This is a genomic window from Pontixanthobacter luteolus, assembly GCF_009828095.1.
Taxonomy (GTDB): Bacteria; Pseudomonadota; Alphaproteobacteria; order Sphingomonadales; family Sphingomonadaceae; genus Pontixanthobacter; species Pontixanthobacter luteolus.
Genome location: NZ_WTYP01000002.1, coordinates 117,988 through 172,080 on the forward strand (window position 1 = coordinate 117,988; position 54,093 = coordinate 172,080).

The window sequence follows — 54,093 nt, forward strand, 5'->3', positions numbered from 1 at the left end:
GTCTATGCAAAGCTCGACGCGGATCTTGCCGCCGGGATGATGAGCATCAACGCCGTGAAAGGCGTGGAAATCGGCGATGGTTTCGGCGCGGCGCAGCTATCGGGTGAACAGAATGCAGACCCGATGCGCGAAGCCGAAGACGGCAGCGGGCCGGAATTCGGGGCCAATCACGCAGGCGGGATTTCCGGCGGGATTTCGACCGGCCAGCCGGTTGTTTGCCGGGTCGCCTTCAAACCGACCAGTTCCATCCTGACCCCGGTCGACACGATCGGGCGGGATGGCAAAAACACCCGGATTCGCACAAAAGGCCGGCATGATCCGTGTGTCGGCATCCGCGGAGCCCCGGTGGTAGAGGCGATGATGGCGCTGGTTCTGGCCGATCACAAAATGCTGCACCGCGCACAATGCGGATAGGGCGCCAGGCAACCGTCTGATTATCCAGACTCTTATCTGAAATCTTTCGATTTTTCGAAACTTCATGGAACCCGGCACCGATTGATCGGTTTTGTCGATGTTAGCAATCGCAACATAACGTTTTACTGCAATGCAGCAGACACTATCTGGCTACTGCAAGTAATTTCCGTTCGTTCGCGAACATCAATCCAACACACCATATCGGAGACATCATGGGTATTATCGGAAGCGCAATCAAACCGTTCAAAGCCACCGCATTTCAGGCTGGCAAGGACTTCTTCGACGTCACTGAAAAGGATCTCGAAGGCCGCTGGTCGATCTTCTTCTTCTATCCGGCAGACTTCACTTTCGTGTGCCCGACCGAGCTGCAGGACCTTGGCGAGCAGTACAACCACCTCCAGTCGCTGGGTGTGGACGTATATGCCGTTTCGACCGACACGCATTTCAGCCACAAGGCATGGCATGACACGTCGGAAAAGATCGGCGGTATCCAGTACGCATTCCTGGGCGACCAGCTGCACACGCTGTCGAAAAACTTCAACGTCCTGCGCGAAGATAGCGGCCTTGCCGACCGTGCAACTTTCGTTGTCGATCCGGACGGCGTGATCCAGATCATGGAAATCACCTGCGAAGGCGTCGGCCGCAATGCAAGCGAACTGGTCCGCAAGATCAAGGCTGCACAGTATGTCCGCGAAAACCCCGGCCAGGTCTGCCCTGCTGCTTGGGAAGAAGGTGCGGAAACTCTGGCACCGTCGCTTGACCTCGTAGGCAAGATTTAAGAAGCCTGATGGCTCTTTCGTGAGCCGCATTCAGGACTTTCAGTAAAGCCCAGGGGGCCAAAAGAGCCCTTCGGGTCGCTGGGAGGCCCGGGACCACCCCCCCGGTCCCGGGCCTTTTTCTTGCCAGAAACCCTCTCAACACCCCTCACGGAGTATCATCATGCTTGGCGCCGCTCTCGAACAGCAGCTTGAAACCTATCTCGCGAACCTGCGCGAACCGATCGAGCTGATCGGCACGCTGGGTGATGACGAAAACTCGCAGAAAACCCGCGTCCTGCTGGAGGAGATTTCCTCGTTGCACAGCATGGTCAGCGCATCCTTCGATGGCGACGCAAAGCACGTGCCCAGTTTCGAAGTGCGCCGCGCATCCGATCACAATGCTTCGGTGCGCTTTGCCGGACTGCCGATGGGCCACGAGTTCACCTCGCTGGTGCTCGCGCTGCTGTGGGCCGGCGGCCATCCGCCGAAAGTCGAAGCCGAAGTGCTCGAACAGGTGAAAGACCTGGACGGCGATTTCGATTTCGAAATGTATTTCTCGCTCAGCTGCCAGAACTGCCCGGACGTGGTCCAGGCGCTGACGTTGATGTCGATCTTCAACCCGCGCATCACCGCGACCCTGATCGAAGGCGGCGCGTTCAAGGACGAGGTCGAGCAGCGCCAGGTGATGGCTGTGCCGGCGGTCTATCTGAACGGCGCACCGTTCGCCAATGGTCGGATGGACGCGCGCGACATCATCGCGAAGCTCGATACCAATGCTGACGCCAAAGCCGCTGAAAAGCTGGCCGGGAAAAAACCGTTCGAAGTGCTGGTCGTCGGCGGCGGCCCCGCCGGCAACGCGGCGGCAATCTATACCATCCGCAAAGGGTTCAGCACCGGCATCGCTGCGGAACGATTTGGCGGGCAGGTGGCCGATACGATGGGCATCGAGAACTTTATCTCTGTCCCCTATACCGAAGGCCCCAAGCTGGTCGCGCAAATGCAGGCCCATGCCGAGGAATACGACATTGACCTGATCGACCGTGTTGAGGCGCAGGAGCTGATCCCCGCGCGCGAGGCTGGCGGGATGCACGAGGTCAGGCTGACCAATGGCGCATCGCTGAAGGCGCGCGCGCTGATCCTGACCACCGGCGCCCGCTGGCGCCAGCTCGGCGTGCCGGGCGAAGACGAATACCGGAACAAGGGCGTGGCGTACTGCCCGCACTGCGATGGCCCGCTTTACAAGGGCAAGCGTGTTGCCGTGATCGGCGGCGGCAATTCAGGTGTCGAGGCAGCAATCGATCTCGCCAACATCGTCGGCCATGTCACTCTGATCGAATTCGACAGCCAACTGCGCGCTGATCAGGTTCTGCAGGACAAGCTGCGCAGCTTTGCCAATGTCGATGTCATTACATCAGCGCAGACGACCGAGGTTACTGGCGACGGATCGAAGGTTACCGGGCTGACTTACAAGAACCGCACGACCGGCGAGAACCATGACGTCGCGCTAGACGGTGTGTTCGTCCAGATCGGTCTGGTGCCGAACACCGAATGGCTGAAGCAATCGGGCCTCGAACTGACCCGCTTCGGCGAGATCGTGATCGACGACAAGGCAGCGACAAATCTGCCCGGCGTGTTTGCTGCGGGCGATTGCACAACCGTTCCGTACAAGCAGATCATCATCGCCATGGGCGAAGGTGCGAAAGCAGGTCTGAGCGCGTTCGACTATCTCATCCGGACCGAACCGGCAGATGAAATCGCCCAGGTTTACGCCTGATCAGCGGTTCTTTCTAAGAACAACGTAAAGCGCACCCTCGCCCCCGTGGCGGCGGTGCGCTTTTCTTATTGCGGCGATGGCATCGGCGTGATCGCCAGCTGCCAGCCAGTCGAGTATCTTGGCGCGGATCACCCCGCGTTTGGAACCCCGGTCCGCCGCCTCTACCGGGCGCGGCCTGCCAGTGATTACCAGCACCAGCCGCGCGCCCATCGAACGGGCCTGATGCATCCCGCTATCCAGCCGGGTGTGCGCCGCATCGACATAATGGTCGTGCAGATCGAGAGTGAAATCGGGCGCTATGCTTCCCGCTTTCAGCTTGCGGTCCCAGTGCGAATCCAGGCTCGATCCGCCAATGCGCCGCGCACTGCGCGGTGGCGGCTGCGTGGCGGGCGTTGGAATTTTGGGCGTGGGTGCCGGTTTTACCGCGGCCCTCTTCGGTATGACCGGAGCTTGCGGGGCAACCTTCTTCGATGGTTCGACCTTTGGCGCTCTGCGCCCTTCAAACGGTTCGACAGAGGACGCAAGCTTCGCCCATGCCGCTTCTTCATCGGCAGTCAGGCCGCGCGGCAGCCTCACTTGCGGCTGAGGCGGTCGGCGGCAGAATTTGGCAGCAGGATCAACGCTTGTCCGCGCCCCGACATGCCGCCTGCAATTTCGCGCGCGCTATCACCCGCACCCCAGAACGTATCGAACCGGTTCGCACCCTTGATCGCGCCGCCCGTGTCCTGCGCGATCCACAATCCGTTTGCCTCGGGCCGGTCGAGCTGCAACCACACCGGCGCGCCATAAGGCACAAAATTGGGATCGACAGCGACCGAGCTTTCCCGCCGGACCGGCACGCCCAGCGAGCCGAGCGGGCCATCACCAGTCAGTTCGCGGAAGAATATCCAGCTCTTGTTGAGCCGCATCAATTCGCGCCCGTCCTCCGGGTTTTCGCGGATATATTGCATGATGCCTTGCATGGAGCCGGGATACTGCCCCGGCTCGTCGCCCAGCAGGCCCTGTTCGCGCATGACGCCGCCAATCCCGGTATAGCCGCGGCCATTCTGCCCCGCGTATCCGATCCGCATGACGCCGCCTTCGGCCAGTGCGAGGCGGCCCGAACCCTGTATCTGGAGGAAGAACATTTCGACCGGATCGGCGGCATAAGCGATTTCCAGCCCGCGACCGGCCAGAGCACCTTCTTCGATTTCCGCGCGTTCAAAATAAGGTACGAAATCACCGTTCGCGTCGATCCGTCCCAGTGGCGCGCGCCCGGTGCGTTCGGATTCGGGCATGTCATCGGGCCATTGCCTGATCAAATCATCGGGCAATGCATAGACCGGAACTTCGCAGCCCGGCTGGCGCGTGCGGCACCCGCGTATCTCAGGTTCGAAATATCCCGTCGCAAAGGCATCACCAGAACCGACGCGGGCGGTCTGGAAATTGTCAAAAAAGAACCGTGCCGGATCGCCGGAATGGATGCGGGCGGCGCTGCACGCCGTTTCCCAGTCGGATAGAATGGTGAGGCCCGACTTATCTTCACGGCGCAGGATCGATGGGCACGATTCGATGAAAGACGCCAGCCCGCTGGCCGCATCACCCGCGGTGAGGTTCAGCCTGCCTGCGAGCGGCGCCACGGACACGCCCAGCATCGCCGCAGAACTTGCTGGTGGCGGAGAGACCGGCGGCGCGGCAGGTTTGGGAATTACCGTACAGCCGGCGACAAACGCCGATGCGGCAAGTGCGATCAGGCGCAGAGCCGCTGCAGGCATGGCGCGATCAGCCCTCGTCGGTTTCGTCGAGCAGCCAGTTCGGATTTGCCGAGTTCACATCGCGCATGAATGTCCAGACGTCGCGGGTTTCAATCGCATCGTCGAGTGAGCCGGCGATCATGTTGCCATTCTTGTCACGAGTTACCGCAGCGATGTCTGCAACGAAGCGAACTGCGACACGGGCCATTGTCCCGTCGAGCGAGGCGCGGTCGATAACGGCTTCTTCGATCCGGATCAGCGTGTTGTCCAACGTCTCGCCAGCTTCCTCACGCATGGTGATTGCGCTGTCGAAGCTCTGGTAAACATCGTCGTCGCAGAGCTCTTTCAAGGTTTCGCGGTCGCCGTTCCAGAACGCTTCCAGCACCATGCCGTAAGCGGCCTTCGCGCCTTCCAGGAAACCGATAATTTCGAACCGGCGATCAGCTGCGGAAATCTCGCGAACGCCGCGTTCCACCGCAGGCATCACGCCCGGGAATTCGCGGACATTGGTTTCGGCCTGCGCACCATCTTCATTCTTCGGCGCAGCCGGTGGGGGCGCTACCTGTTTGGTCGGGTCGAAACGTGTCGGGATCGATTCCTCCTCATGCTCAGCACGTTGGCCCAGCACGGAATAGAGACGCAGGCCCAAAAAGGCGGCGATCATGGCGAGGATTACAATCTCAAAAATCACGTTGAATACCTGTCTTGCGATGTTGGGGCCGGATCGGCCAGCGCATGTCTGCCCGTAACTGGTCCTGCCTTACATCCGGTTTCTTACCAATCCTGCCTTAAATAGGGACTGAACACAAATGAACAACGCCCTGCTGGGTTCCTTTTCAGGCAGTTCGTGTCACGCATTGCGACCGCTGCGCCCAAGTGCTAGGCGCGCGTCCGAACCCGCCGCAACGCGGTACTGACACATTGATCTAACGAAAGACGATTTATCATGGCCGACGAAGGCGATATCCTCACCGACCTCAACATGGATGCAGCGCCGAATGGCCCAGTGCCCAATGGCGAAGACACTTCGCCCGCAGCAGGCATCATTTCACAGTATGTGAAAGACCTTTCGGTCGAAAATCCGAACGCACCGGCCAGCTATCAGTGGCAGAGCCAGCCGCAGATCGACCTGCAGTTCAATATCGGCGCGAAGCCGATCGAGGGCGACGTTCACGAAGTTGAACTGAAGATCAACGTCAACGCCAAGACCGATCAGGGCAATGCCTATCTGATCGAACTGGCCTATTGCGGGCTGGTCGCCATGCGCAACCTGCCGGACGACCAGGCGCACGCGTTTCTCTATGCCGAAGCACCGCGTATGCTGTTCCCGTTTGCACGCCGCGTGATTTCGGACGCTACCCGCGATCTCGGCTACCAGCCGCTGATGATGGACCCGATCGATTTCAACGGCCTCTACATCCAGCAGCTGCAGGCGAAAGCGCAGCGCGAAGCCGAAGAAGCAGGCGGTGCAGCCGCACCATCCGGGGACGCCTGAGGCTGATGCCAGACGCGGGCGCTGAAGCATGAGCCTGCTCAAGAACGTCGGAACCATTGGCGGGCTGACAGCTGTCAGCCGCGTCTTTGGTTTCGTGCGCGATATGCTGGTGGCCCGCGTGCTGGGCGCGACCGCCATGGGCGATGCCTGGCAGCTGGCCTTCATGCTGCCCAACATCTTCCGGCGGCTGTTTGCCGAAGGCGCCTTTGCCAGCGCGTTCGTGCCGCTGTTCAACCGCCGAATGAAGGAAGACGGCGACCTCAGCGAAGCGCGACGGTTCGCCGAAAACGTGCTCGCAGTGCTGCTGCCGATACTCATCGTGTTCGGCGCCATCGCGCTGATCGTGATGCCATGGGTGGTCGCCTATTTCGCGCCCGAGGGTCTAGCGGAAGATGGGGACAGCCTCGCAATTGCCACCACGATGGCGCGCATCACCTTCCCCTATCTGTTGTTCATGAGCCTCGCCACGCTGGTGGCTGCAGTGCTCAATTCGCTGTCCCGCTTTGCTGCGGCTGCTGCGGCGCCGATCCTGCTGAATATCTGCCTGATCACCGCGCTGGCATACGGCGCGACGCTGGACGGCGGGCTTGAGGCGCGCCGTGAAACTGCGACCCTGATGGCAGTCGCGCTATCGCTGTCGGGTTTACTGCAACTCGTCTGGCTGAGCGTGTGGATGCGCAAGGCGGGTTTCCGCATTTCGCTGGTCGCGCCGAAAATCACCGGCGGGGTCAAGGAGCTGGGCATACTGGTTGTGCCCGCAGTGTTTGGCGCGGGCGTGTACCAGATCAGCCGCTTCATCGACCTGTTTTTCCTCTCCACGCTGCCGGTGGGCAGCTACACCTATCTCGCGATGGGCGACCGGTGGAACCAGTTGCCGCTGGGAATCATCGGGATTGCGCTGGGCACGGCAATTCTGCCTGCCCTCTCGCGCTTTCTATCACGTGATGAAAATGACGAGGCCGCACGCCTGCAGTCGAACGCGATCGAATTGGCCATGCTGCTGACCTTGCCGGCGGCCGTTGCCCTGTTCGTGACCGGCAGCGCATTCACCCGAGTGTTCTTTGCCGGCGGTGAGTTCACCGTGGAAGACGCGATGATAACCGGCACAGTGGTCGGCGGGCTGGTGATCGGTCTGCCTGCCTATGTGCTGATCAAGGTGCTGACCCCCAACTTCTTCGCCCGCAAGGACACACGGACCCCGGTCTATACAGCCGCCGCATCGCTGGTGGTCACGGTGGCGCTCAACATCATGCTGGTGCCTACGCTCGGCGTGCTGGCGCTGGCGATTGCCGGGTCGGTCGGTGCGTGGTGCAATGTCGCGCTGCTGTATCTGATCCTGCACCGCAAAGGATACTTCCGCCTGCCCGCACGGATTTCCGGGCGGCTCGCGCGGATCATGGTCGCCGCGGCAATCATGGGGGCAGCGCTGTGGGCCCTGATGCCGCCGCTCGATCCCTATTTCAGCGGCACCATCGCCCAGCGCGGAGGGGCCATCGCTGCGGTTGTTCTGACCGGGCTGATCACTTTCGCAATCGCGGCAATTGTCCTTCGAGTCCTTGACCGCGACACCATTGCCCGGCTTATGCGGCGCAAAGCCTGAGCAAGGCATCTGCAAACCAACAGGATTATTCATGCGCGTAGTTTCCGGCATCCAGCCGACAGGCAATCTTCACCTTGGCAATTATCTCGGGGCAATCCGGAACTGGGTGAAGATGCAGGACGAAATGGAAGAAGGCAGCGAATGTCTGTTCTTTCTGGCCGATCTGCACGCGATCTCCATGCCGCATGATCCGGCAGAGCTGAGATCCGGAACGCTGGAAATGGTCGCCGCACTGGTGGCATGCGGGATTGATCCGTCGCGGTCTGTGTTGTTCAATCAGGCTCAGGTCCCGGCACATACCGAACTGCAATGGCTGCTCAACGGCACCGCACGGATGGGCTGGCTCAACCGGATGACCCAGTTCAAGGACAAGTCAGGCAAGAACCGCGAAGGTTCCAGTGTCGCCCTGTTCACTTATCCGGTGCTTCAGGCCGCCGACGTGCTGCTGTATCAGGCCACCCACGTCCCGGTCGGCGATGACCAGAAACAGCATCTCGAACTGGCGCGGGACATCGCGCAGAAATTCAACAATGATTTCTGCACCGAAGATGCACCGGTGTTCACTCTGCCCGACCCGATCGTTCCGCCGGAGGCCGCGCGGATCATGAGCCTGCGCGATGGCAGCGCAAAGATGAGCAAGTCGGACCCTTCGGAAATGAGCCGGATCAATCTGGTCGATGATGCCGACACGATCATTAAAAAGGTCAAGAAGGCAAAGTCGGATGCCGATGCATTGCCGTCGGAGGAAAAGGGATTGGAAGGACGCCCCGAGGCGCAGAACCTTGTCACCATCTATGCCGCCGTGACCGGTGAAAGCGTCGATCAGGTGCTGGGCCGTTTCGGCGGTGAAGGCTTTGGCAAGTTCAAGCCTGCATTGGGCGAAGTGCTGGTCGAAACGCTGGCGCCGATTTCCGAACGCTTCCGTGATCTCAAATCGGATCGCGAATCGCTTGATGCCATCCTTGCACGCGGCGCTGCGAAGGCGCGCGAAATAGGCCGCCCGACAATCGACAAGACATATCAGGCGCTGGGGCTGGTCAGGGGATAACCCTTTAAAATCAAAGAAAATTGGCCCTGATTCCGTTCAAGGTCGGTTCAGTCGGCCGCTTTACAATCAGGCCCCATAGTGACAGCTTTCGATGCGCCATGGGGGACGCCGCGCTGTCTTCATGCGATTTCAGAAGGTAGTTCCATGTCTATCAAGAATTTCACATTCAAACGGGCGGTAAAACTTGCCGCCGTGCCGCTCGCCCTGGCGAGCGTTGCCGCGTGCACCACGCCGTTCAAGGCGGACGTTTCACGCTTCCAGAGCCAGCTTCCCGCGCCGCAGGGCCAGACCTTTGCCGTGGTCGCGGACGATCCGGCTCTGGCAGGCGGGCTCGAATTTTCGCAATATGCCGATCTGGTCGAAACAGAGATGGCCAAGCTGGGTTACGTCGAAGGTACTCCCGAAGATGCGACCTTGCTGGTTCGTTTCGATTACGGTGTCGACAAGGGCCGGGAACGGGTACGCTCGACCGGTTTCCGCGACCCGTTCTATGACCCTTGGTATGGTCCGCGTTCGCGGGTGGCATATGTCCGCACCCGGCGCGGCTATCGCTTGGTCCATGTCCCCTCGCGTGCGTGGGGTTACGGATTCTACGATCCGTGGTTCGGCCAGGACGATGTTCGCAGCTATACCATTTACACCAGCGGCATCGACATGAAGATCGACAACGGCGCAACCGGAGAGCGGCTGTTCGAAGGCAAGGCGCAAGCTGTCTCGACGTCGAACCGCCTGCAATATCTGGTGCCCAATCTGGTAGAGGCGATGTTCACCGATTTCCCCGGAAATTCGGGTGAGACACTGCGAATTTCGATCCAGCCGGAAGAAACCAAGGTCCGCAAGATCGACTAGAATCATCCCTTGGACGGGAATCGAAGGCGGGCCGGAAACGGTCCGCCTTTTTCGAGCGTGCGCCGCGCAGACGCTATTTCCGGTCGTTCTGTTTCCAGCGCCACCTGACGGCAGCCACACCCACCGCCATTGCCACCGACCCGATCAGAAACGCGCCGGGGAAAGTCAGCGGAACACCGCCATCAGTGCCGCCCATCGAACTGTCGATCTGGTCGAGCAGGTAGTTTGCCAGATGAATGACGCCGGTAAGCAGAGCGAAAGTTATCAGGACATTGCGCGGGTCTAGCGGCCCCCAACTTGTGCGGATGCCGATATAGCGAAGGATGCGCTCTGCCAACCAGACTAGGATGACGATCCATGCGATCAGGGCCACTGCCCCGATCAGTGCCCCGCCCACGCCGATCCCGGCCAGCATCAGGAACGCCGCCTCATCGTCCGGTAGAGCCGAAACCGCCGCTGCCGCGCGCTGTTTCGTCCAGATCGTCCACCTCGAGCCAGGCGGCCTGTGTGACAGGGGCCAGCACCAATTGGGCCACCCGCTCGCCGCGCTTGATCGGTAACGGGTCGCTGCCGTGATTGATCATCAACACCTTGAGTTCGCCGCGGTAGTCGGAATCGATCGTGCCGGGGGTGTTCGGCACGGTAACGCCGAATTTGAATGCGAGGCCGGATCGCGGTCGCACCTGAATTTCATATCCTTGCGGGATCGCCATCGACAGGCCGGTTGCGACCGCGTGCCGCGTACCCGGTTCCAGAACCACATCTTCAGCCGACAGCACATCCATTCCGGCAGCCCCTTCGGTAGCGTAAGCGGGCAGTGCGAGCCCCTCTCCGTGCGGCAGGCGCTTCAGTTTTACGCCGACAGGGTCACTCATTATCCTCGCTCTCCAAAGCTTCCGCCACGCGCTCGATCAGCCTGCGCGCCACAGCATCCTTTGGCATGTTTTCAAGATTGTCGACACCGCTGCTGGTGACGATGTGCACACGATTATTGTCGCCGCCCATCACGTCGCCCGAAACGTCGTTCGCGACGATCCAGTCAACACCCTTGCGCTTCAGCTTGATCTTGGCATTTTCAACCACGTCCTGCGTTTCCGCAGCAAAGCCGATCAGCAAGCGCGGGCGTTTTCCGCCTGCCGCGGTGTTGGCCAGGATATCCGGATTTTCCGTCAACATCAGCGCAGGCGGTGCGGAACCGCGTTTCTTGATCTTCTCGTCGGAGAAATCCTTGCTGCGCCAGTCGGAGACTGCAGCGACCATGATCGCCGTATCGACCGGCAGTGCCTTTTTCACCTCATCTGCCATTTCGCGCGCGGATTCGACATCGATGCGATCGACCCCTGGCGGCGTGTCGAGATAAACCGGCCCTGCAATCAGCGTCACACGCGCGCCGGCATTGGCGGCGGCGGCGGCAATGGCGAAGCCCTGTTTGCCCGATGATCTGTTGGCGATGTAGCGGACGGGATCAATCGCCTCGCGCGTTGGCCCGGCAGTAATCAACACGTGCTTGCCATACAGCGGGCGGTGCTCCGGATCGGTGTCGAAATCAGGCTGCCCGTCCAGCGGATCATGATCGTCATCACTCACAGTGATAGCGTGCTCATCGCCATCCAGCGGTTGAGGTTCTGCCTCGCCCGCACCGGTCTTGACCGTGTGGTTCATCGCTTCCGGATCGGTCGGGGGTGCAGATGCCGCCCCGCCCTTTGCAGCGAGCAGCGAGGAATTCGGATCGAATTCGATCGCCTCTTCCTCGAATTGATCATCACCGAATTCTTCTGCACCTTCGGGTGCATCTTCGGGAATCTCGTCGCTCCACTGCGCTTCGATTTCCTCGACCGAGCGCTTTGGCGTGGAGCGCGGAATCAGCGATGAAAGCAATCCGCCCAGTCCGCCCCGCGGTTCCGGCGGTTCTTCCTCAGGCTCGATTGCCTCGACATACTCGTCGATTTCTGCCGCGCCGACATCACCGGGATCGATGCCAAGAAGTTCGGCAATCTCCAGCCAGATCATCTCCGGTTCGGGCAGGCGGCCCGGGCCGAATTCGCCGCAGGCCATCGCACCTTCATCGGGGTCGACCACATGCACCCCGGCTTGCCTGAGCCAGGCGGCGTTACGCTGGGTCGCCTCGTGCTGCCACATGCGCACGTTCATCGCCGGGACCGCCATCACCGGTTTGTCGGTGGCGAGGATCAGCGTAGTCGCCAGATCGTCAGCGATGCCTGCTGCCATCTTGGCCATCAGGTCTGCCGTTGCCGGGCAGACCACCACCAGATCGGCTTCGCGGCTGAGCTGTATGTGGCCCATTTCCGCTTCGTTCTTCAGATCCCACAGGGTGGTGTATACCGGGTTTTCACTGAGCGCGGCGAGCGCCATCGGGGTCACGAATTGCTGGCCGCCATTGGTCACCACACAGGTAACCTCGCCGCCGCCCTTGCGGATCAGACGGACCAGTTCGCAAGACTTGTAGGCAGCGATACCGCCGCCCACCACAAGCAGCACCTTTGGTGTGCGCGGTGCATTCATTTCAACATGCTCTCAACTGCCGTATCCGCGCAAACACGTACACAAGCCACAAGCGCGCGCATCACCAATTTCCCATCGTTAACCATCGCCGCAGCCTAGCGAGCGACTGCAAGGCCCGCTAGCCCTGCGTGACAGTGGTTAAGTTTTATCTGGCCGATCATCGTTACCGGCCTATAAACCACGCCATAAAATAATGCCGAGAGGGGATTTGATATGCGCTTGATTTTGACGGCCCTGCTGTTCGTAGGCGGCCTGTTTTTCGTGGTGACAGGGGCTGATTTCCTGATCCGTCCGGAAGATGCGGCGGCCGGTTTTGGCATGGCAGCGACAACCAAGACCGGGCTTGCCGCCATCCGGGGCGACATGACGGCCTTTTTCCTGATCACGGGATTGTCCATGCTGATCGGCGCGTGGCGGCGGAATGGCGACATCCTGCTGATCCCCGCCTTCATGCTGGGCTGCGCGTTGCTTGGCCGGTTCATCACGCTGCTCGTGAACGGGGCGGATGACGGGTTTTTCCTGCCGATGATCGTTGAGGCCGTGTTCGTGATCCTGTCACTGCTCGGCAGCCGTATCCTGCCGCATCCTGTCACAGACGGCGACGAGACGACCTGAGCCTAAGCTGCAGCAGTCATGGCCTGCCTGGCATGGGCCGGGCGGGTCAGCCGATCCAGCCGAGCATCATCGCGCCCGCAGCGGCGCCTGCGCCGACAAGTGCCGACAGCGCATAGCCGAACATGCGCCGCGTCGTGCTGCGCGGCTTGCGGTCGAACATCAGCGGTACGTTCGGCAATGGCGGCGGTTCGGGCGCGCCGCCTTTTGGCGGGTATTGGTCCTCTATCCGCCTGATGAGCGCGGGGATGCGCAGCAGCGTTTCTGTGTCTTCCTTGATCCGGTCTGCAATCGCTGCTTCCGGGCCTAGCTCGTCACGGATCCAGTTGCGCACATAAGGTGCCGACGTATCCCACATGTTGATTTCGGGATTGAGCTGCGTCGCGATCCCTTCGACCATCACCATGGTTTTCTGCAGCAACAGCAAATGCGGCTGGGTCTGCATGTCGAAATCGCGGGTGATGGCGAACAGACCGTCCAGCATCTGCCCGACGCTCAATTCGCTGACCGGTTTGCCGCGCATGGGTTCGCCCACGGCGCGCAGTGCGGTCGCGAACTCTCCGACATCGTGATAGCTGGGCACATATTGCGCCTCGAAATGGATTTCGGCCACACGGCGGTAATTGCCGGTGGTCAGACCATACAGGATCTCTGCCAGCCAAGTTCGCGCCTGACGGTTAATCCGCCCCATGATGCCGAAATCGATCGCGACGATGGTGCCATCTGCTTTCACGAACAGATTGCCCTGATGCATATCAGCGTGGAAGAACCCGCCGCTGATCGCCTGCGTCAGAAACGCCAGCACCAGCCGGTTGGCCAATTCGGGCAAGTCGTGCCCGGCCGCCACCAGATCATCACGCCGGCTGATCTTGATGCCTTCGACCCATTCGATGGTCATCACCCGGCCATTGGTACGGTCCCAGTCGATATCCGGGATTTCATACCCGTCGATCGCGCGCATGGTTTCCGCCAGTTCACTGGCAGAGGCCGCCTCGCGCCGCAGATCGAGCTCGCGGTTGGTCCAGCGTTCGAAATTCGCAATGGTCAGGCGCGGGCGCAGACGCTCTGCCTCCCCGCCCATTGCCTCCAAATGGGCCGCCGCCCAGTGATAGGTCTGCAGGTCGCGTTCGAATTTCTCGCGGATGCCCGGACGCAGAACTTTCACCGCGACGGTCTTGCCATCGGTGGTCACTGCCCGGTGAACCTGCGCAATCGATGCCGCACCGATCGGGGTTTCCTCGATCGAACTGAACAGCGTTTCGGCAGGCTGGCCGAAACTGCTTTCGATAACCTGCTTTATTTCTGCGAACGGCACCGGCGGCAGATCATCCTGCAACGACAGCAGATTGTGCGCGGCTTCGCTGCCCACCAGATCGGGCCGGGTGGCCAGCGACTGGCCCAGCTTGATCGCTGCCGGTCCGATGTCGCGAAAAGCGCTCGCATAGTCGGGGGTCTTGGGCTGGATCGTTCCGATACGGGCAATCCGCGCCAACCGTTTGACCGGCGTGGGCGTGTTCGGGTCGCTCTCGATTCCGCGCAAGGCGCCATGCCGCGCCAGGGTCCGGCCCCATTTCAGGAGCCGCCAGATATGCGTGCTAGGCCGGGTCACTTTGTCAGATCTTCCAGCCCGAATGGATCGCCACGGCTCCGCCAAGGATCGGCTCTACCCGGGTCCGCGAGAAACCGGCATCGCGGATCATCTGTTCAAACTTCGGCATGGGCGGGAAACGGCGAATCGATTCGGCGAGATAGCGATAGCTTTCCTCGTCCTGCGCAATCATGCCGCCAATTTTCGGCATCAGTTTGTGCGAATAAAGGTCATAGGCCTCTTTGAAGCCCGGCCATGTCGTGGTCGAGAATTCGAGGCAGTAGAACCGCCCCCCATGTTTCAGCACACGGTGCGCTTCCTTCAGTGCCTTGTCGATGTGGGTAACGTTCCGGATACCGAATGCGATGGTGTAGGCATCGAATATGCGGGACGAGAATGTCAGTTCCTCGGCATTTTGCCGCGACCAGACCAAGCCGTCGATCCCGCGGTCCATCGCGCGTTCGATACCGACATCGAGCATATCCTGATTGATATCGGAAACCGTCACCGACGCGCCGCGCTCTGCCATGCGGAACGCGATGTCACCGGTACCGCCGGCCATATCCAGAATCGCTTCACCCGGCTGCGGCTTTACCCGGCGGACAAAACGATCCTTCCACAATCGGTGCATACCGCCCGACATGGCATCGTTCATGATGTCATACTTGGCAGCAACGCTGGAGAAGACTTCGCCGACCAGCTCGGTCTTTTCCGAGGCATCGACGTCTTTATATCCGAAAGAGACAGTTTCACTCATGCGAGGCGCCTTAGGATGAATTGCGGTGGGGGCAAAGGGTGTTAAGAGCCTTCGCATGCCAGAATTACCAGAAGTCGAAACAACGGTTCGCGGGCTTGCTCGGTTCCTCGATGGGCAGCGGATAGAGCGGGTCGCGGTGAACCGCCCCGATATGCGCCGCCCGTTTCCCGCCGATCTGGTGCAGATGATGACCGGGGCGGTCGTCACCGGCATGGGCAGGCGGGCTAAATACGGGCTGATCCATACCGACCGGGCCAACACCCTGATATTTCATCTCGGCATGAGCGGGCGCTGGCGAATCGATCCCGAAACTCCCGACAAACATGACCACCTGGTGATCGAAACGGCGGACCACAGTTTCGCCCTGTGCGATCCGCGGCGCTTTGGATGGGTCGATCTTGTCGCGACAGATGCAGTGGGAAACTGGCCGTCAATCGCAGCGCTCGGCCCGGAACCACTCGGCCCCGACCTGACGGCTGAACACCTCCATCAGGCGTTCAGCGGCCGCAAGCAGGCGATCAAGCTCTTGCTGCTGGACCAGAGGATCGTGGCGGGGCTGGGCAATATTTATGTGTGCGAGGCACTGCACCGGGCGCGAATCCATCCGCGCAAGGCAGGGGGCAAAGTCTCGCGTCCTGCGCTGGCGCGTCTGGTGCCGGAGATTAAGGCAGTGCTCGAACAATCGATCAAGGACGGCGGCTCTACGCTGCGCGATTATGCCCAGCCCGATGGGGAACTGGGCTATTTTGCCACCCGCTTCGCCGTGTACGGCCGCGAAGGCGACCCTTGCGACAGGGTCGACGGTGGGGTTATACGCCGGATTGAGCAAGGCGGGCGCAGCACCTGGTTCTGCCCAAGATGCCAGAAGTGAGCTAAAGATATTGACGATTCGCCCTGCTCTGGCTAAAGGGCGCGCTTTCCGGCGGGTAACTGCCGTTTCCGAACGAACCAATTGAAGAATTCCGGCCGCTGATACGGCGGCCCGATAAAGGACAGACATGGCCAATACGCCGCAAGCACGCAAACGCATCCGTCGCAACGCCCGCCGCGCCGAAATCAATGGCGCGCGCATGAGCCGCATCCGCGGTTTCGTGAAAAAAGTCGAAACCGCCATCGCTGGCGGCGACAAGAAAGATGCTGCAGAAGCTCTTCAGGCTGCACAGCCTGAACTCGCACGCGGTGTTGCCCGCGGCGTCATGCACAAGAACACAGCGGCACGTAAAATGTCGCGTCTCTCGAAACGAGTCGCTGCACTCTGATTCGAGCATAAACCGGGTCTCGAACCCGGTCTGAAACAGTCAAAGGCCGGTGCGAAAAGCGCCGGCCTTTTTTGTTGCAGTGCGGCGACAGACGAGTTGGTGAAAAGAAAGCTAGGAAGTCCCGCGATTCGCGGTGCAAAAACCGATAAAATTCAATCTAAACAGCCTGTTAAACGTAACTCTGCGGGGTACAGGCGAGTCAATACAATTATTTCAGATTTTTTACGGTATCCCCTCTTGCTTCAAGCACCCAGCTGTTCATAAGTCATAGCCGGTTCGGAGCTGGACGGTCTGAACCCTTACAAATTGGTACGATGGGGGGAACCCTGGAATCATCGATTCCGGGTAGGGGCAAAGCTTTGCCATCGTTATTTCTGGGACCCCCCGGCCACCGCGCCGGGTTTGAGGAATGAGACGACAGTAATGGCAACGAACGACAGCCACTCCGGCGCGACAAAAAAGAAAATGGGCAAGGACGGCATGGAAGATCTGGAAGCGGTAAACCTGGCAGCGGATTGGGCTGACATCAGCCAGGGCCTGCGAAAAGATCTGGGCCACCAGTTGCACAGCCAGTGGATCAAGCCGATCCAGGTTGGCGGCTTCTGCAAGGACACCGGCACGCTCGACCTGTATCTGCCAACCGAGTTTTCTGCCAATTGGGTGCAGGACCGTTTTGCAGACCGGCTTTCGCTGGCTTGGAAGATTGCCAAGAACGACATTCGCAACGTGCGTATCCAGGTTCATCCCGGACGCCGCAAGCTGCCCGACATCAGCCTGCACGGCGACGGCTTCGGTTCGGGCCGCCGCGCCGCGAATGATGCATCCGACAGTTCGATGATTACGATTTCGGCCGGCCAGCTGGGCGAGCAGGGTTTCACATCTTCTGTCGGCCTCGACCCGTCGCTGACCTTCGCCGCTTTCGTTACTGGTGAAACCAACATTCTCGGCTGCAACGCCGCCCAGCGTATGGCCGCGACGGAAACCCCGCAGTTCAGCCCGCTCTACCTCAAGGCCGCAACCGGTCAGGGCAAGACGCACCTGCTGCACGCGATCGGCCATTCCTATCTCGCGGCGCATCCGCGTGCGCGTATCTTCTACTGCTCTGCCGAACGCTTCATGGTCGAATTCGTCCAGGCGCTGAAGCAGAACCAGATGATCGAATTCAAGGCGCGTCTGCGCAGCTTCGACCTGCTGCTGGTCGATGACATCCAGTTCATCATCGGCAAGGCCAGCGCACAGGAAGAGCTGCTCTACACGATCGATGCGCTTCTGGCCGAAGGCAAGCGACTGGTGTTTGCCGCCGACCGCGCGCCGCAAGCGTTGGACGGCGTCGAACCGCGCCTGCTCAGCCGCCTGTCGATGGGCCTCGTGGCAGACATCGCGCCTGCCGATATCGAGCTGCGCCGCAAGATCCTCGAATCGAAACTGACGAAGTTCGCCCCGCTAGAAGTTCCGGCGGACGTGATCGAATTTCTCGCCCGCACCATTACCCGCAACGTGCGCGAACTGGTTGGCGGCCTGAACAAGCTGATCGCCTATGCCCAGTTGACCGGGCAGACCGTTTCGTTGCAGCTGGCCGAAGAACAGCTGACCGATATCCTGTCGGCCAACCGCCGCCGGATCACCATCGACGAAATCCAGCGCACGGTGTGCCAGTTCTACCGGATCGACCGCAGCGAAATGAGCAGCAAACGCCGTGCCCGCGCCGTAGTTCGCCCGCGCCAGGTGGCGATGTATCTTTCCAAGGTGCTCACACCGCGCAGCTATCCCGAAATCGGGCGCAAGTTCGGCGGCCGCGATCACTCCACCGTCATTCACGCAGTCCGCCTGATCGAAGATTTGCGCCAGCGTGATGCCGACATGGACGGCGACGTGCGCAGCCTGCTGCGCCAGCTCGAAAGCTGAGTTAGCCACCACGCTTCCACTTACTGCCAACAGCTAATCGACAGCCCTATGCACAGGGCTGTCGACAGCTTTTGCACATCGTGCCAACAGGCTTTCCATGGCCCTATCCACAGAGCAGCTGGACCGTTTTGCGCGCCAGATCATCATCCCCGAGATCGGCGGTGTAGGTCAGGTTGCGCTCGCTTCCGCGCATATCACACTGGTGGGCCTCGGCGGGATCGGCAGCCCGGTTCTGCAATATTTGGCCGGCGCCGGAATCGGGCATATCCGCCTGATTGATGATGGCGATGTCGAGCTGTCCAACCTTCAGCGCCAGACGATCTATACCCAGCGCGACATTGGCCATGCGAAAGCCGTGGCCGCGCGCCGCTGGCTGGCCAATTTCGACAGCGAGATCGTGGTGGATGTCCGCGACGACCGGATAGGCCGCAGCAACGCGCCCGCGCTGCTGGCACAGACCGATCTGGTAATCGACGGGACCGACACTTTTGCCACGCGGCTTGCGGTCTCGGACAGCTGCGTAGAGCTTGGCGTACCGCTGCTGAGCGCGGCGGTTGGCCGCTTTCAGGGACAGGTTGCGGCATTTGCCGGGCATCTTGCGGACCATGCCTGTTACCGCTGCTATGTCGGCGATGCATTCGACGCCGATGATTGCGACACCTGCGCAGATGACGGGATGCTTGGCGCCATGGCCGGTTGGGCAGGCAGCCTCGCGGCGATCCAGGCCGTTCGCATCCTGCTGGACGGCAAGGCAGCGTTTGGCGGTGCGCAGTGGGGAAAGCTGCACATGATGGACGGGCTGAAGCCAGCCATGCGGACGCTCAATATCGCAAAAGACCCCGAATGCCGGGGATGCGGCACACGGTGACCTACCAAGCTGACAAGGCCCCGAGGATCATCGCCGGAGGGGCCGCGTTGGCGGTGGTGGGACTGTTCCTGCTAATTTTGATCCAGTCCGTCGGCCCATATTTCTATGAAAAATTCCAAAGATATCGCCTGGAACTATGCGAGAAGAAGCACCGCGTCCGGGCTGATGCGTGGAAGCCAATTTTCGGGTTCGATATGGGCGGGCGCTATATCACCGGCGACACCCCGGAAAGCCGCGCATTGATCGATTGCATCGTCGGCAGTCAAAGCGTGCGCCATCTCAACGCCCCGAAATATGGTGATCGGGCCTCCGCACAGCCGGTGCTTTCAATAACGCATAGCGCTTTCGAAAATGGCTTTGACTTCGCCTATTACGAAGGCGATCCGGGCTGAACAGGTCAGGAAACTCTCAGCACCTCATCCACCCATTGCGGCACCAGTTTACTCGCTGGCCCAAGCCGGCTTTCCCCGAACCAGGCAGAGCCTTCGCTGCGTTCCAGATTAAGCTCCAGCGTCTGCGCGCCCAGCTCGCGTGCATCGCGGACAAAGCCGGCTGCGGGATAGACGGCGCCTGACGTGCCGATCGACACGAACAGGTCCGCACGTCTCAGGAAGCCGTAAATGCGGTCCATATGGTACGGCATTTCACCGAACCACACGACGTCGGGTCTCAGAGCATTCACCCCGCATTGCGGGCATGCAGGACGGTCGCTCATCGGGGCGTCCCAAGGCGACCGCTTCATGCAAGCGGTGCACAGCGCGCTGCGCAATTCCCCATGCATGTGATGGACGTGGGCGGCTCCGGCACGCTCGTGCAGATCATCGACATTCTGCGTTACGATCAGCAGATTGTGATTGGGCCGCGCGCTCCATTCACGGTCGAGCCGTGCGAGTGCATCGTGAGCAGGATTCGGTTGCTTGGTCAGCACTGCTTCGCGGCGCATATCGTAGAATCGCAGCACCAGATCGGGATCGCGGGCGAACCCTTCGGGCGTCGCGACATCCTCTATCCGGTGCTGTTCCCACAGGCCGCCATCGGATCGGAAAGTGTCGATCCCGCTTTCCGCGCTAATTCCCGCGCCGGTCAGGATCACAATATTGCGAACATTGTCCATGTCCCCCATGAAGACGATGCGAAGTGGAGAAGCAATGACTAGAATCGGGATCATCGGCAGCCAGGGGCGCATGGGGCAGGCGCTGCAAGATGCGATTGCTGATGCAGGCCATGAATACGCCGGCGGCGCGGATCAGGGCGACGACCCGCGCGAGCTTTCATCCAAGGCCGATCTGCTGGTCGATTTTTCAGCGCCCGGCGCGCTGGAGGCAAACCTTGCCGCAGCGCGTGAGGCGGGCATCCCGATCGTCATCGGCACCACCGGGCTGGAAGACACGCACCACGCACTGATCGGCGATGCGGCCAGCGATATCGCAGTGCTCCAGACAGGCAACACGTCGCTCGGCGTGACCTTGCTCGCCCATCTGGTCGAACAGGCGGCAAGCAAGCTCGGCCCCGACTGGGATATCGAGATTGTCGAAATGCACCACCGGATGAAGGTCGATGCACCATCGGGCACGGCGCTCCTGCTGGGTGAGGCAGCCGCCAAGGGCCGCAGCATTGACCTGTCCGCAAACTCCGAACGCGGCCGCGACGGGCATACGGGCAAACGCGCCGAAGGCGCGATCGGGTTTGCCGCACTTCGCGGCGGGACGGTGGCCGGGGATCACAGCGTCATCTTCGCCGGTAGCGAGGAACGGATCACGCTGACCCACAACGCGGAAAACCGGATGATCTTCGCTCGCGGCGCGGTGAAGGCAGGCGCTTGGCTGATCGGCCGACGCGCGGGCCGATACACCATGACCGACGTTCTGGGACTATAACCGGCACACAATGACCAAGGATCAGATTTTCGAATTTTTCCGCCGTCTGGCGGAGGACAATCCCGAGCCTGAGACAGAGCTTGAATATGGCAATGCCTATCAGCTCGTCGTTGCCGTCGCACTCAGCGCGCAGGCCACCGATGTGGGCGTGAACAAGGCCACCCGCGCGTTGTTTGCGAAAGTGAAGACGCCGCAGCAAATGCTCGAGCTGGGCGAAGAAGGACTGAAGGAACACATCAAAACGATCGGCCTGTTCAATTCCAAGGCCAAGAATGTGATCCTGCTCAGCAAGTTGTTGGTCGACGAATATGGCGGTGAAGTCCCGGACACGCGAGAGGATCTCGTGCGCCTCCCCGGGGTGGGCCGCAAGACTGCCAACGTTGTGCTCAATTGCTGGTTCAAACAGGAAACCTTCGCTGTCGACACGCATATCCTGCGCGTCGGCAACCGGACCGGCCTTGCCAAAGGCAAGACCCCCGAACAAGTAGAGGCCAAGCTGGAAAAGCGCGTGCCGCAGCCGTTCCGCCTGCACGCGCATCACTGGCTGATCCTTCATGGCCGCTATATCTGCAAGGCCCGTACGCCCGAATGCTGGCGCTGCCCGGTCGCCGACCTGTGCAGTTACCGCAAGAAGGTTATTGAGAAGCCTAAGCGCTAAGCGCGGCCCGGGTCACCCGTGCGTAAATCCGCGCCAGCGTTTCCAGATCGGCCACGGCCACCGCCTCGTCACGCTTGTGCATCGTGGCGTTACAGAGCCCGAATTCAATCACCGGGCACACGCTACGCAAAAACCGTGCGTCCGACGTGCCGCCGGTGGTTGACGGTTCGGGATCGACGCCGGTTTCAGCCTTCACCGCGTCGGCGATGATCTGCGAAAATTCGCCCGGCGGGGTCAGGAAAGGCTCGCCGGAGATGATCGGACGCGCAACTCCGCCATGCTTCTCCGCAATCTCCATAATGTGCCGCGACAACGACTCGCCCGAATGGGTGTCATTGAACCGGATCGAAATGCGCGCAGTGGCCTTCGCCGGGATCACATTATGCGCAGGGTTGCCGACTTCCATGTCGGTAATCTCGAGATTGGACGGCTGAAACCAGTCGGTCCCTTCATCCAGCACCAGCGCATCCAGTTCGGCCATGATCGCGACCAATTTAGGCAGCGGATTATCGGCCAGATGCGGATAGGCAACGTGCCCCTGCGTGCCGTTCACTTCCAGCCAGATATTGACCGAACCGCGCCGCCCGATTTTCATCATGTCGCCCAGCCGGTTGACCGAGGTCGGCTCGCCCACAAGACACAAATCGGGCGTGTCGCCGCGCTCGATCATGAAATCGATCAGCGCGCGGGTGCCGTAAACCGCCGGCCCCTCTTCATCACCGGTGATGATGAAGCTGACCGTTCCGGCATCCTCCGGCACATCGGCCATCGCCGCGACCATCGCCGCGATCGAACCCTTCATATCCACTGCGCCGCGGCCGTAAAGCAGATCGCCGCGGTGTTCGGGAGCGAACGGGGCAGAGGTCCACCCTTCACCCGGCGGCACCACATCGAGATGCCCGGCAAAGGCGAAATGCTTCGATCCTTCAGGCCCGCGCCGTATGGCAAACAGGTTCTCGACCGGCCCGTCGGGCTCTTCACCCCTTACGAAGCGGTGCACTTCAAAGCCGAGCGGCTCCAGCATCGCCTCCATCACGTCGAACACCAGCCCGGTGGCCGGGGTGACGCTGGGCGCGGCAATAAGCTTTTCAGCGAGTTCTGTAACGGTACTCATCGTTCACCCTCGGGCATGGGTAACGGCCCCGGTGCAAATGCCTCGTCCAGCATGGCTGCCATGCGCAACCCCGCCTGCCGGATACGCCGCTGCGCCACCGGAACGGCGCGCACGATATCATCCTGGCTCAGCGCGGTTTCGTCTGGCAGATCACCATCGCAAGGCGGTACATCGAAAGCGGTTGGATAAACGAAGTCGCGCGCGGTTTCCCAGCTTTCGCGGCCCCAGTCTGCCGGGGTGCCGCCACCATATTCGGCGCGTTCTGCGGCAGTGTATTCGCGCACCATCGGACCGTTGGTGGACGTAATCGCCCGTTCCGCCAGCGCACTGTCCCAGATGCGGTGCAGGTTGAGACCGGGCACGATACCGTAATCGGTTACCCGGTCATTTCCGCCCCGGTCATCCTTGTCACCTGAATGCAGCGGCTGGTGAATATCGCCGACGAAATGGACCATGAAGGCCAGCGCCTCCAGCCGGATCGGACCGGGCAGACCTTCATCGGCAAGCATGCGCTGATTGCGTTCGATCTGCGCGGTTACACAGCTGCCGCCGCTGCAATTGCGCCATGGCTGGTAGTCTTCGCAAATCGGTGTCGTCCGGTAATGCCACGCGGCCGTGTAACCCCAGCGCCAGCGCGTGCGGCGCACACAGTCCGCCCATACTGCGGCGTCTTCCAGCGTTTTCAGCGCGCATTCCGGCGTGCCCAGTTCTTTCTCGTAACGCAGCAGCCGCGCGATTGCAGCGCGCGTTGAAGGCTTCACATTGGCGAGCGCAATCTGCCCGGTTGTGCGGTGTCCGTATCCGCCCCAGGCATAGGCAGCATTCGGCATGGCAGAGCCGGCCAGCAGCAAGGCAGCCGCCAACACGCTCATCAACCGCCTGGCAATTCCTGCGCCCGTTCCCGCGCCCATTCGAGCACCAATCATGCTGATTGCGACACTTCGTATTGTTCCAGGACCCACTGCTCGTCCTCTGCACCGGTCAGCCATTGCTGCATCCATTCATGTTCCCACATCGCCTGCATATATGCTTCGGCGAAACCGGGAACGCCAATTCCGTAAGTCAGGAAACGGCTGACCACCGGAGCGTAAAAGATGTCCGCCGCGCCGAAAGTTCCGAACAGATACGGGCCGCCCTGCCCGAAACGTGCACGCGCCTCTGCCCACAATTGCAGGATCCGCACGATGTCGTGTTTGCATTCATCGGTGATCTCGACGCCGTCGAAACGCTTGCGCATATTCATCGGACATTCGCGGCGCAGCGCCAGATAGGAACTGTGCATTTCGGCAACCATCGCCCGCGCCATGCCGCGCGCGCTGTCGCCTTTGGGCCAGAACCGGTCACGCCCGACCTTGTCACCGAGATATTCGAGAATTGCGAGGCTGTCCCACACGACGGTTTCCTCGTCCCACAGGATCGGAACCTTGCCTGCGGGCATGATTTCGCCGTTGTCCTTTTTGGCAGAAGCCCATTCCTCGCCGCCGATATTGACGAGGATTTCCTCGAAATGGAGGCCGGATTGCTTCGCTGCCAGCCAGCCGCGCAGCGACCAGCTCGAGTAATTCTTGTTGCCGATGATCAGCTTCATCGTTTCCACCTTATTCCCACCGAGCGCACTATGGCTGCCCGGCCCTAGGCGTTCATCCTTTCGGTGTCGAGACTGAACAGATGGAACACATGGAACACGGTCCAAAGTGAAGATTTTCGGCTGAACGCCGCATCGCAATGCCCTGATCTGGGCGTCTACCAACTGCCGTGCTTCTTCTGGGGTCATGCCCCGCGCTATGGTGGATGGCCGGGGAGTAGGAAAATGCTTGGAGCGGTCGCCGCGCCCGCTAAGGTGCGCCCATGCCCATGTCCACGCCGAAATCCACGCCCCTGCGCCCGTTCCATCTCGCCTTTCCCGTCAATGACCTCGCCGCTGCGCGCGAGTTCTACGGGGGCGTTCTGGGATGCGGTGAAGGCCGGTCATCGGCCCAGTGGATCGATTTCGACTTTTACGGCCACCAGATCGTGACGCATCTGGTCGCTGGCCGCGGGGGCGATGCGGGCGCAAACCCGGTCGACGGCCACGGGGTGCCAGTGCCGCATTTCGGCGTGGTGCTGACGATGGATCAATGGGAGGATCTGGCGGAGAAACTGCGCGCGGCGAACACCCAATTCGAAATCGAACCAACGATCCGCTTCAAGGGCAAGCCGGGCGAACAGGCCACGATGTTCTTCCGCGATCCATCAGGCAATGCGCTGGAAATGAAAGCATTCGCGGACGACGCGATGCTGTTTGAGAAGTAGAATTTTCTACCGCCGGTGACAGGCCGCATTTGCTGCGATCTGCGGCGCGCTTATCAGACGCCCTTATCACGCCACGATATCAGACCCCGGCATCGCCGAGCACGGCGGCGCGCAATTCTTCGATGCCCATGCCTTTTTCGGCGCTGGTAATATGCAATTCGGGGAAAGCTGCCGGATGCTTCGCCATTTCTTCCGCGGTTTTGGCCGCCACAGCATCTAGCGCGCTGGCCTTGATCTTGTCCGCCTTGGTCAGGACGATACGGTAGCTGACCGCCGTCTCGTCGAGCATTTTCATCATCTCGCGGTCGACATCTTTCAGCCCGTGGCGGCTATCGACCAGCATCAGCGTGCGGTTCAGAACCTGCCGCCCGCGCAGATAGGTTTTTACCAGCGACTTCCATTTTTCGACGACCTTCACCGGTGCTTTCGCAAAGCCGTATCCGGGCATGTCGACCAGGCGGAACAGCGTGGGGTCGCCCACTTCGAAGATATTCAGTTCCTGCGTGCGCCCCGGGGTCACCGATGCGCGGGCAATCGCCTTGCGCCCGGTGATCGCATTGAGCAGCGAGCTTTTGCCGACATTGGAACGCCCGCAAAAGGCGATTTCCGGCACGGTCGGTTCGGGCAGAAATTTCAGCTGCGGTGCCGACAGCAGAAAATCGACCCGGCCCGAAAACAGTTTGGACGCACGCCTCGCCAGATCCGCCCGGTGCTCGGCTTCCTGTGCTTCCAGTTCCTCGGGGCTCAGTGCGCGGCTCATGACTTGCTCTTCGCGTCCCGTGCGGATGCCGCTGCCTTGTCAGCCTTGTCCTTTTCCGCCGCAGCGCGGAGCTGCGGATGCTTGGAATAAAGATAGGTTTGCTGTGCCAGCGTCAGCACGTTGTTGGTTACCCAGTACAGCAGCAGGCCGGCGGCAAATGGCGCCATCACGAACATCAGCATCCACGGCATGATGTTGAAAATCTGTTGCTGGATCGGGTCCATCGCGGTCGGGTTCATCTTGAAGGTGAGCCACATGGTCACACCCAGCAGGATTGCGAGCGGGCCGATTGCTAGGAAGCTCGGAACGTCGAACGGCAGATAACCGAACAGGTTCAGGATGGTCGCCGGATCGGGCGCGGACAGATCCTTCAGCCACAGGGCGAAAGGTTGGTGACGCATTTCGATCGCCAGGATCAACGTTTTGTACAGCGCGAAGAAAATCGGGATCTGGATCAGGATCGGCAGACAGCCGGCCAGCGGATTGACGTTCTCTTTCTTGTAGAGCGCCATGATTTCCTGCTGCTGCTTCTGCTTGTCGTCCTTGTAGCGTTCCTGAATCGCTTTCATTTTCGGCTGGATCGCCTTCATCGCGGCCATGCTGGCGAATTGCTTTTGTGCAATCGGGAACAGCAGCAGCCGGATCAGGATGGTCAGACCGATGATCGCAACACCGAAATTGCCGACGATGGCGAACAGATGGGTCAGCAGCCACCAGATCGGCCAGGCGATGATTTCAAAATAACCCCAGTCGATCGCCTTGCCGAACTTGTCGACTCCGGCGCTTTCGTACTGGTCGAGGATCGCGGTTTCTTTCGCACCGGCAAACAGCTGGGTGGAACGGGTAACTTGCTTGCCCGCACCGACGGTTATGGGCTGATAGATCAGGTCGGCACGGAACAATTCGCCGCCCAGCGAACGGAAATCGGTTTCCGCATCGCTTCCTTCTTGCGGGATAAGCGCGGACAGCCAGTAGATATCGGTAAAGCCGAGCCAATGTGCCCGGCCTTCGGTTTCACCTTCCGAAGCGTCTTCTGCCAGGTCTTCGTAATCGGGGCCGAACTGCACGGCATCGCCGAAATTGCCGATCGGACCGGAATGGACATTCCAGGTCGATGCGCTGGCGGTTTTGCTGGTGCGGTTGATGAAGCTGTAGGGACGAACGACGATCGGGCCATCCGCCGTGTTGGCAACGGTCTGTTCCGCAGTGATCATGTAATGGTTGTCGATCGACAATTTGATCGTGAACAACTGGCCTTCGCCATTGTCATACCGCAGCGTGACCGGGGTGTCCGGTGCCAGCGGGCCGCCTGATGCCTGCCACACTGTATCCGCGCCCGGCAGGCTCACGCCTTCGCCGATCCAGCCGAACTGCGCGAAATGCTGTGCCGGGGTCTTGGCGGGCGAGAAGATGCGGACCGGGCCGCTATCCTTGTCCACCATCTGGCGGTGGGTGGTCAGAGTGATGTCGTCGATCCGCGCGCCGACCGGATTGATTGATCCGGTCACTTCGGGCGCAGCGATCTTCACGCGCTCGGCCGAGACAAGCTCGGTTTCGAGGTCGCGTGCCTCCTCGGCGATATCGCCGGCATCGGTCAGCCCACCTTCACGGGTGCGGCGCACGGTCGGTGCGGCCCCCTCGTCAATCCCGGCCGCTGCCACTTGTTCGGCCTGCGCCTCGACCGCTGGCTGCGGGTAAAGGTAATTTACTGCAGCTTCCCAGCCGACCAGCAGTAGGCCGCACAGAACCACGGCAAGCAGGAGGTTTCTCTGATTATCCAAGGTCTAATTCCGTATCTTTATGTCTGTCTGGTCGCAAAGGCGTGACGTGAATTTCGGTGTTCAGGGAACCGGGTCATGACCATGTCCCCCCCACGGGTGGCAGCGCAATATACGCTTAAGCGCCAACCATCCACCCTTGATTGCGCCATATTTGCGCAGCGCCTGTATCGAATACTCGCTGCAGGACGGCATATAGCGGCACGTCGGCGGTAAAATTCGCGACGGGCCAAGCTGCCACAGGCGGGCAATCCAGATCAGGAGAGTTTTCACGATTATCAAAATAGGGATGTGTTGGTGAATTGCTAGGGTAATACACCCCTTGCTGCCAAAACACAGCTGCAAAACCTGTATACGCCTATTTGCGGTTGCCTTTCCTCGGGCGGTGAGAGCCCTTGCGCCGGGGCGGATCACCCTTCCCCTCGCGTGCCCGCTGCAAGGCGGCTGACAATTCATCACCCATCTTGGCAAAATCGCGCCCGACAGCGCCATCGCGGGCGATCAACACATGATCGTGATCGGGCAAGCCGGCTTCAGGCAAGGCATCCCACAGCAATTCACGAAACCGGCGCTTTACGCGGTTGCGCACCACGGCATTGCCGATTCGTTTGGTCACCGTGATGCCATAGCGCTTGCCCAGCCCGCCATTGGCGCGGGCCAGCAAAACGAAAGCGGGCCGCGCAACGCGCAGCCCGTGATTGGCAGCGAGAAAATCCTTACGCTGCCCTATTACCGCCGGCTTAGGCGGCTTTTCAGGTGCTTGGCTCAGGCGCTGAGCTTCTTGCGACCGCGTGCACGACGAGCGCGAAGGACCTTGCGGCCACCGACAGTCTTCTTGCGGGCAAAGAAACCGTGACGGCGAGCGCGCACGAGATTGCTAGGCTGGAAAGTACGCTTCATGATAACCTCGAGTGAGAAATAAAAAGGGCCGCCCGTCAGAGGCGACCGCCTGTATGGAGCGCGCGCTTAAGGTAGCATCGCGTCCGAGTCAAGATATGCAATTTGTTCTGGCAGTTCAATTCGCGGCTTGGGGATGACAATGTCACCGTTCATGTCGCCATCGGCACCGGTGCCGGTATTATCCTGACCCAGCCAGCCGCGCATGTCCCGCGCCGTCAGCCATTTTGCACCGTCGAAACCGACTGAATTGGTCATGTCGTAAAACGCGCGGGCCTGATGAGGCGCCATGCCCATTTCACGGTAGTAATCCAGGTAGATGCGGTTTTCGCGGGCATCGATCGCGTAATCATGCGGCTGCTTGCCGTGGATGTCGATCCATGAATGCACCGCAAATTCCGCGCCCTCGTCAATCTTGCGCGTTGCGCCGGCAAGGAACAATTCGACCGCGCCGGAACGCACCGAGCCGCCTTTTGGCACGTGAGTGGTGATGCCGGCTTCGCGAATCATCCGGCCCAGCGCCAGATTCGCCCGGTCATCGTCTGTGCCCGGCGCCTCGACGAATTTCAGCACGGTGATGCCCGGATGGTCGCGCAGCAGGCGTTCGAAATGCCTCGGCGATGCCCGGTCAGTCAGGCCGACCAGTTCAGCGCTGTTTTCACCAGTGACACGGAAGGGGCCGTATCCATCGGATATGACCGCCTGCGGAGCTGGGAAGGCAAGGCTGCCGTGGGCCGTAGCCGGTGCCAGATTGGCAAGGCGGGCCGCGCCGTCTTCGATCCGGACCCATTCCTGCCGCGTTTCATCCCATTCCTCTACCCATTCTTCGACCGACAGCACCTGGGCCTGCGCGGACGGCGCAAGCAGGGCTGCAAGGGCGATAAGAATGGCGACTAGGCTACGCATGCCTGCCTCTTTGGAGGATGCGCCTTTGAACAATTGCCAATGGAGAAACTTAACACCGGGTTACCGATGTGCCGCACACGCCCAACCTATTGATAAATCTGTCATGCGCCACGTTCCGGCCTCGACATCGGGGCGGTGAGGCGTCAGACAGACCGGCGGTGAGGACCAGTCAATTTGAGGGGTCGTGCGCGTGGTCGCATTGGTCAGGACGGTCGCTTACCTGGGCTTGGAAGCCCGCGCGATCGAGGTGCAATGCCAGGTCGCACCGGGTTTGCCGCGTTTCAACATTGTCGGTCTGGCAGACAAGGCCGTGGGCGAAAGCCGCGAGCGGGTGCAGTCGGCAATGGCGGCAATGGGCCTGTCTCTGCCGCCCAAACGGATCACGATCAATCTCTCGCCTGCCGATCTGCCCAAGGAAGGTTCGCATTACGATCTGCCGATCGCGCTGGCACTGCTGGCGGCGATGGGGGTGACCGATGCCGAACAGCTGGGTGACTGGATTGCCGTTGGCGAACTGGCGCTGGACGGGCGGATTGCGGCGTCACCCGGCGTGTTGCTGGCCGCGTTGCACGCCAGCGAACAGGAAGCGGGGCTGATTTGCCCTGCATCGCAAGGGGCAGAGGCCCGCTGGGCCAGCGGCGTCCCCGTGTGTGCCGCGCCTGACCTGCTCAGCCTGCTCAACCACCTGAAGGGAACCGCCCCGCTTGCAGAACCGCAGCAGGGCGAGGTGGAGCCGGCCAAACGCGGGCCCGATTTGAAACAGGTCAAGGGCCAGGAAACCGCCAAACGCGCGTTGGAGATCGCGGCTGCGGGCGGGCACAATCTACTAATGAACGGCCCGCCGGGCGCAGGCAAAAGCCTGCTGGCTAGCTGCCTGCCGGGCATACTGCCCGAGCTGTCCCCGTCTGAGGCGCTGGAGGTTTCGATGGTTCAATCGGTCGCCGGCACACTAGAGGAAGGGCGCATCAGCCGCGCCCGCCCATTCCGCGCGCCGCATCATTCGGCCAGCATGGCGGCGCTGACCGGAGGCGGGCTGAAGGTCCGCCCCGGCGAAGTCAGCCTGGCGCATCTGGGGGTCCTGTTCCTCGACGAATTGCCTGAATTCCAGCGCGCCGTGCTTGATTCGCTGCGCCAGCCGCTGGAAACCGGCAAGGTCGATGTCGCACGCGCCAATGCGCATGTCAGCTTCCCCGCCCGGGTGCAGCTGATCGCGGCGATGAACCCGTGCCGCTGCGGCCATTTGGGCGATCCGGCACTGGCCTGTTCACGCGCACCCAAATGCGCCGCAGATTACCAGAGCAAGGTGTCCGGCCCGATGCTCGACCGGATTGATCTGCATGTCGAAGTCGACCCGGTCAGCGCGATGGACCTGGCCTTGCCGCCCCCAGCAGAGGGCAGCGAACAGGTCGCCGCACGGGTCGCAAGGGCACGGTCGATCCAGACCGCACGTTCGCAGGAAACCGGGGTCCGCAGCAATGCAGAGCTGGACGGCGACGCGCTGGAAAAATTCGCCACTCCCGATGAAGATGGCCGCAAGCTTTTGCTGCAGGCCGCAGAAGCCATGCGCCTGTCCGCCCGCGGTTATACGCGAATGCTCAGAGTGGCGCGGACCATTGCCGATCTGGCGGGTTCGGAACGGGTCGACCGGACGCACGTCGCCGAAGCGCTCAGCTACCGGCGCCAGGCCCCGAGGGCGTAATCCTTGGCCATCAGGCTCCGGTTAAGCTATTGAAGCTGAAAAGGAGTCTCACCAATGATCCATTGGTTTCAGAATCGCTACCTCGACCTTCTTGGTTCGATCTACATTTATAACGAACACCGCGGTTACACCGCGATCGACCGCGTGTTGGACGCCGTCCGGGTGCGTTCGCCCGAGAATACCGAACTGATTTCAGCAATCGAGCAGCACCGCGCGGATGAGCGCAAACATTACGTGATGTTCAAGCGCTGGTTTGAATTGCAAGGCAAGAAACCGATGCGGCTCGATCGGCATTTTGGCCATATCGACCGGTTCATCGAAATCATGTTCGGCCGCACGATCGACAATCTCGATACGCAGGAAGTGATCGATCAGGACAAATTGTTCGAACGCATGTGCCGGGTGATCGCCCTGACCGAACAGCGCGGGTACAAGCAGGTCGAGATCCTGCTTGGCAACCGTTTCGTCAAATCGGATTCGCGGCTGGTCAAGATTTTCGAGATCATCAAGAAAGACGAACCCAGCCACTGGGCACCTTACGAAAACTGGCTGAACCAGCACGCAAAGCGGGAACACACGTGGTGGGAACGGATGGTCGATGGCTTCATCCATTCCGAACTGCTTTTCCTCAAATTGCCCGTCCTGTTCCTGAACCCGTTTGTCAAACGGCGCGAGGACTGGTCCGACGAAGGCGAAGCCGATCCGGACCGCTATTCGCACCGGCCGCGCGTCGCCGCAGGCTGATCACCCCCAGCCGATGGCGCTTCAGCCGGGACAAGCCGAGCAGGCCCAGGGAAATCTTCTGACCCGTTTCTTCAAGGCGCGGGTCGGATGGATGCTCGTGCGCAATACGGTGGTAAGCACGGGCGTGTTTCTGGTCGGGCTGGGCGTGTTATGGCTGCTGGTCGAATATGCCGGGGTCGATGAAGTGCCAGCGAGCGGCATCGGATTCATTACCGCCAATACACTGCATTATATCCTGGGCAGAGCGTGGATATTCAAGGGTACGACGCGGTCACTATCCAGCGGATATGCGCTGTTCCTGGTGAACGGCGTGGTCGGCCTGGGGTTGACGATGGCGCTGATGGCGGTGGCGCTGGAATTCACTGCGATCAATTATCTGGTTTCGCGCGTGCTGGTGTCGGTGATCGCCGGGCTGGTGATCTTTGCGCTGAATGCTGCGCTGGTCTTTCGCCGGGTTTGAACCTGGCCGGATAGTCAAACTGCTTGCCCGGTTTCGGCGTCCAGTTTGGCCCACCAGTCGGCGTACGGCGTGCGGTGCGCCATTCGGCGGTTGTAATCGGGCGCGCCGTCATCCCACCAGACGGGGCCCCTTTCGCCAAGATCGCGTTTTGCCTGATCGACCTCGGCGCGCGCCGTGCGCAACGCGGCATCGTCATCCTTCGACTTCGCCGCACGAACAGCGCGGCGGGCATGCATCAGGCGGTCGACAAAGGTCTGCCGCTGTTCGTCCGAAAGATGCGGGTTTGAGGCGCGCCATAAGCGCCCGCGAACGACGATATACCGGTGATCCGGGGTCAGCGGCGGGCCGCGATTAACGCCCGATTGGCTCAACCGTTGGCGGCGAGTTTCTGCTCGTCCTGAACATAGGCGTGATCACCCAGCTTCAGCGAGCCGGCCTGATCGGACTTGCTACCATCGGCGCGAATGCCGACATTGCTGCGTTCCGACAGCCACAAATCCTGCGGCCCCAATATGCGGCCGTCATGGGCAAGAATGGAAACGGGGCCGATTGGTAGACGGTCCTGTTCATCGACGAGGACCGGATTTTCTTCGATCTCGACGCCGTATTTCTGGCCCCACTGGCGCAGGGCCAGCATCGCTGGAAGCAGGTCGAAACCTTTTTCCGTCAGGCGATATTCGATCCGGCGCTTGTCATCGGGGCAAGGTTCACGGTTGAGGATGCCGTGTTCGACCAGCTTCGCCAGGCGGTTGGACAGAATGTTTCGGGCAATTCCAAGCTCGGCCAGAAATTCCTCGAAATGATGAACGCCGTTGAAACTCGCCCGCAGGATCATGAAAGACCAGCGTTCGCCCATGACTTCCAGCGCCTCGGGCAGACCGCAAACGGTCAGTTCCTTCAGCGGTTCGCGTAAATCGCCCATATTCTTCCTCTCTTGCAAGGCACCCTAGCGCGCTTTGCGCATGTCTCAAAATTGAAACTAAGTTTTTAGTTGCAACTTGATACTTATTTCATTAGGTAGTGATTCGCAACTGAATACAGGATTAAGCCTGACTAGAGGTGAAACCCCTAAAAAACCAGTGCAATTTAGATAATTAGACGACCCCAAGAACCTCAAATCCAACCAAGGAAAAGACGATGACCCTCTCCCCCAACGTTCTCCTCCGCAGCACAGGCGCTATTGCCGCAGCGGTTTTTTACTCTGCCCTTACCATGGGCGCTCTGATCGCTCCGACGCAGGCGGAAGCACGCGGCAACGCGGTTTACTACACTGCCGAACTGGCTGCTCCGGCTGCTGAAGAAACAGCAATTGTCGGCGGTGTCGTATGGCGCTGCGAAGGAACCAGCTGCGTCGCTGGCAAGGGCAATTCGCGTCCCATCGTGATGTGTGCACGCGCGGCACGCGAATTCGGTGAAATCACCGCCTTCACTGCCAAGGGCAAGGAACTGGCCGAAGAAAAACTGGCCAAGTGCAACGATTGATCGGTTTCTAGAAACTCACCCCCACCCGATCCTCTCCAGAAAGGGTGAACTTACAGGGCCCCTGGCAGATTGCCGGGGGCCTTTTTTCTGCTCAGGCTATAACAGGCCGCGCGCTTCAAGGTCGCTTTCAAGCTGCGCGGCGCAGGTGAACAGATGTACCTGCCAACCGAATTCGCGCGCAGCCGCGATATTCGCAGCATTGTCATCGATGAAAAACATACTGCCGGCAGGCAGGCCAAACCGCTGCTGCGCAAGGTCGAAAATCTCGCGCCCTGGCTTGATGGTCTTTTCATGGCCCGAGACGACAATGTCGCCGAACCGTTCGAACACCGGTTCGGTCGGGCGGTATTGCGCCCAGAAATCGGTCCCGAAATTTGTGATTGCGAACAACGGGCAGCCGCGCGCATCCAGCCGTTCGATCAACTCGACCGTGCCCGGCACGCGGTCGGGAATCGTTTCGAGAAAGCGCGCGCCATAGGCTTCTATCTGCGCGGAATAGGCTGGATACAGCTCTATCCGCTCAGCGATCATGTCCGCGATCGGGCGTCCTGCATCATGCTGCATATGCCATTCTTCTGTCACGACATTGCCCAGGAACCAATCGAGCTCCTGCGGATCTTCGATCAGCTTTTCGAACAACAGGCGCATGTCCCATTGGACAATCACCCGGCCCACATCGAAGACGACAGCCTTGATTACGTCAGACATGCAAAAAGCCCCCGCTTTCGCGGAGGCTCTCTATTCCGGCGTCACCGCGAACGAGCCGCGGTGCGACCACCATTAGCCCTGGCGGGCCTTGAAACGGCGGTTGGTCTTGTTGATCACATAGGTGCGGCCGCGACGACGGATGACGCGGCAATCGCGGTGACGGTTCTTCAGCGACTTGAGGCTGTTACGGATCTTCATGGTTTGGTTTTCCAAAAATAAGGGCACCGGAGGTAGTCTCCGATGCCGGAATTTCAAGCGCAGCAACTAGGGGGCGAATCAGATGGCGTCAAGGCACAAGGTCAGACGTCACCTCTGATTTCGGCCAGTTTTCGTTCCCATTGCAGCGCGTGGGCAATGATTCCATCGAGGTCGGCATGCTCGGGCTCCCACGGAATGGTCGAGCGGATACGTGACGGGTCCGATATCAGCGACGCCGGATCACCTGCGCGCCGCGGCTCCATCCTGCGGTCGATCGTGCGATTGGTAACACGGTCGACGGCATCCAGCACCTCCATCACCGAAAAACCTCGGCCATAGCCGCAGTTCATGATCAGCGAACGGTCCGGCTGTTCCATCAACGCCTCCAGCGCAAGCACATGCGCGGCGGCCAGATCGGCAACGTGAATGTAATCGCGAACGCCGGTTCCATCGGGAGTGTCATAATCGGTGCCAAACACGGCAACATGGTCGCGCTTCCCCAGCGCTGCCTCAACCGCAACTTTGATAAGATGGGTCGCGCCGGCAGTCGACTGGCCGCTGCGCCCCTGCGGATCGGCACCGGCGACATTGAAATATCGCAGCGCACAGAAATTCAGCGGATGCGCAAATGCTGTATCGCCCAGCATCTGTTCGGTCATCAGCTTTGACCAGCCATAGGGATTGATGGGCCGCTGCGGCGTGTCTTCGTCCACCGGTGACACATCCGGAACGCCGTAGGTCGCAGCGGTCGAACTGAAAATGAAGTGCGGCACACCCGCCTTCACCGCCGCATCGATCAGCGCGCGGCTCTTCACCGTGTTGTTGTGATAGTATTTGAGCGGATTCTCGACCGATTCCGGTACGATTATCGATCCGGCGAAATGCATGACCGCGCCGATACCTTGCTCTTCGCAGATGCGCGCCAGCAAATCGCCGTCTTCGATATCGCCCTCATAGAACGGTACGCCTTCGGGGACGGCAAAGCGGAACCCGGTTGTCAGATTGTCGATCACCGCCACCGGCCATCCGGCATCGCGCAGCGCCAGCACGGCATGACTACCGATATATCCGGCACCGCCGGTAACCAGAACAGGGACTTTCTTCGTATTTGCCATAGTCACGCGCTAGCACGCCTCGGAAATATAATGGTTAACACGGCTGCTGTTATTGGCCATATCGCAGTCAGGGCAAGCATGACCGGCAAACGGGGCCACTTAATTCGGGGCAGGAGAACACATATGAAACCGGCACTGCTATTGTTGGCCGCCGCTGCATCGGCATCGCTTGCGGCCTGCGCAACCGCGCCCAAGGTCAGCCCTATCGAAGTCACCCGTTTCCACCAGGCCGGCACGCTGGCGCAATTGGGGCAAGGCAGCATCTTCGTCGAAACCGCGCCGGGTCAGGATACCGACACCGCTGACATTTCTGTGTTCAAGGCTGCGGTTGCCGCAGAACTGGAGCAGCTCGGCTACCGCGAGACGCCGCGCAGCGAAGCCGCGCAGATCGCGCAGGTCCGAATGGAACGATATGTCTCGAAGCCGGGCGAGCGGCGCAGCCCGGTAACGGTTGGCGGCGGCGGCTCCGTCGGCAGCTATGGCTCGGGCGTCGGGGTCGGCATCGGCATCAATCTGGGCGGCGGCCCGCGAGAGATGCTAGCGACCGATCTGGGGGTCATGATCCGCGACGCCGCTACGAACAATGTAATATGGGAAGGGCGCGCGTCTTTCTCGGTAAGTGATAATTCAGAATTCGCCGATAGTGGAGCCAACGCCTCGGCGATTGCCGACGCTCTCTTCAGCGAGTTTTCCGGCAATAACGGTGAAACGGTTGAAGTGCGGATCGCCAAGTAAAGAATGGAAAACATGCATAATATTCAGATCGACGCCAATTTCGACAGCGGCAATATCGAAGTCCTGTCAATTGATGGCGCGAGCGCGCGCCTGGCAATCCGGCCGGACAATGAATCCGAATTCAAGCAGTGGTTCCATTTCCGCGTCAGCGGGGCTGCGGGGCGCGAACTTGTGCTCAAGATCGATCAACTCAACAATTCCGCCTATCCGCTGGGCTGGCCCGACTATAACGCCCGCGTCAGCGAAGACCGCGAATATTGGGGTGCGGCCGAAAGCTCTTATGACAAGAGCGAAGGCGATGGCACGCTGACCATTCGCTACACCCCGGCCAGCGACATTGCCTATTTCGCATATTTCGCCCCCTATTCGATGGACCGCCATCACGATCTGATTGCCGAATGCGCGGCGAGCGAGGGCGTGCACTATGAACGCCTCGGCGAGACACTGGACGGGCAGCCGCTCGATTACCTGACTTTTGGCGAAGGTGAGACCAAAGTCTGGATCACCGGCCGCCAGCATCCCGGCGAAACGCAGGCGGAATGGTGGATGGAAGGCGCGCTGGAGTGCCTGACCGATCCGACCGACACGGTGGGCCGCGTGCTGCGCCAGCGCTGCACGTTCCACATGGTCCCCAATTGCAATCCGGACGGTTCACGCCGCGGGCACCTGCGCACCAATGCCTGCGGTGCAAATCTAAACCGCGAGTGGGAAAACCCGACGGCGGATCGTTCGCCCGAAGTACTCGCCATCCGCGGCAAGATGGACGAAACAGGCGTCGACTTCGCGATGGATGTGCACGGTGATGAAGCTATCCCCGCTGTGTTCCTGGCCGCCTATGAAGGCATTCCGGACCTGACCGACGAACATTACGAACAATTCACCAGCTACGAAGCCATACTGGAACGCCGCACGCCAGACTTCCAGACTGCCAAGGGCTATCCCAAGTCAGCGCCGGGCAAGGCCAATCTGTCGATGTGTACGACGCAGATTGCGCACCGGTACAAATGCCCCGCGATGACGCTGGAAATGCCGTATAAGGACAATGACGATCACCCCGATGCGGAGCAGAACTGGAGCCCGGAACGCAGCAAGATGCTAGGCCGTGACTGCCTTGCCGCGCTGCTGGAATGGCTTGACCGTTAAGTCAGGCTGGCCGGGCCGAACGCTTCCGGCAGCAATACCGACAGCTTGATACGTTTCACTAGGTTCGGGCCGACACAGAGTATTTCCGGGTCGGTCCCGCCCAGCTGCGCCAGCTCGTTCAGCACCTGCCGGCAGCGGCCGCAGGGGGTAATCGGTTCATCACCGGGCCCGGTGACCGCCACCGCCTTCAGCCCGCCGCGAACGCCGTCTGCCATCGCCTTTGATACGGCAACGGTTTCCGCGCACAGGGCAAGGCCGTAGCTGGCGTTTTCGATATTGGTGCCGGTCACCACGCTGCCATCTTCGAACAGCAACGCCGCGCCGACCGCAAAACCGGAATAGGGGCTGTAGGATGTCTGCGCCGCAGCGCGCGCTGCATCGATCAACTGGTCGTCATTCATTTCCCGCTCCTGATCCGGTCATGGCTGAACCACGACCCATTCTATTGGCTCATCCGATGCCGCGCTCTGCAAATTCTCGTTTGCCGACCACAGCAGCCATGGCCGCCGGGCATAAGTCGGCGCAAACCGCGTGCGATTGACCCACAGATTGCGCTCCAGCCGCGCGGATATGCCGTAGGCTGATTCGAACTCCGGCTCGATCTTCAGGATCGCCGGTTTGCCGGTATGGTTTTCGATCTGGTTGATCAGCGTCATCAGCTCGCTTTCAACCGCCGCCGCGCTGACGCGTTTCGGGCAATCCTTTGCTGTCTGGCTGAGCGCGATGACCGGCGGCAGCATATTACCGCCGCGCGGCACGATGGTGACGAAATTGGCCGTCTGCCCATCGGCAAGCGTGCACGGATCGAAGATGTGGACCGCGCCGACATCCAGACCGGCCTGGTTAGCGGCCGAAAGATTGCGCGCGAACCGCTGATCTCTGCCCTCTGTTCCAATGCTGGATGCGAGATATACGAAGTCGGCTCCCAGTGCAGCGAGTGTGTTGAAATTGACCAGCCCGTCTGCCTGCGTGATCAGTGCGCCCTGGTCCGGGTAGGCGTCTTCATCCGGGGTCCAGCGCTGGACATCCCACCACAGCCATGCCGCCGCGCCAGCGGCCAGCAGCGCGATGATGGCGATGATACGCCATAGCCAGCTGACCGGTTTTTTCCTGCGTGCCATTACCCGGGTGCCTTCAACCCTTGATGTGCAGAACGCAAATCAGCGTGAACAGACGGCGTGCAGTGGCGAAATCGGTTTCCACTTTGCCTTCAAGCCGTTCCAGCAACAATTCCGCTGCGCCGTTGTGGACCCCGCGCCGCGCCATATCGATGGTTTCGATCTCTGCAGCCGTCGCCTTGCGAATCGCCTGATAATAGCTGTCGCAAATCGCGAAATATTCCCGGATCGGACGGCGGAACCGGGCGAGGCCCAGAATCAGCTCCTCCAAGACGTTTTCATCCGTATCCATGATCGTCAGTGCCAAACGGCCATCACGCACGGCCAGCGCCAGATGATACGGGCCGTTGTGCCCTTTCTCCGCCGCCCTGATCGGCTTGAACGTGTTCTCCTCGATCAGGTCGAAGATCGCCACGCGCCGTTCCTGCTCCACATCGGCATTACGCCACAGGATCGTATCCTCGTCGAGCGCGATATGGGCGATACGCCAATCTGGTTTGGTGGAGCCGGACATCTGTGACCGCTTTCGCAGATGCGAAGGGTGACTTGCAAGCTAAACCAAACTCATCCCCGCTATCCACAGGTCAATGCGGCAAACTGGCACTCAATTTTTGCCGCCAGCCCCTTGCAAATCAGGTCACCTCACGCGCAAAAGGCCGCCATGTCCGATGAACAATTGCTTGTCCGCCCTGATGCAGGAGCGTCTGCCGATTCCCTTGGTGAATCCGGCGAGAAACTGCCGATGGGCCGCAGCCTCCCCTCCAATATCGAGGCTGAGGCCGCGTTTCTGGGCGCAGTTCTGATCGACAACAAGGTGATCGAGGAACTGCCGATACCGATTCGGCCCGAACATTTCTTCGAACCGGTGCACCAACGCGTCTATGACCGTGTACTGACCCTGCTGGACCGGAACGCCGTGGTCACGCCGGTCACGCTGAAACCCTATTTCGAAACCGACGAAGCGCTGAAGGAACTGGGCGGGATCACCTATCTCGCACGCCTTACCGCCGATGGTCAGGGCCTGCTCGCCCCGCGCGAGCTGGCTGAGCAGATCTATGATCTCGCATTGCTCCGCGAACTGGTGACGGTTGGCCGCACTCTGGTGGAGGGCGCACTCGACACCTCCGAAGATGTCGCGCCGATGCAGCAGATCGAAGAAGCAGAAGCGTCGCTGTTCAAGGTGGCAGAGGGCGCCGGGGGCCAGAACGAGGCATCATCATTCTCCGCCGCCTCGCACAAGGCGCTTGGCCTGATCGAAATGGCGATCAATTCGGGCGGCAATATCTCCGGCAAGACAACCGGCCTGTCCAGCATCAACCAGAAGATCGGCGGCCTGCACGATTCGGATCTGATCATCCTTGCCGGACGTCCGGGTATGGGCAAAACATCGCTGGTCACCAACATCGCGTTCAACTGTGCCGACCGTTACCTGCGCGACAAGGCTGACGGGATCGAGGAAACAGTCGGCGCGCCGGTGGCATTTTTCAGTCTGGAAATGAGCGCCGACCAGCTGGCAACACGTATCCTGTCCGAACAGGCGGGCATTTCTTCCGAAGCGCTGCGCATGGGCAAGATCAGCCGTGACGATTTCCAGAAGCTGAGCTTTGCCAGCCAGCGCCTGGCCGAATTGCCGCTGTTCATCGATGACACGCCAGCACTGACCATCGCCGCGCTGCGCACCCGTGCCCGCCGGCTGAAGCGCAAGCATGATATCGGCCTGATCATCGTCGACTACCTGCAATTGCTGCAGGGCACCGGCCGCGCCAACGACAACCGCGTGAACGAGATTTCGGAAATCAGCCGGGGCCTTAAAACCCTGGCCAAGGAACTGGAAGTTCCGGTTATTGCGCTGTCCCAGCTCAGCCGTGCGGTTGAACAGCGCGAAGACAAAACCCCGATGCTGTCCGACTTGCGCGAATCCGGCTCTATCGAGCAGGACGCCGACATGGTCTGGTTCGTGTACCGCGAAGACTATTACGTCGCATCGAAGGAGCCCAAGCGTCCGATCGAAACGGACGACCAGAAAGTGCACGAAGCACACGCCGCTTGGATGGCGGAAATGGAGCGCGTGTTCGGACTGGCCGAACTGATCGTCGCCAAGCAGCGCCACGGTGCGACCGGCAAGGTCAGGATGCGGTTCGAAGCGCGGATTACGAAGTTCAGCGATCTCGCCGATGACGATATTCGCGGTGAGTACGACGAGGGCTAGCGGAGCCGGCCCGAGGCTCCGTTACAAACCGGCGTTCAGGCGCCGGCTGACGGTGTAGTCGAGCACCGAGACAAGGAACCAGCCAGCCCACCATTGCAGGATACTGATCGGACCGCGCCGCTTGCGGTGCAGTTCCGGGGTGATCTCCATCGATGAGTCGATCATGTCGTCGATCAGGCAGCGCACCTTGTCCGCCACCTCATCGTCTTCCACCCGGATCATCAGCTCCATATTCACCCGGATCGACCGGTGATCGAAATTCGCGCTGCCGAAATAGACCGCGTTGTCGATAACCATCAGCTTCATATGCAGCTTGCAGGGCTGGAATTCGTAGATCTTCGCTCCGTCTTTCAGGAACCCGCCATAGGTGGCCCGCGCCGCGCCGACTGTCGCGCCATTATCCGATTTCCCCGCCATCACCAGACGCGCGGTTCCGCGCCGGGGAATTTTGCGGATTAAACGGCGGAAGCTGCGCGGCGGCGAGAAATACGCCATCACCATATCCAGCCGCGATGCCTTGGCCAGATCGCGTTTGACGTTCAGATTCCAGTTGCTGGGCACGCGGGTCGGGCCGCCGACCAGAAAACGAACCTTGCCCTCACCCGGGTCCCAATCGCGCACCATGGTGCGGATTGCGCGGTATTGCGCCTTTGGCGAGGATGTCCATTCCGAAAGCTGGCCGAACCAAGCGCAGATATCCTTCACGACCGGCCCGCGCACGATAACGCCCAGATCGGCCCATCCGTTTTCTTCGGGCGGTTTGAAATAATGTTCGGAGACGTTGAACCCGCCCATCAGCGCGGTTTCCTTGTCCACGATGGTCATCTTCTGATGGTTGCGGATCAGGTAGCGGAGCGTCTTCTTGGGATTGAAGACCGCGAATTTTCCGCCCGCATCGACGATTGGCTGGAAGAAATCCTGCTTCGCATCGGTCCCGAATCGGTCGACCACCAGGTGAACGTCGACACCGCGTTTCTGCGCCTCGACCAGAGCATCGCGCACGATCCGCCCTGCAGGATCATCCTGAAACATGTAATAGAACAGGTCGAGTGTGCTTTCGGCCCGGGCGATCATCGCAAGGAGCGCGTCGAACCGGTGAACCCCGTCGGGCAGAAACTCGAAAACATGGCCTTGCGCTTCTACCTGAAACGGCTTTGGATATGCGTGCTCACAGGCATCTGGTTCAGCTTCCATCCGACCCATTTGGCCCTCTGCGATAGTCTAGGCAAGGCCGTTGCGCAGCACGCCGCAAATTCTTGACTCTCGCCGGGCTTGCGCCTATTCGACGCGCTTTCCTGAAACACAAGTTTTACTGGAGTGCCCATGGCGCGCGTTACCGTCGAAGATTGCGTCGACAAGGTCCCTAACCGTTTTGACCTCGTTCTGCTTGCTGCACAGCGTGCCCGCGAGATTTCGGGCGGCGCAGAACTCACTATCGATCGCGATCGGGACAAGAACCCGGTTGTCGCCCTGCGTGAAATTGCAGAGCAGACGATCAAGCCCAAGGAACTCAAGGAAAGCGTCATCACCGGCCTGCAGAAAATTCTGCCTGACGACGAAGACGAAGCGGATGAAGTCGGCTCGCTCAGCCAGTCGGCAGAAGCGCTTCGGATCACTGCATCCGCGCCCACCCGTTCAACTTCGATTGGCGCCGATTACGACGGCTGACCGATTACGAACTAGTCCCGCTGCGGGGCATTTAAAGGCCGCTCCTTGACGGGGCGGCCTTTTGCGTTTGCAACCCCCTTTTGCTTTTGAGAACCAGTGCGTTCGAAACAGGCACGGTGATATACCTGCCGGATTTGTGGAAGCCCTATGGCGGTAATCGCGATCTACAGTGTGAAAGGCGGCGTTGGAAAAACCACGCTTGCTGCAAATCTGGCGTGGTGTTCGGCCAGCATTTCTGAGCGTGCGACTCTGTTGTGGGATCTCGATCCGTCGGGCGGAGCCGGATTTCTGCTCGATGCCGAACCAGCCGCAACGAAACCGGTAGCGCGAATTTTCTCGAGCGACCGCGTGCCTGCCGAACTGGTCTCGGCCACACCTTACCCGCGGCTGAGCCTGCTGGGCGCAGACGAAAGCGTGCGCACGCTTGATGCCCACCTCAACCGCGTCGGATATCGCAACCGGCTGTCGCGAATGGCGGATACGCTTGAACGGGATTTCGACCGGATCATTCTCGACTGCCCGCCGGTCATGAATGAACTGAGCACGCAAATATTGCGGGTGGCGGATGTGATTATCGTGCCCTTGCCTCCTTCCCCGCTGTCGACCCGGTCGTTCGACCAGATATCCAGGGCTGCAAAGGCTTCGGGCAGGAAACACCCGCCGATCCTTCCGGTGCTCAACATGCTCGATATGCGGCGCAGGCTGCATGTCGAGGCGCGCGAAGCCGCCAGCGACTGGCCCGCAATCCCCTTTGCCAGCGCGATCGAGCAATGTGCGGTGCGCCGGAAACCGATTGGTGCGTTTGCCCCATCCACCCCGGCAGCGCAGAGCATCGAGAAGCTCTGGACCGCAATCGAGCGCAAGCTGATCGGCAGCTGACTGCTGCGATTTCCCGCTGCCCCCTCGACCAATTCGGCCCGGCGCGGTATTTGTACCGGATGAGCGGGGAAATAGGCGATATATCAGGTGCTGTCGGCGAAGGCGTGCTGGGCGCGGGCTTGGCCGGCGCGGTTGAACCAAAGACCGGAACGGACACACCGGGACCAGACGGACACACGCACGAATCCGCCTGCCTGAACTGCGACACGCCGCTGATGGGTGCGCATTGTCATAATTGCGGCCAGCGCGCGCACGTCCACCGGTCTCTGCGCGGCTTCATGCACGATTTGGTGCACGGCGTGCTTCATTTCGAAGGTAAATTCTGGCGAACCATGCCGCTGCTGATCTGGCGGCCAGGCAAGGTGATGCGCGAATATATCGACGGCAAACGGGCCAGGTACCTCAGCCCGATAGCCTTGTTCCTGTTCACTGTGTTCGTCAGCTTCGCCCTGTTCAACGCAAATGGCGGGTTCGGCGACATCTCACCGGAAGTTCAAGGCGCCACCTCGGCAGAACTGCAGGAGAGCCTGAAACAGGCTGACCGCACAGTTGCCGACCTTAACGATCAGCTCGCCTCGGCAGAATTGACCGCCGAAGAACGGGTAGCCCTGCGGGAGAGGATCCGCGGCGCAACGGCCTCCCGCGATCTGATCGCAAAACTGGCGGAAACAGGCGCGGCAAGCGATGGAAGCGGTTCATTGATCAAACCGACGATCACAGTCGATCCGAGTGATCTGGCTGCGGCCGTTCAGGGCGAAACTAACGATGCCGCCACTGCGTCAAGCGTGGAAGAAACCGCCACCGACGAAGCTGCCAACTGGCTGGAACAGTCATGGGAAAAGGCGCGGGATAATCCCGGCCTGCTGCTCTATAAACTGCAGACCAATGCTTACAAACTCAGCTGGTTGTTGATCCCACTCAGCCTGCCATTCATGTGGATTCTGTTCCCGTTCAGCCGCAGGTTCAAACTGTATGATCACACCGTGGTCGTCACCTATTCAATCAGTTTCATGACGATGCTGGCAGTGATCATGTCCGTCGGGATCGCGTATCAGATCTGGCCGCTGATCGCGCTGCCTGCGCTTTATGCTCCGTTCCACCTCTACCGCTCTCTGCGTGGGGCTTACGGGCTGAGCCGTTTCGGCGCAATTTGGCGAATGCTGGTCCTGTCAGTCAGCATCTGGATCACGATGACCCTGTTTATCCTGATCATGATCGGCATCGTAGTCGCCTGACACTGGATCGCCCACTCCGCGCTGCTGTCCGGCAGGATATGCCAGAACGCCATCAATCAAGCGAAGTATCATAGCCCAAAACAGGTTCATCGCAGCGAGCATCAGCACGCCAACGAAGGCATCGGTAAAGAGCCCGGGGAGCTTGTCGGCGTTCAGCACCAGTCCGATTAAGATCAGACCAAGAACCAGCACCGACGCCCGCTTAAGCAGCCATTGGCCGCCCAGCATCAAGTCATAGACAAAGCCAAGCCGCCGCCGGTCAGCCGGTGACAACCTGGCCACTCAGCTATCAGGCACCCTGCGGTGCGCTGTCCCCGGAACCGCCGAACTTCTTGCCCGCCTTCGGGATCGCGGAACCATGCATCGGCTTGACTACAGCGGGACCCTTGGGCGCGTCGGGACGGTCAATCTTGCCATTGTCCATCAGCTGGTCGATCTCTTCACCTGTCAGCGTCTCGTATTCGAGCATCGCCTGCGCGATCAGGTGCAGCTTGTCTTCCTGTTTCTTCAGAACATCGGTCGCACGCTTGTGTGCGTCTTCGACCAATTGCTTGATTTCCGCATCGATCAGCTTGTTGGTTTCCGCACCGGCCATGGTCCGCTGGGTCTGGCCCATGCCGAGATACCCTTCCTGGCTGGCTTCATACTGGAGCGGGCCGAGCTTGTCGGACATGCCCCATTTGGTCACCATGTTGCGGGCCAGATCGGTTGCGTACTGGATATCGCTCGACGCGCCGCTCGACACCTTGTCGTGTCCGAAGATAATTTCCTCGGCAACGCGGCCGCCCATGGCAACTGCAAGGTTCGCATGCATTTTATCGCGGTGATAGGAGTAATTGTCCCGTTCCGGCAAACGCATGACCATGCCCAGCGCGCGGCCGCGCGGAATGATCGTAGCCTTGTGGATCGGGTCAGAAGCCTCTTCATTCAGGCTGACAAGCGCATGGCCGGCCTCGTGATAGGCCGTCATTTTCTTCTCGTCGTCGGTCATCACCATGGAACGCCGTTCGGTGCCCATCATGACCTTGTCCTTGGCGTCTTCGAATTCCTGCATCGCAACCAGACGCTTGTTACGCCGGGCAGCCAGTAGCGCCGCCTCGTTGACGAGGTTGGCAAGGTCCGCGCCGGAGAAGCCGGGCGTGCCGCGCGCAATTGTGCGGGCATTCACGTCGGGTGCCAGCGGTACCTTCTTCATGTGCACGCCGAGGATTTTCTCGCGCCCGTCGATATCGGGAATGGGAACCACGACCTGACGGTCGAAGCGGCCGGGACGAAGCAGTGCCGGGTCAAGAACATCAGGGCGGTTGGTTGCCGCGATGATGATGATGCCTTCATTCGCCTCGAAACCATCCATCTCGACCAGCAGCTGGTTGAGCGTCTGTTCACGTTCGTCGTTGGAATTGCCAACCCCGTTACCGCGGTGGCGGCCAACCGCGTCGATTTCGTCGATGAAGACGATACACGGAGCGTTTTTCTTGGCCTGTTCGAACATGTCGCGCACGCGGCTTGCGCCGACGCCGACGAACATTTCGACAAAGTCGGAGCCTGAAATGGTGAAGAACGGCACGCCCGCTTCGCCCGCGATTGCACGCGCGAGCAGCGTTTTACCGGTACCGGGCGAACCGACCAGCAGCGCGCCTTTGGGGATTTGTCCGCCGAGCTTGGAGAAGCGCTGAGGGTCCTTCAGAAACTCAACGATCTCTTCCAGCTCCTCGCGGGCTTCATCGATGCCCGCGACATCCTCGAACGTCACCTTCCCCTGACGTTCGGTGAGCAATTTAGCCTTCGATTTGCCAAAGCCCATCGCACCGCCTGCACCGCCGCCCTTCTGCACCTGGCGCAGGGCAAAGAACGCGATGCCGAGTATCAGGATGAACGGCAGCGACTGGATCAGGATGTACAGCAGCGGGTTCATCGTCTCACGCGCGACACCGGTATAGCTGACTTCGTTTTCGTCGAGCAGCTTGGTCAGGCCAGAATCGTTGCCGACCGGCACCGTGGAGAACGTCTCGCCATTCTTCATCGTGCCAGTGATCTTGTCCGCGCTGATCTCGACCTTCGCGACCGACCCTTCGGCCACCTTGTCACGGAAGCCGGAATAATCGATCAGAGTCGCGTTGGGCTGTCCGGCATTGCCGAACATGGTCACCACCAGCAGGAGCGCCATGAAAATGCCGCCCCATACCATCAGGCTTTTTACCCAGGGATTGGGTGTCTGCGGTTCGTTTTCGTCGTTCATCGGCGAGAAGGTCCTTATCTATCCCTGATAATGTAGGAGCACGCGAGTGAATGGCAAGCTAACGCCGTTCACCGGCAGGTGCGAAAAATGCGATCAGTCTGATCTGCGGTAGGCGGCAAGAAAAACCTCGACCGCGCCCTCGAGACGTCTGCGGTTCAAATCACGATCTATCGCAGCGCCGAATCGCCGCTCCAGATCGCCGAACCCCTTCGACATCGAGGCGAATTGTTCAGCGGCCACCATAGTGTCTTCGATGTCCAGCCTGCCAGCCGCAACGAGGCTGTCGAGCAGAGCCGAGAATGCGCGCTTCATACGCCGCGGCCCGGCGTCGAGAAATGCGATACCCAGTTCCGGATCATGCACGGTTTCCGCAGCAATCCGGCGTTCGAATTGGATCATCTCGGGCCGGGAAAGAAACGCGATCATCCCCTCACCGATTCGCCGGAACAACACGTGCAGATCCTCTGTGTTGCTGGAATCGATGGAAAAATGCCCGCGCATCTTTTCGCATTCGCATTCGACAGCGGCCGCAAACAGCCCGCGCTTGTCACCGAAGTGATTGTACACGGTGACTTTTGAAACCCCTGCCTTTGCAGCGACTTGTTCAATCGCAGTGGCAGCAAAACCGACGTCGAAGAACATCTGCGCGGCGGCCTCGACAATGGCCGCACGCTTTGCATCATCGGTCGGGCGACCGAGACGCTGAGTGGTTTTCTTCTGGTCGCCCGTTGACAAAATGAACGGCTCCGTTCAATTAAACGCTAACGTTCAATATGTAGGGAAGTGGCGCGAAATCACAACCCTGCGCCGCGCAAGAGGTGGCTAGTGCTCTGGATCGCGATCCGCATGCTGACAGGCGATCGGCAGAAGTTCTACGGGCTGCTGTTCGGCATCGCGTTTTCCACCCTCCTGATCACGCAGCAGCTGACGATCTTCGTCAATCTGCTCGAACGCGGGGCAAGCGGTGTCTATAACGTTTCCAGCGCAGATGTGTGGGTGATGGACCCGGTCAGCCGGACCAGCGATGTCGCTTATGCCATGCCGTCTACCGCGCTTGACCAGGTGCGCGGTGTCGCGGGCGTTGAATGGGCGGTGCCGCATATCCGGGGTCAGGCCTCCGTCAGGACCAAGGATGGCGATCTGGAAGGCGTTGCGATCATCGGGGTCGACGATGCCACGCTGATCGGTCTGCCAAAAGGCATGATAGAAGGCAGCACTGATGTCCTGTCGCAGCCGGATTCAGTCATCATCGACGATGTCGGCGCGGCGCGCATGTTCCCCGGAGCGTCCCCGATGGGAGAACGGCTGGAACTCAATGACCAGCGAGCTGTCGTCCGCGGGATTGCCGATGCCATTCCCAGCTTTACCAGCACCGTGGTGCTGTACACCAAATACAGCCAGGCGCTGCGATATGTGCCGGGCACGCGCAACCGGCTGAGCTTCGTCCTTGTCGGTGCCGCCGATGGCATAAGTGCAAAAGAACTGACCGAAAGAATCGAAAAGCAAACCGGCCTGAAAGCCGAAACGCGTGACGAATTCGCGCAAGGCGGGGTCAATTTCATTATCGAGAATACCGGTATCCCGCTCAATTTCGGGATCACCGTGCTGCTGGGTTTCATTGTCGGGGTGGCGATTGTCGGCCTGACTTTCAGCCTGTTTATCCGCGACAACATCAAGCAGTTCGGCGCGCTCAAGGCGATCGGCGTTACCAATGGAAAGATCGCCCAGATGGTCGCCATTCAGGCGGGAATGGTCGGCATGATCGGATACGGTCTGGGCGTCCTGGGAACGGTCGGGTTCATTTCCGCCTTTTCCAACAACCCCACTTTCAAGGGGTTCTATATTCCCTGGCAGATACCGCTCATTTCGTTTGCGGCGATGGTGCTGATCATCACTCTGACCGGCTGGGTCGCCCTGCGCGGGGTGATGAAAACCGAACCGGCGGCGGTGTTCCGATGAGCGGACAAAACACGACCACCGCAATCCGCACCCGCGGGGTCACCCGGGATTTTTCGGCGGGACAGAATACGATCACCGTTCTGCACGGTATCGACCTCGAGGTGCAATCGGGAGAGCTGACCTATCTGGTCGGCGAATCCGGGTCCGGAAAAACCACGCTGATTTCGATCATGTGCGGAATCCTGTGGCCGACGCAGGGCGAGGTCGAGGTGTTTGGAACCGATATCTATGCCTTGTCGGATACTGAGCTGGTCAATTTCCGGCTGCAAAATATCGGTTTCATCTTCCAACAGTATAATTTGATCCCGTCGATCGACGCTGCGTCCAATGCGGCAGTGCCGCTGATTGCGCAGGGTATGGACCGCAAGCACGCTCGCGAACGGGGCGTCGCGATGCTGGAAAAGCTCAACATTGCCGATCAGGCAGACAAATTGCCCAACCAGCTATCCGGCGGTCAGCAGCAACGCGTGGCAATCGCGCGGGCGCTGGTCCATGAACCCCGTCTGGTCGTGTGTGACGAACCGACCGCAGCGCTGGACGCAAAATCGGGCCGCAGAGTCATGGATTTGCTTCGCGAAGTTGGCGTTGCAGAGGACCGCAGCGTTATCATCGTTACTCACGACAACCGCATTTTCGACCTCGCAGACCGCATCCTCGTGCTTGAGGATGGGCGCATCACGCATGACGGCACCGACATGCCGGAAGATCACTAGAGACGGACACCAGACATGGCCTTGCTCCCACAAAACCTCAGTTTCTCGCGCCGGATTCTGCCGATCATTGCGCTTGTCGGTCTGGCCTTCGCGGTCTTCTTCATCTGGCGCGGCCTGCCCGATCGCAGCCTGTCCGAACCCGATCAGGAACCGGCCCGGGCGACCGGCGCGCTGGCCAATTCCTCACGCGTGGCGGGGGCAGGCCTTGTCGAGCCGTCCAGCGAGATTATCGACATCGGCACCGCGCTGTCCGGCCTGGTTACCGATTTGCGTGTGCAGCCCGGCGACTATGTGACCAAGGGCCAGCCGCTGTTCACGGTGGATGACCGCGCCGCCCGTGCGCGCATTGGCGAAACCAACGCGGCAATCGGCGAAGCCCGCGCCGCCATCGCCGAGGCACAAACCGCGCAGCGCACGGCAGAGGCGCAGCTGGCGCTCTATCGCAGTGTAGAAGATTCAGCCGCAGTCAGCCGGTCCGAAGTGATCAAGGCCGAGGGTGACGCATCCTCCGCCCGCAGCCGCCTGCAACTGGCCCGCGCCCGGCTGGCCGCAGCGCAGGCCGCCTTGTCCAGCGCGCGCACCGAACTGGGCCGGCTGACAATACGCGCGCCGATCACAGGCGAGATTCTTGCGGTCAACATCCGGCCCGGCGAATTTGTTTCGACAATGGGCGGAAATTCGCAGCCATTTATCCGCATGGGCGAGACCCGGCCGCTTTATATACGGATCGACATTGACGAATCCGAAGCGCCCCGGATCAAGCTGGGTGCGCCCGCTCTGGTATCCCCGCGCGGTGCAGCCGATCGTCAGGTAAATGCCGAATTCGTCCGCGCCGAACCACTGGTCGTGCCGAAGACATCGCTGACCAACAGCGCCAGCGAACGGGTCGATGTCCGCGTGCTGCAAGTGCTGTATCAACTGCCCGCAGATGCCGAAGGGGCGGAGCAACTTTTCCGCGTCGGCCAGCAGGTCGATGCCTTTATCCCCGCCGTGGATGGCGAGAATAATGGCGGCGGCAAAACGCAGGAAACCGCCGAATGAAACACGCAGCGCTCATATTGGCGGGTATTTCCAGCCTGACGCTCAGCGCCTGCGTGGCTGGCCCGGCACCGGATATCGCCGTGCCCGCGCCGGAACTGCCGGCAACATTCGCCTTTGCGCCGGATGCAGCCACAGCAGCTTCACTCGATGCTCTGCTGCCAGCCAACGATCCAGCCTTCGCCGATCTTTCTGCCAAGGCGCTTGCAGGCGCGCCAACCCTGCTGGAGGCGGCGGCACGGGTCGATGCCGCAATTGCGCGCGCGCGCGGTGCAAGCGCGAACCGGTTGCCACTGGTAACCGGCGATGCATCCATCACCGGCACACGCACGAACCCAAGCCAGTTCGGTGCAGGCTTGCCTGCGGGGATTGGGATCGACACCGAACGAGTGGCCTACGGCGCAAACCTTGCGGCGGTATGGGACCCGGATATCTTCGGGCGCTTGCGATCGCAAGAACGCGCTGCCGCAAACCTTGCGGATGCCGCTGGCGCAGACGCGGCATCCATCCGCCTTGCGCTGCTTTCGGAAATCGCGGGCAGCGTTATCGACTGGCGCACGGTTCAGGCACGCGAAGCCGCACTGTCGGAAGACCTTGTTGCAGCGGAATCGCTGGTTGCGCTGGCCGACATTCGTGAACGCGCGGGTATTGCGCCGGGGTTCGACCGGGTGCGCGCAGAAACCGCGGCAGAGGCCAGCCGCACACGGATCGCAGCGCTGGCAAGCGAGAAGGCACGCATAGTCGGCCGATTGACCACGCTGACCGCACGGTCCGCGCAATCGGTGCGCAATTCGCTCGCCAGCGACGCCCCATCTGTGGGTGCCCCTGCACCGCCAGCAAGCACTCCGTCGAATTTGCTCGCCAATCGTCCCGATGTTCAAGCGGCCGCAGCGCGGCTCGCGGCGGCGGACGCTGATCTTTATGCTGCTGCAGCAAACCGGTTTCCGCAATTCAGCCTTTCTGCCGTGCTCGGGCTGCTCGCTTTCGATCTTGGCGACTTGTTCGATGACGATGCGGTGGTTGGTTCAGTCGGCGGATCTCTGCTTGCCCCGTTACTCGATTTCGGGCGCATAGAAGCGCAGATAGACGGTGCCGCTGCCGGCAAACGCGCCGCGTTTCAGGCCTATCGCGGCCAGGTTTTCACCGCGCTCGGCGAGGCGGAGGCTGCCTATGGACTGGTCGCGGCGGCTGACCGCGAACTGGTAACGGCGGAGCGTGAACGCGCCAGCGCAGCACGCGCCGCTGAACTGGCAGAAGTCCGGTTCCGGGCCGGCCTGTCGAACTTTCTCACCGTATTGGATGCGCGGCGCGCGGCGGACAGTTCGGGCGAGCGCGCGGCGGCATCACGTGGCCGGGCCCAGCGCGCACGGATCCTGTTATGGCAGGCGCTTGGCGGCGATGCAGGCACTCCTGCCGGTCAGGTAGCAACCCTTTCCACCAGCCAGTAAGCCCCCGTGATTCCGATCGCGTAGGCGGCCAGCCGGATCGACGGCAGATATGCGGCTGCGGCGAACCGGCGGGCTGCGGCAAGGATCAGCAGCACTGCGCCCACGATCAGCAACTGCCCGGCCTCCACCCCGATATTGAAGGCAAGCAAGGCGGGGGCAACTTCCCCTTCGGGCAGGCCGATCGAATTAAGCGCGCCGGCAAAGCCGAAACCGTGGAGCAGGCCGAACAGGAAGGCGACAACCCACGGAAAACGCCGGGTCAGCGTTTCGCGGCCGCTGCGTAACCGTAGAACCTCGACCGCCAGAAACACGATCGACAGCGCAATCAGCGCCTCCACCGGCCTGCCCGGCAATCCGACAAAGCCCAGCGAAGCCGCGGCCAGAGTAATGGAATGGGAAACTGTGAAGGCTGTGGCGGCGGCAATTGCGGCTTTCCAGCGGCCAACCAGCAGAACCAGCGCAATCACGAACAGCAGGTGATCCCAGCCAGCAAGAATGTGTTCCACACCCAGCGCGAAATAGGTTTGCAGAACCTGCAAGGTGCCGGGTTGCTGCGCGATCAGCGCGGCGGGCTGGCTGGCGGTCAGGCGCATGGCCTGCGCCGGCCCGTCAAGCGGGGCAATCCGCACGAGCATATCCGATTGCCCCAGCATGTCGGGCATCGCAATGGTTTCGCCCCCGATCGTCCCGGAACATTCGACCTGCGCTGAACCGATTATCGCCTGCGCGGCAATGCCGATATCGGGCACCCCGGCAAAGGCGCAATTGGCGGGCAGATGCGGCGGCGAAGGCCGGTCAGCAGGCGCGGCGGCGACCGGTTGTTTCCACACCAGCTGCCACGTGCCCGCTGTCTGCTCGGTCAATTCCATGTAGCCGGGCCGCAGCTCATCTGCATGCAGCACGGCAGGCCAAAGCATCAACGCGATCAAAACGAAGGCGCGGATCATTTCTCCACGGTCACATCGTAGGCATCGCGCAGCAATTGGTAAGCCTTGGCTTTGCGGTCTTCGAGGGTCTGTGCGCGCCAGTCATTCTCGACCTGTTCGCGTATCTGCGCAAACGGCGGCACCTTACCCGTATCGCGCTGGCGCAGGCGGATCAGATGCCAGCCAAATCCGGACACGTGCGGTCCTGTCCATCGGCCAAGCGGCGCGATGTTATCCAGCTGTTCACGAAAGACGATGCCAAAGCGGCCCTCCACCGCATCGGCGGTTTGCTGTTCAGCGGTTGGCGGCAGCGAAATCGTCTGCCCGAGCGCCTGCCAGCCCGCGCCGGAATTCAGGCTGGCCAGCGCGGCCTCAGCGCGCGTTCGCTCTGAAAAATAGAGCTGATCGAAAGTGTAGGCCGTATCGTTCGCAAAGCGCTGAGGGCGGTCTGCGAGCCATTGCCGCAGCGTCCGGTCCGACGGCTCCTCCGTCTCGGCTGCGCTGGCGGAAAGATAGTCCATCTTGTTGGCGAGGCGTTTGCGCACGACGGCATCGCCCTGATCCAGACCCAGCCGCAATGCCTCGCGGTAGAGGATTTCCTCGCGCAGCCACGTTTCCGTCAGACTGTCGAGTTCCGCATCGGTTGGCGGCCGCTGCATGGTCTGTTGCCATTGCAGCGCCAGCCGCGCGCGGTCTTCCTGACTGATCGTGATCGTTCGGCTGGCCGGGTCAGCGGGCTCGCCCTTCCATGCGAAGAATGCGAACAGTGCCGCCCCCGCGATCAGGAAATGAACCAGCGGTTCCCGCACCAAAGTCTTTAGCGTCATGGCTTCGTATTTACGGAGCTGCACGATCTGGCAAGGGACCCTCTGACGCTGGGCCGATCCAGATCGGCGAGGTGTAGGCACGTTC

At 60.7% G+C, this 54,093-nt stretch carries 63 protein-coding genes (2 of these 63 cut by a window edge); 30 read left to right on the top strand and 33 right to left on the bottom strand.

All coding sequences use genetic code 11. The features are described 5' to 3' along the window. The 3 genes from aroC to ahpF form a co-directional block, all read left to right on the top strand. Positions 1 to 414, top strand: partial view of a chorismate synthase gene (aroC, locus tag GRI43_RS09050; RefSeq protein ID WP_160730816.1) — the 3' end only. The gene continues 660 nt to the left of window position 1, outside the view; only the last 414 of its 1,074 coding nucleotides appear in the window; the start codon falls outside the window, past its left edge; its stop codon occupies positions 412 to 414. Positions 415 to 626: 212 nt separating this feature from the next. Continuing rightward, the gene (gene ahpC / locus GRI43_RS09055) at positions 627 to 1,193 is read left to right on the top strand and encodes an alkyl hydroperoxide reductase subunit C (RefSeq protein ID WP_160730817.1); all 567 of its coding nucleotides are present in this window, start codon (positions 627 to 629) and stop codon (positions 1,191 to 1,193) included. A 160-nt stretch (positions 1,194 to 1,353) separates the two neighbouring features. Next, positions 1,354 to 2,946, top strand: a complete 1,593-nt coding sequence (gene ahpF, locus GRI43_RS09060; protein ID WP_160730818.1) for an alkyl hydroperoxide reductase subunit F — start codon at positions 1,354 to 1,356, stop codon at positions 2,944 to 2,946. Here ahpF and GRI43_RS09065 read toward each other — a convergent pair whose 3' ends face one another. Genes GRI43_RS09065 through GRI43_RS09075 form a run of 3 tightly spaced genes read right to left on the bottom strand, consistent with a single transcriptional unit; the run spans position 2,947 to position 5,370 of the window. Then, a complete protein-coding gene (locus GRI43_RS09065; RefSeq protein ID WP_160730819.1) occupies positions 2,947 to 3,522 on the bottom strand; it encodes a Smr/MutS family protein in 576 nt (191 codons plus the stop codon). Continuing rightward, positions 3,519 to 4,700: a murein transglycosylase A gene (mltA, locus tag GRI43_RS09070; protein ID WP_160730820.1), complete on the bottom strand. Its 1,182-nt coding sequence runs from the start codon at positions 4,698 to 4,700 to the stop codon at positions 3,519 to 3,521. The genes GRI43_RS09065 and mltA overlap by 4 nt, the downstream gene beginning before the upstream one ends. 7 nt (positions 4,701 to 4,707) lie before the next feature. Next, entirely contained in the window at positions 4,708 to 5,370 is a 663-nt protein-coding gene (locus tag GRI43_RS09075) for a Tim44/TimA family putative adaptor protein (RefSeq protein ID WP_160730821.1), read from the bottom strand. A 255-nt stretch (positions 5,371 to 5,625) separates the two neighbouring features. Between GRI43_RS09075 and secB the strand changes: the two genes are divergently transcribed. The 4 genes from secB to GRI43_RS09095 all read left to right on the top strand — a co-directional run bounded on the left by secB (position 5,626) and on the right by GRI43_RS09095 (position 9,671). Further along, the gene (secB, locus tag GRI43_RS09080) at positions 5,626 to 6,174 is read left to right on the top strand and encodes a protein-export chaperone SecB (RefSeq protein WP_160730822.1); all 549 of its coding nucleotides are present in this window, start codon (positions 5,626 to 5,628) and stop codon (positions 6,172 to 6,174) included. A 28-nt stretch (positions 6,175 to 6,202) separates the two neighbouring features. Next, positions 6,203 to 7,774, top strand: coding sequence for a murein biosynthesis integral membrane protein MurJ (gene murJ / locus GRI43_RS09085; RefSeq protein ID WP_160730823.1), 1,572 nt, complete (start codon positions 6,203 to 6,205; stop codon positions 7,772 to 7,774). A 31-nt stretch (positions 7,775 to 7,805) separates the two neighbouring features. Further along, positions 7,806 to 8,822, top strand: a complete 1,017-nt coding sequence (gene trpS / locus GRI43_RS09090) for a tryptophan--tRNA ligase (RefSeq protein ID WP_160730824.1) — start codon at positions 7,806 to 7,808, stop codon at positions 8,820 to 8,822. 144 nt (positions 8,823 to 8,966) lie between these two features. Further along, a complete protein-coding gene (locus tag GRI43_RS09095; protein WP_160730825.1) occupies positions 8,967 to 9,671 on the top strand; it encodes a DUF4136 domain-containing protein in 705 nt (234 codons plus the stop codon). Between the two features lie 73 nt (positions 9,672 to 9,744). On the opposite strand, the gene GRI43_RS09100 is transcribed toward GRI43_RS09095, so the two are convergent. Genes GRI43_RS09100 through GRI43_RS09110 form a run of 3 tightly spaced genes read right to left on the bottom strand, consistent with a single transcriptional unit; the run spans position 9,745 to position 12,194 of the window. Beyond that, a complete protein-coding gene (locus GRI43_RS09100; protein ID WP_160730826.1) occupies positions 9,745 to 10,086 on the bottom strand; it encodes a hypothetical protein in 342 nt (113 codons plus the stop codon). Between the two features lie 13 nt (positions 10,087 to 10,099). Beyond that, positions 10,100 to 10,546, bottom strand: coding sequence for a dUTP diphosphatase (gene dut / locus GRI43_RS09105; RefSeq protein WP_160730827.1), 447 nt, complete (start codon positions 10,544 to 10,546; stop codon positions 10,100 to 10,102). Next, entirely contained in the window at positions 10,539 to 12,194 is a 1,656-nt protein-coding gene (locus GRI43_RS09110; RefSeq protein ID WP_160730828.1) for a bifunctional phosphopantothenoylcysteine decarboxylase/phosphopantothenate synthase, read from the bottom strand. Before GRI43_RS09110 ends, dut begins: the two co-directional genes overlap by 8 nt. 213 nt (positions 12,195 to 12,407) lie before the next feature. Here GRI43_RS09110 and GRI43_RS09115 point away from each other — a divergent pair, with 213 nt between their 5' ends. Beyond that, positions 12,408 to 12,809: a DUF4345 family protein gene (locus GRI43_RS09115; RefSeq protein ID WP_160730829.1), complete on the top strand. Its 402-nt coding sequence runs from the start codon at positions 12,408 to 12,410 to the stop codon at positions 12,807 to 12,809. Positions 12,810 to 12,855: 46 nt separating this feature from the next. Here the strand turns inward: GRI43_RS09115 and ubiB are convergent, their stop codons facing one another. Both ubiB and GRI43_RS09125 read right to left on the bottom strand, forming a co-directional pair. Next, positions 12,856 to 14,415 carry a 2-polyprenylphenol 6-hydroxylase gene (gene ubiB / locus GRI43_RS09120; protein WP_160730830.1) on the bottom strand — a complete coding sequence of 520 codons (1,560 nt, stop codon included), beginning with the start codon at positions 14,413 to 14,415 and terminating at the stop codon, positions 12,856 to 12,858. Positions 14,416 to 14,419: 4 nt separating this feature from the next. Beyond that, positions 14,420 to 15,151: a class I SAM-dependent methyltransferase gene (locus GRI43_RS09125; protein WP_160730831.1), complete on the bottom strand. Its 732-nt coding sequence runs from the start codon at positions 15,149 to 15,151 to the stop codon at positions 14,420 to 14,422. A gap of 55 nt (positions 15,152 to 15,206) precedes the next feature. On the opposite strand from GRI43_RS09125, the gene mutM reads away from it, so the two are divergent. The 5 genes from mutM to GRI43_RS09150 all read left to right on the top strand — a co-directional run bounded on the left by mutM (position 15,207) and on the right by GRI43_RS09150 (position 19,575). Further along, complete coding sequence (mutM, locus tag GRI43_RS09130) at positions 15,207 to 16,022, top strand: bifunctional DNA-formamidopyrimidine glycosylase/DNA-(apurinic or apyrimidinic site) lyase (protein WP_160730832.1); 816 nt, start codon at positions 15,207 to 15,209, stop codon at positions 16,020 to 16,022. A 127-nt stretch (positions 16,023 to 16,149) separates the two neighbouring features. Continuing rightward, complete coding sequence (gene rpsT / locus GRI43_RS09135; protein WP_160730833.1) at positions 16,150 to 16,410, top strand: 30S ribosomal protein S20; 261 nt, start codon at positions 16,150 to 16,152, stop codon at positions 16,408 to 16,410. Between the two features lie 423 nt (positions 16,411 to 16,833). Continuing rightward, positions 16,834 to 18,315, top strand: a complete 1,482-nt coding sequence (gene dnaA, locus GRI43_RS09140) for a chromosomal replication initiator protein DnaA (protein ID WP_160730834.1) — start codon at positions 16,834 to 16,836, stop codon at positions 18,313 to 18,315. A 97-nt stretch (positions 18,316 to 18,412) separates the two neighbouring features. Continuing rightward, complete coding sequence (locus GRI43_RS09145) at positions 18,413 to 19,183, top strand: HesA/MoeB/ThiF family protein (RefSeq protein WP_160730835.1); 771 nt, start codon at positions 18,413 to 18,415, stop codon at positions 19,181 to 19,183. Continuing rightward, positions 19,180 to 19,575 carry a hypothetical protein gene (locus tag GRI43_RS09150; RefSeq protein WP_160730836.1) on the top strand — a complete coding sequence of 132 codons (396 nt, stop codon included), beginning with the start codon at positions 19,180 to 19,182 and terminating at the stop codon, positions 19,573 to 19,575. The genes GRI43_RS09145 and GRI43_RS09150 overlap by 4 nt, the downstream gene beginning before the upstream one ends. 5 nt (positions 19,576 to 19,580) lie before the next feature. Here the strand turns inward: GRI43_RS09150 and GRI43_RS09155 are convergent, their stop codons facing one another. Continuing rightward, positions 19,581 to 20,297, bottom strand: coding sequence for an NAD-dependent deacylase (locus tag GRI43_RS09155; protein ID WP_160731659.1), 717 nt, complete (start codon positions 20,295 to 20,297; stop codon positions 19,581 to 19,583). A gap of 34 nt (positions 20,298 to 20,331) precedes the next feature. Between GRI43_RS09155 and dapB the strand changes: the two genes are divergently transcribed. Beyond that, on the top strand, positions 20,332 to 21,060 hold the full coding sequence (gene dapB / locus GRI43_RS09160) for a 4-hydroxy-tetrahydrodipicolinate reductase (protein ID WP_160730837.1): 729 nt from the start codon (positions 20,332 to 20,334) through the stop codon (positions 21,058 to 21,060). A gap of 10 nt (positions 21,061 to 21,070) precedes the next feature. After that, positions 21,071 to 21,718, top strand: a complete 648-nt coding sequence (gene nth, locus GRI43_RS09165) for an endonuclease III (RefSeq protein WP_160730838.1) — start codon at positions 21,071 to 21,073, stop codon at positions 21,716 to 21,718. Here the strand turns inward: nth and dapE are convergent. From dapE to GRI43_RS09180, 3 genes are read right to left on the bottom strand one after another with little or no spacing between them, the layout of a single operon-like run. Further along, a complete protein-coding gene (dapE, locus tag GRI43_RS09170; RefSeq protein WP_160730839.1) occupies positions 21,708 to 22,832 on the bottom strand; it encodes a succinyl-diaminopimelate desuccinylase in 1,125 nt (374 codons plus the stop codon). The two genes, nth and dapE, sit on opposite strands and share 11 nt — an antisense overlap. Continuing rightward, a complete protein-coding gene (locus GRI43_RS09175; protein ID WP_235903708.1) occupies positions 22,829 to 23,704 on the bottom strand; it encodes a S1/P1 nuclease in 876 nt (291 codons plus the stop codon). Before GRI43_RS09175 ends, dapE begins: the two co-directional genes overlap by 4 nt. Positions 23,705 to 23,754: 50 nt before the next feature. After that, on the bottom strand, positions 23,755 to 24,420 hold the full coding sequence (locus GRI43_RS09180) for a glutathione S-transferase family protein (RefSeq protein ID WP_160730840.1): 666 nt from the start codon (positions 24,418 to 24,420) through the stop codon (positions 23,755 to 23,757). Positions 24,421 to 24,686: 266 nt separating this feature from the next. On the opposite strand from GRI43_RS09180, the gene GRI43_RS09185 reads away from it, so the two are divergent. Then, a complete protein-coding gene (locus tag GRI43_RS09185) occupies positions 24,687 to 25,124 on the top strand; it encodes a VOC family protein (RefSeq protein ID WP_160730841.1) in 438 nt (145 codons plus the stop codon). 79 nt (positions 25,125 to 25,203) lie between these two features. On the opposite strand, the gene yihA is transcribed toward GRI43_RS09185, so the two are convergent. The 6 genes from yihA to GRI43_RS09215 form a co-directional block, all read right to left on the bottom strand. Beyond that, entirely contained in the window at positions 25,204 to 25,884 is a 681-nt protein-coding gene (gene yihA / locus GRI43_RS09190) for a ribosome biogenesis GTP-binding protein YihA/YsxC (RefSeq protein WP_160730842.1), read from the bottom strand. Then, entirely contained in the window at positions 25,881 to 27,665 is a 1,785-nt protein-coding gene (gene yidC / locus GRI43_RS09195; RefSeq protein WP_160730843.1) for a membrane protein insertase YidC, read from the bottom strand. Before yidC ends, yihA begins: the two co-directional genes overlap by 4 nt. A 60-nt stretch (positions 27,666 to 27,725) precedes the next feature. Beyond that, entirely contained in the window at positions 27,726 to 27,938 is a 213-nt protein-coding gene (yidD, locus tag GRI43_RS13960) for a membrane protein insertion efficiency factor YidD (RefSeq protein WP_160731661.1), read from the bottom strand. An 82-nt stretch (positions 27,939 to 28,020) separates the two neighbouring features. Then, entirely contained in the window at positions 28,021 to 28,392 is a 372-nt protein-coding gene (gene rnpA, locus GRI43_RS09205; protein ID WP_160731662.1) for a ribonuclease P protein component, read from the bottom strand. Between the two features lie 35 nt (positions 28,393 to 28,427). Continuing rightward, positions 28,428 to 28,562 carry a 50S ribosomal protein L34 gene (gene rpmH / locus GRI43_RS09210; protein WP_067784371.1) on the bottom strand — a complete coding sequence of 45 codons (135 nt, stop codon included), beginning with the start codon at positions 28,560 to 28,562 and terminating at the stop codon, positions 28,428 to 28,430. 66 nt (positions 28,563 to 28,628) lie between these two features. Next, positions 28,629 to 29,465: an alpha/beta hydrolase gene (locus GRI43_RS09215; RefSeq protein WP_160730844.1), complete on the bottom strand. Its 837-nt coding sequence runs from the start codon at positions 29,463 to 29,465 to the stop codon at positions 28,629 to 28,631. Between the two features lie 190 nt (positions 29,466 to 29,655). On the opposite strand from GRI43_RS09215, the gene GRI43_RS09220 reads away from it, so the two are divergent. The 3 genes from GRI43_RS09220 to GRI43_RS09230 are packed head-to-tail and all read left to right on the top strand — an operon-like array spanning position 29,656 to position 32,368. Continuing rightward, positions 29,656 to 31,164, top strand: a complete 1,509-nt coding sequence (locus GRI43_RS09220; RefSeq protein WP_160730845.1) for a YifB family Mg chelatase-like AAA ATPase — start codon at positions 29,656 to 29,658, stop codon at positions 31,162 to 31,164. Between the two features lie 54 nt (positions 31,165 to 31,218). Further along, entirely contained in the window at positions 31,219 to 31,908 is a 690-nt protein-coding gene (locus GRI43_RS09225) for a ferritin-like domain-containing protein (RefSeq protein ID WP_160730846.1), read from the top strand. Positions 31,909 to 31,921: 13 nt separating this feature from the next. Continuing rightward, positions 31,922 to 32,368: a GtrA family protein gene (locus tag GRI43_RS09230; RefSeq protein ID WP_160730847.1), complete on the top strand. Its 447-nt coding sequence runs from the start codon at positions 31,922 to 31,924 to the stop codon at positions 32,366 to 32,368. A 14-nt stretch (positions 32,369 to 32,382) separates the two neighbouring features. Here GRI43_RS09230 and GRI43_RS09235 read toward each other — a convergent pair whose 3' ends face one another. Together GRI43_RS09235 and GRI43_RS09240 are read right to left on the bottom strand one after the other, a co-directional pair. Next, positions 32,383 to 32,739: a hypothetical protein gene (locus tag GRI43_RS09235; RefSeq protein ID WP_160730848.1), complete on the bottom strand. Its 357-nt coding sequence runs from the start codon at positions 32,737 to 32,739 to the stop codon at positions 32,383 to 32,385. Continuing rightward, positions 32,736 to 33,290: a winged helix-turn-helix transcriptional regulator gene (locus tag GRI43_RS09240; RefSeq protein ID WP_160730849.1), complete on the bottom strand. Its 555-nt coding sequence runs from the start codon at positions 33,288 to 33,290 to the stop codon at positions 32,736 to 32,738. Before GRI43_RS09240 ends, GRI43_RS09235 begins: the two co-directional genes overlap by 4 nt. Before the next feature lie 215 nt (positions 33,291 to 33,505). On the opposite strand from GRI43_RS09240, the gene GRI43_RS09245 reads away from it, so the two are divergent. Then, positions 33,506 to 33,850, top strand: a complete 345-nt coding sequence (locus GRI43_RS09245) for a CC_3452 family protein (RefSeq protein WP_160730850.1) — start codon at positions 33,506 to 33,508, stop codon at positions 33,848 to 33,850. A 96-nt stretch (positions 33,851 to 33,946) separates the two neighbouring features. Here GRI43_RS09245 and GRI43_RS09250 read toward each other — a convergent pair whose 3' ends face one another. From GRI43_RS09250 to galE, 3 genes are all read right to left on the bottom strand, one after another. Continuing rightward, a complete protein-coding gene (locus GRI43_RS09250) occupies positions 33,947 to 34,558 on the bottom strand; it encodes an HAD-IA family hydrolase (protein WP_160730851.1) in 612 nt (203 codons plus the stop codon). A gap of 72 nt (positions 34,559 to 34,630) precedes the next feature. Then, the gene (gene ykgO, locus GRI43_RS09255; RefSeq protein ID WP_007165381.1) at positions 34,631 to 34,756 is read right to left on the bottom strand and encodes a type B 50S ribosomal protein L36; all 126 of its coding nucleotides are present in this window, start codon (positions 34,754 to 34,756) and stop codon (positions 34,631 to 34,633) included. 101 nt (positions 34,757 to 34,857) lie between these two features. Then, positions 34,858 to 35,871 carry a UDP-glucose 4-epimerase GalE gene (galE, locus tag GRI43_RS09260; protein WP_160731663.1) on the bottom strand — a complete coding sequence of 338 codons (1,014 nt, stop codon included), beginning with the start codon at positions 35,869 to 35,871 and terminating at the stop codon, positions 34,858 to 34,860. Positions 35,872 to 35,994: 123 nt separating this feature from the next. Here galE and GRI43_RS09265 point away from each other — a divergent pair, with 123 nt between their 5' ends. Beyond that, positions 35,995 to 36,606, top strand: a complete 612-nt coding sequence (locus GRI43_RS09265; RefSeq protein WP_160730852.1) for a DUF4136 domain-containing protein — start codon at positions 35,995 to 35,997, stop codon at positions 36,604 to 36,606. A gap of 12 nt (positions 36,607 to 36,618) precedes the next feature. After that, positions 36,619 to 37,749, top strand: coding sequence for a M14 family metallopeptidase (locus GRI43_RS09270; protein ID WP_160730853.1), 1,131 nt, complete (start codon positions 36,619 to 36,621; stop codon positions 37,747 to 37,749). Here the strand turns inward: GRI43_RS09270 and GRI43_RS09275 are convergent. From GRI43_RS09275 to GRI43_RS09285, 3 genes are read right to left on the bottom strand one after another with little or no spacing between them, the layout of a single operon-like run. Then, on the bottom strand, positions 37,746 to 38,150 hold the full coding sequence (locus GRI43_RS09275) for a cytidine deaminase (RefSeq protein ID WP_160730854.1): 405 nt from the start codon (positions 38,148 to 38,150) through the stop codon (positions 37,746 to 37,748). The two genes, GRI43_RS09270 and GRI43_RS09275, sit on opposite strands and share 4 nt — an antisense overlap. An 18-nt stretch (positions 38,151 to 38,168) precedes the next feature. Next, positions 38,169 to 38,870, bottom strand: a complete 702-nt coding sequence (locus GRI43_RS09280; RefSeq protein ID WP_160730855.1) for a glycoside hydrolase family 25 protein — start codon at positions 38,868 to 38,870, stop codon at positions 38,169 to 38,171. Between the two features lie 13 nt (positions 38,871 to 38,883). Next, complete coding sequence (locus GRI43_RS09285; RefSeq protein ID WP_160730856.1) at positions 38,884 to 39,381, bottom strand: UPF0262 family protein; 498 nt, start codon at positions 39,379 to 39,381, stop codon at positions 38,884 to 38,886. A gap of 147 nt (positions 39,382 to 39,528) precedes the next feature. Between GRI43_RS09285 and GRI43_RS09290 the strand changes: the two genes are divergently transcribed. Further along, positions 39,529 to 41,076: a replicative DNA helicase gene (locus GRI43_RS09290; protein WP_202391689.1), complete on the top strand. Its 1,548-nt coding sequence runs from the start codon at positions 39,529 to 39,531 to the stop codon at positions 41,074 to 41,076. 21 nt (positions 41,077 to 41,097) lie between these two features. Here GRI43_RS09290 and GRI43_RS09295 read toward each other — a convergent pair whose 3' ends face one another. After that, positions 41,098 to 42,270 carry a phospholipase D-like domain-containing protein gene (locus tag GRI43_RS09295; protein ID WP_235903709.1) on the bottom strand — a complete coding sequence of 391 codons (1,173 nt, stop codon included), beginning with the start codon at positions 42,268 to 42,270 and terminating at the stop codon, positions 41,098 to 41,100. A 129-nt stretch (positions 42,271 to 42,399) separates the two neighbouring features. Here GRI43_RS09295 and rpoZ point away from each other — a divergent pair, with 129 nt between their 5' ends. From rpoZ to GRI43_RS09310, 3 genes are all read left to right on the top strand, one after another. Next, positions 42,400 to 42,744, top strand: a complete 345-nt coding sequence (rpoZ, locus tag GRI43_RS09300; RefSeq protein ID WP_160730858.1) for a DNA-directed RNA polymerase subunit omega — start codon at positions 42,400 to 42,402, stop codon at positions 42,742 to 42,744. Positions 42,745 to 42,891: 147 nt separating this feature from the next. After that, positions 42,892 to 43,623: a ParA family protein gene (locus GRI43_RS09305; protein WP_160730859.1), complete on the top strand. Its 732-nt coding sequence runs from the start codon at positions 42,892 to 42,894 to the stop codon at positions 43,621 to 43,623. A gap of 59 nt (positions 43,624 to 43,682) precedes the next feature. Beyond that, positions 43,683 to 44,858, top strand: coding sequence for a DUF3667 domain-containing protein (locus GRI43_RS09310; protein ID WP_160730860.1), 1,176 nt, complete (start codon positions 43,683 to 43,685; stop codon positions 44,856 to 44,858). Here the strand turns inward: GRI43_RS09310 and GRI43_RS09315 are convergent. The 3 genes from GRI43_RS09315 to GRI43_RS09325 form a co-directional block, all read right to left on the bottom strand. Beyond that, positions 44,793 to 45,140 (bottom strand): hypothetical protein, encoded by a 348-nt coding sequence (locus GRI43_RS09315; RefSeq protein WP_160730861.1) that lies wholly within the window; start codon positions 45,138 to 45,140, stop codon positions 44,793 to 44,795. The genes GRI43_RS09310 and GRI43_RS09315 overlap by 66 nt on opposite strands. A gap of 7 nt (positions 45,141 to 45,147) precedes the next feature. Next, on the bottom strand, positions 45,148 to 47,097 hold the full coding sequence (gene ftsH, locus GRI43_RS09320) for an ATP-dependent zinc metalloprotease FtsH (RefSeq protein ID WP_160730862.1): 1,950 nt from the start codon (positions 47,095 to 47,097) through the stop codon (positions 45,148 to 45,150). A 93-nt stretch (positions 47,098 to 47,190) separates the two neighbouring features. Continuing rightward, positions 47,191 to 47,832, bottom strand: a complete 642-nt coding sequence (locus tag GRI43_RS09325; RefSeq protein WP_160730863.1) for a TetR/AcrR family transcriptional regulator — start codon at positions 47,830 to 47,832, stop codon at positions 47,191 to 47,193. Between the two features lie 111 nt (positions 47,833 to 47,943). Between GRI43_RS09325 and GRI43_RS09330 the strand changes: the two genes are divergently transcribed. From GRI43_RS09330 to GRI43_RS09345, 4 genes are read left to right on the top strand one after another with little or no spacing between them, the layout of a single operon-like run. Beyond that, positions 47,944 to 49,056, top strand: coding sequence for an ABC transporter permease (locus GRI43_RS09330; protein ID WP_202391690.1), 1,113 nt, complete (start codon positions 47,944 to 47,946; stop codon positions 49,054 to 49,056). Further along, positions 49,053 to 49,769, top strand: a complete 717-nt coding sequence (locus tag GRI43_RS09335) for an ABC transporter ATP-binding protein (RefSeq protein WP_160730865.1) — start codon at positions 49,053 to 49,055, stop codon at positions 49,767 to 49,769. The genes GRI43_RS09330 and GRI43_RS09335 overlap by 4 nt, the downstream gene beginning before the upstream one ends. Before the next feature lie 15 nt (positions 49,770 to 49,784). Next, the gene (locus tag GRI43_RS09340; RefSeq protein WP_160730866.1) at positions 49,785 to 50,810 is read left to right on the top strand and encodes an HlyD family secretion protein; all 1,026 of its coding nucleotides are present in this window, start codon (positions 49,785 to 49,787) and stop codon (positions 50,808 to 50,810) included. Then, positions 50,807 to 52,255 carry an efflux transporter outer membrane subunit gene (locus tag GRI43_RS09345; RefSeq protein WP_160730867.1) on the top strand — a complete coding sequence of 483 codons (1,449 nt, stop codon included), beginning with the start codon at positions 50,807 to 50,809 and terminating at the stop codon, positions 52,253 to 52,255. Before GRI43_RS09340 ends, GRI43_RS09345 begins: the two co-directional genes overlap by 4 nt. Here GRI43_RS09345 and GRI43_RS09350 read toward each other — a convergent pair. The 3 genes in view from GRI43_RS09350 to GRI43_RS09360 are tightly spaced (at most 10 nt apart) and all read right to left on the bottom strand, a layout consistent with a single transcriptional unit that may run on beyond the window. After that, the gene (locus tag GRI43_RS09350) at positions 52,225 to 53,202 is read right to left on the bottom strand and encodes a HupE/UreJ family protein (RefSeq protein WP_160730868.1); all 978 of its coding nucleotides are present in this window, start codon (positions 53,200 to 53,202) and stop codon (positions 52,225 to 52,227) included. The genes GRI43_RS09345 and GRI43_RS09350 overlap by 31 nt on opposite strands. Further along, positions 53,199 to 54,008 (bottom strand): peptidyl-prolyl cis-trans isomerase, encoded by an 810-nt coding sequence (locus GRI43_RS09355; RefSeq protein WP_160730869.1) that lies wholly within the window; start codon positions 54,006 to 54,008, stop codon positions 53,199 to 53,201. The genes GRI43_RS09350 and GRI43_RS09355 overlap by 4 nt, the downstream gene beginning before the upstream one ends. A 10-nt stretch (positions 54,009 to 54,018) precedes the next feature. Beyond that, positions 54,019 to 54,093, bottom strand: partial view of a DUF3604 domain-containing protein gene (locus GRI43_RS09360; RefSeq protein WP_160730870.1) — the 3' portion only. 1,866 nt of this gene lie beyond the right edge of the window; 75 of the gene's 1,941 nt are visible here — the last part of the coding sequence; its start codon lies beyond the right edge, outside the window — the gene reads right to left on this strand; it ends in the stop codon at positions 54,019 to 54,021.

Excerpts from the sequence above, each read along its gene's own strand:
- ahpC (WP_160730817.1), top strand. The coding sequence starts at position 627 with ATGGGTATTATCGGAAGCGCAATCAAACCGTTCAAAGCCACCGCATTT.
- ahpF (WP_160730818.1), top strand. The coding sequence starts at position 1,354 with ATGCTTGGCGCCGCTCTCGAACAGCAGCTTGAAACCTATCTCGCGAAC.
- mltA (WP_160730820.1), bottom strand. The coding sequence starts at position 4,700 with ATGCCTGCAGCGGCTCTGCGCCTGATCGCACTTGCCGCATCGGCGTTT.
- secB (WP_160730822.1), top strand. The coding sequence starts at position 5,626 with ATGGCCGACGAAGGCGATATCCTCACCGACCTCAACATGGATGCAGCG.
- murJ (WP_160730823.1), top strand. The coding sequence starts at position 6,203 with ATGAGCCTGCTCAAGAACGTCGGAACCATTGGCGGGCTGACAGCTGTC.
- trpS (WP_160730824.1), top strand. The coding sequence starts at position 7,806 with ATGCGCGTAGTTTCCGGCATCCAGCCGACAGGCAATCTTCACCTTGGC.
- GRI43_RS09095 (WP_160730825.1), top strand. The coding sequence starts at position 8,967 with ATGTCTATCAAGAATTTCACATTCAAACGGGCGGTAAAACTTGCCGCC.
- GRI43_RS09100 (WP_160730826.1), bottom strand. The coding sequence starts at position 10,086 with ATGCTGGCCGGGATCGGCGTGGGCGGGGCACTGATCGGGGCAGTGGCC.
- dut (WP_160730827.1), bottom strand. The coding sequence starts at position 10,546 with ATGAGTGACCCTGTCGGCGTAAAACTGAAGCGCCTGCCGCACGGAGAG.
- GRI43_RS09110 (WP_160730828.1), bottom strand. The coding sequence starts at position 12,194 with ATGAATGCACCGCGCACACCAAAGGTGCTGCTTGTGGTGGGCGGCGGT.
- GRI43_RS09115 (WP_160730829.1), top strand. The coding sequence starts at position 12,408 with ATGCGCTTGATTTTGACGGCCCTGCTGTTCGTAGGCGGCCTGTTTTTC.
- GRI43_RS09125 (WP_160730831.1), bottom strand. The coding sequence starts at position 15,151 with ATGAGTGAAACTGTCTCTTTCGGATATAAAGACGTCGATGCCTCGGAA.
- mutM (WP_160730832.1), top strand. The coding sequence starts at position 15,207 with ATGCCAGAATTACCAGAAGTCGAAACAACGGTTCGCGGGCTTGCTCGG.
- rpsT (WP_160730833.1), top strand. The coding sequence starts at position 16,150 with ATGGCCAATACGCCGCAAGCACGCAAACGCATCCGTCGCAACGCCCGC.
- dnaA (WP_160730834.1), top strand. The coding sequence starts at position 16,834 with ATGGCAACGAACGACAGCCACTCCGGCGCGACAAAAAAGAAAATGGGC.
- GRI43_RS09145 (WP_160730835.1), top strand. The coding sequence starts at position 18,413 with ATGGCCCTATCCACAGAGCAGCTGGACCGTTTTGCGCGCCAGATCATC.
- GRI43_RS09155 (WP_160731659.1), bottom strand. The coding sequence starts at position 20,297 with ATGGACAATGTTCGCAATATTGTGATCCTGACCGGCGCGGGAATTAGC.
- dapB (WP_160730837.1), top strand. The coding sequence starts at position 20,332 with ATGACTAGAATCGGGATCATCGGCAGCCAGGGGCGCATGGGGCAGGCG.
- nth (WP_160730838.1), top strand. The coding sequence starts at position 21,071 with ATGACCAAGGATCAGATTTTCGAATTTTTCCGCCGTCTGGCGGAGGAC.
- dapE (WP_160730839.1), bottom strand. The coding sequence starts at position 22,832 with ATGAGTACCGTTACAGAACTCGCTGAAAAGCTTATTGCCGCGCCCAGC.
- GRI43_RS09175 (WP_235903708.1), bottom strand. The coding sequence starts at position 23,704 with ATGAGCGTGTTGGCGGCTGCCTTGCTGCTGGCCGGCTCTGCCATGCCG.
- GRI43_RS09180 (WP_160730840.1), bottom strand. The coding sequence starts at position 24,420 with ATGAAGCTGATCATCGGCAACAAGAATTACTCGAGCTGGTCGCTGCGC.
- GRI43_RS09185 (WP_160730841.1), top strand. The coding sequence starts at position 24,687 with ATGTCCACGCCGAAATCCACGCCCCTGCGCCCGTTCCATCTCGCCTTT.
- yihA (WP_160730842.1), bottom strand. The coding sequence starts at position 25,884 with ATGAGCCGCGCACTGAGCCCCGAGGAACTGGAAGCACAGGAAGCCGAG.
- rpmH (WP_067784371.1), bottom strand. The coding sequence starts at position 28,562 with ATGAAGCGTACTTTCCAGCCTAGCAATCTCGTGCGCGCTCGCCGTCAC.
- GRI43_RS09215 (WP_160730844.1), bottom strand. The coding sequence starts at position 29,465 with ATGCGTAGCCTAGTCGCCATTCTTATCGCCCTTGCAGCCCTGCTTGCG.
- GRI43_RS09225 (WP_160730846.1), top strand. The coding sequence starts at position 31,219 with ATGATCCATTGGTTTCAGAATCGCTACCTCGACCTTCTTGGTTCGATC.
- GRI43_RS09230 (WP_160730847.1), top strand. The coding sequence starts at position 31,922 with ATGGCGCTTCAGCCGGGACAAGCCGAGCAGGCCCAGGGAAATCTTCTG.
- GRI43_RS09240 (WP_160730849.1), bottom strand. The coding sequence starts at position 33,290 with ATGGGCGATTTACGCGAACCGCTGAAGGAACTGACCGTTTGCGGTCTG.
- GRI43_RS09245 (WP_160730850.1), top strand. The coding sequence starts at position 33,506 with ATGACCCTCTCCCCCAACGTTCTCCTCCGCAGCACAGGCGCTATTGCC.
- GRI43_RS09250 (WP_160730851.1), bottom strand. The coding sequence starts at position 34,558 with ATGTCTGACGTAATCAAGGCTGTCGTCTTCGATGTGGGCCGGGTGATT.
- ykgO (WP_007165381.1), bottom strand. The coding sequence starts at position 34,756 with ATGAAGATCCGTAACAGCCTCAAGTCGCTGAAGAACCGTCACCGCGAT.
- galE (WP_160731663.1), bottom strand. The coding sequence starts at position 35,871 with ATGGCAAATACGAAGAAAGTCCCTGTTCTGGTTACCGGCGGTGCCGGA.
- GRI43_RS09265 (WP_160730852.1), top strand. The coding sequence starts at position 35,995 with ATGAAACCGGCACTGCTATTGTTGGCCGCCGCTGCATCGGCATCGCTT.
- GRI43_RS09270 (WP_160730853.1), top strand. The coding sequence starts at position 36,619 with ATGCATAATATTCAGATCGACGCCAATTTCGACAGCGGCAATATCGAA.
- GRI43_RS09275 (WP_160730854.1), bottom strand. The coding sequence starts at position 38,150 with ATGAATGACGACCAGTTGATCGATGCAGCGCGCGCTGCGGCGCAGACA.
- GRI43_RS09280 (WP_160730855.1), bottom strand. The coding sequence starts at position 38,870 with ATGGCACGCAGGAAAAAACCGGTCAGCTGGCTATGGCGTATCATCGCC.
- GRI43_RS09285 (WP_160730856.1), bottom strand. The coding sequence starts at position 39,381 with ATGTCCGGCTCCACCAAACCAGATTGGCGTATCGCCCATATCGCGCTC.
- GRI43_RS09290 (WP_202391689.1), top strand. The coding sequence starts at position 39,529 with ATGTCCGATGAACAATTGCTTGTCCGCCCTGATGCAGGAGCGTCTGCC.
- GRI43_RS09295 (WP_235903709.1), bottom strand. The coding sequence starts at position 42,270 with ATGGAAGCTGAACCAGATGCCTGTGAGCACGCATATCCAAAGCCGTTT.
- rpoZ (WP_160730858.1), top strand. The coding sequence starts at position 42,400 with ATGGCGCGCGTTACCGTCGAAGATTGCGTCGACAAGGTCCCTAACCGT.
- GRI43_RS09305 (WP_160730859.1), top strand. The coding sequence starts at position 42,892 with ATGGCGGTAATCGCGATCTACAGTGTGAAAGGCGGCGTTGGAAAAACC.
- GRI43_RS09310 (WP_160730860.1), top strand. The coding sequence starts at position 43,683 with ATGAGCGGGGAAATAGGCGATATATCAGGTGCTGTCGGCGAAGGCGTG.
- ftsH (WP_160730862.1), bottom strand. The coding sequence starts at position 47,097 with ATGAACGACGAAAACGAACCGCAGACACCCAATCCCTGGGTAAAAAGC.
- GRI43_RS09330 (WP_202391690.1), top strand. The coding sequence starts at position 47,944 with ATGCTGACAGGCGATCGGCAGAAGTTCTACGGGCTGCTGTTCGGCATC.
- GRI43_RS09335 (WP_160730865.1), top strand. The coding sequence starts at position 49,053 with ATGAGCGGACAAAACACGACCACCGCAATCCGCACCCGCGGGGTCACC.
- GRI43_RS09340 (WP_160730866.1), top strand. The coding sequence starts at position 49,785 with ATGGCCTTGCTCCCACAAAACCTCAGTTTCTCGCGCCGGATTCTGCCG.
- GRI43_RS09345 (WP_160730867.1), top strand. The coding sequence starts at position 50,807 with ATGAAACACGCAGCGCTCATATTGGCGGGTATTTCCAGCCTGACGCTC.
- GRI43_RS09350 (WP_160730868.1), bottom strand. The coding sequence starts at position 53,202 with ATGATCCGCGCCTTCGTTTTGATCGCGTTGATGCTTTGGCCTGCCGTG.
- GRI43_RS09355 (WP_160730869.1), bottom strand. The coding sequence starts at position 54,008 with ATGACGCTAAAGACTTTGGTGCGGGAACCGCTGGTTCATTTCCTGATC.